Genomic DNA, 57,671 nt, shown 5'->3' on the forward strand with positions numbered 1-57,671 from the left:
GCCAATGCTGCTGTAGATGGTGCTCAAATCGCTTTGTTATTGTCTCATCGAAAATCTCAGTATCATCTTGTCCTTGATAAAGTTTGTGCTAGTAACAAATGGTCTCCTTTTTATCTAAATTATGTTAGCCCTCGTTCCTTTTTTGATATCGCTACTTATGAGAATATGTTGGTTAAGTCAGGATTAAGCGTAGTTGAGATAGTTGAAGAAGAAATGATCTATTTTTATAAATCGCCGAAACAACTTAAAGAGTTTTTCAAAGCCGCAGGCGCTCAAATTAAATTAGTTCCTGATCAATTAAAAGAAGATTTTCTTAATGATTTTTCTACGGAATTTATCAATCAAGTTGGTTTAACTGATCATGATCAGATTCCTGTTAGCTTCTGGTGTTTACAAATTATTGCAAAAAAACCGATTGCTAAAATGACGCATTCATCTGAAATAAATACGTCTATACATTCCACTTTATTTTCTAAGCTTTAATTTAAAATGGTTTAAGTGTTTATCAATAAACGACAGAAAAGTTCCATGGGGCTTGAACAGCAAGCTGCGCAGACTATTAACCAAGATATATACTAATATTGTATATATTATATGAGTATATATCTGTATATATTAATATATATTTAATTTTCCATAACCAGTTGAAGTTTGTTGTCTTTTATTAATTGATCCAGGCCTTTTCTTATAAGATAATTCATTATCCCTTGCTTGTTTCCATGACAATAATTTTCAATGTCTGTTGCAATATCTTTTTTTAAATAAAGCAGTACAGGTTTCTTCTCGCACTCATTTTCCCTGTCTATCCTCCCTGAAAAGCTTAATAAAATATCTTCCTGAGATGGCTTTTTAATGGCTTCTTTTGAATTTATAATTGCATTTGCGCTTTCTATAAAATCTTCTACTGTTTTAGGGGCGCCTAACTTATTTCTGTTTCGGTGATGAGATCCTAAAGACATATATTAGCCTCCATATCTAAATTGGCCATTTCCATGATGGAGTGAAATTCTTCTCGGTATATTTCTTTATATAAGGAGATAATGTCATTGCTTGCTTTATGTAAGTATTTTTGTGCTCGATATGCAGGTAATTTTTTATATTCATCTGCCTCAAATTCTACAACGGAGCATGAGTTTGATATTGAATATTTAAAAGATACTCGATGTCCTATGGTAGTATCACAGACATGTAAATTTGGGAATGAATCCTTGATTACAATTTTTGCTTCATCTGTGGTTTTTGTTTGTGCATGAGTTGAGCATGCATTCAATATTATATGAGCCCTTAAATTAGGATTATATGTTTGAGAAAGTTCAGAAAGCTCTTCGATAGTTTCCAGCGTATCCATATCGAACTCAGATGGTTGAATAGGGGAATACCAATTAGAAACTGATTTAGCAACTAGCGCAGATCTCAATTCAACAGAGTCTCTTCCTCCAACATCTACAATTATACTTTCATACCGAGTCGCCATTCTGTCTAATTCAGAATTTAGATGTTTCCCTAAGATATTTACACATGTAATATCGGGTTTTACACCATTACCATTTCGTCTATCAAAAAACTTTGCTCCAGATCGTTGTTTGTCAGCATCAACAAATAGAACGTCACTTCCCATTAGTGCTCTCATTATAGCTAAATTAACAGCAATGGTTGTTTTTCCCGTCCCACCTTTTTCGCCACCCAGAACAATTACATTTGCTTTATTATTAGTTGCCATAGTATCTCCTTATTGGTTATTAAAATAATACCAATAATATATATATATAGCAATATACAAAGATATACTTGTATATATCACAGGGTTCTCTGGCTATACTAAAATTAAATTTAAAAACGAGTTATTTTTCAACGGGTTAAATGTATATACATGTATATACTAGTGTATATTAGCGTAGTATAGTATATTATTAGTGAATAAAATCAATGAGTTAGAGCTCTGGTTTTATTGACATAATTTTTTATTAAGAGTAATTTATATAGAACAAAATAGCTTCTTACAAAAGTATATTTGAAACGGTTAAATGAATTATCAGTAGGTGAAAGGGAAAAATGCAGCGAACATAATATTAATTTTATATAAATAAAAAAAGCCCGTTGGCGCGGGCTTCTTCGGTTAACGCTAATATATATAACCTCAACAATTATATCTTAGCGCTAACTAATTGATTAGTCAACAATTAGCTACCGCTAAGGATATGGTGCGCGTGCAAGAAGGTGTGTTGGTGAAGGATTGCATTGATTTCGTCGAGAAATCAACAGGCAAAGAGTATAAAGCCCGTAGGGCAGGGGTGGTGCGCCAAGGCAATTGGTGCGGCCATGATCCTGATTCTCCACGATTTTTTCAAAAGCCAGAAAGTCATAAAGCTCGCCCTAAAATAATTACCTGGGCGATAGATGCCTGGCAGCGTTTTTACTGTTTACCTAACTCATATTTTAAAGACATTCGTATGCGTCGCAATTCAACTCGTCAACAGCGCTCAGAAGCACGCGAAGCCTTGGCAAGTATTTCTCAGGTATTATTACATTACACTGAGCTTGCAAGCCTTAGGGTAGGTGTTCCGCATGCAAGCGAAGGGTTTCGCTCTCTGACTATTGAGTTTCTTGCCGATAAAGCAGGTATTGGTTTAAAACGCGCTCAACGTGCGATTAAATTATTAGTTCGTGCGGGTTATTTAAAAATGATTGAGCGCTTTGATGTAACAGAAAAAGAGGGCAAAGAACGCTTTATTGGTCTTGCCGCAGTAAAGTGTTTAACCCCTGCCTTTTTTAAAGCCTGCAACATTAATTTACAAGCCTTATCCGCACAACGAGGGCTTGCGCGTAAACGCCTTAATAAGAAACGAAGTACTTTTATTGCTAATGCCCAAGAATCGCAAGCAGCCGTCCGAAATATTATTGATTTTATCGCACCCCAAGGGAATGCTAAAACCCATATTAACACAATGAAGGGGTTACTTAAAGGCGAGCAAAAGATGTCGGAGCAGTTGCGCGAAAAGGAGCGCAAACGAAGAGATTCCCTTGGTCGTCAGTATAATCCTCAAGAATAGAGTGCTTAATCCCCTCAATAGAAACCCTTATGACCTACTGGCCTTCCTATACCTCAAATTTCTCTAAACCCCCTAAACATCAACCAAAGCATCGTTATTTTAAATGGCATTCAAAAACAAGCTGTATTTAATCTAAAAACATGTGAATTAGCAGGAATAACCCAGCTATTTCCATGAAAGTCACTGTATATAATTTGTCATAATGAAATTTAAGTGTCTTATAGAATAGATATTAAGTGTCTGCTCTTACTTATAGTCCTATTTAAACCTTCTTGAATATTATCCACAGAACAACCTTGTGGATAATTAATAATAAGGAATTCGCTACGCTCATAACTTAATACTTATTTTAAAAGGAATTGGCCTATGGCCAATAATCAAATAAAAAAACAAACAAAGCAATAATTAAAGATCGATTGCCTCATCACTCATCACTCAATCGCAATAAAAGATAACTCCGCATTTTATTAAGAACAATGACTACTCACTCGCTTCGCGCGCTCCGTTCCTCATTGTTCTTAATAAAATACTCCGTTATTTTTATTTTTGCGACTGAGCGATGAATGACGAGGCATAAATCTAAATCTATCTTTTAAACTGCTTTAAATGAATTCGCTTCGCTCATAACTATTAAATGCTCATAAGCTCAAAAATCAAAGGCAGGGGGTCAAAAACAAACCATTGTTGGTGAGTCGACCGAGGGAACTTCCCCCTCAGCCGCTCGCAGAACCGGACATGATACTCTCGCATCATCCGGCTCCCATTAAGTCAACGCACCGAACATACCTTCGCGCCAATGAATGAACAGCGTAGGCATTTCTTTATGGATTCGTTCCATTAGTTTGCCTGCTTTGGTTCTGCTGTTCCCCAATGATTTATACTTCTTCTTTGCCCAGGCCAACAACATATTGTTGACGCACCGCCAAACTCGATACATAGCGGATCGTGAGTATTTTCCATAATACGCAAGCCATCCCCTTAGCATCGGGTTGATGAAGTCAGCCAGTTCTTGAAGACTCAAGGAAGTGTTATTTCTCCAGCTGCCCCTCCGCAGTTTCAATGTCATTGCCTTCACGGCCTTTAATGATACCACCGGAGTGAAGCCAATGAAGAAACTGTTTCTTGACTTGACTTTGACTCGTCTTGCTTTGAACGTATAGCCTAGAAAGTCGAATGATTTATTTCCATATCGTCCTTTCCGTGCTCCGTCTTTGCAATAGCGGGGTAAGTCAAGATACGTGTGCAAATGGGTCACATCACTTTTAAAACCGGCTACAACCCTTTCTGCATATGAGTTGTAGCCTCTAACTATAGAAGTAATTTCGTGGTTAATAATAAAACAAATCATGCTGCAACGGCGTGCTCTATTGACTCGGTTCGCACCTTAAACAAGAATTTATCCCTTGTCACATGCAGATTTACTGGTCGACGACCTAAATCCAGTATATATTCGCCAAAACGTTTGATCTGCTCTGTCATGTAGGGACTCATATGGCTTAGATCCTCCGCCGTAATCGTATAACCTTCCTGAATTAATGCATGACAGACATCAGTAATATCAATTACGTTTTGCAACATGATGCAATTGGCGATTAAATCGTTATGCTTAACGGCCTTTTCCATTTCATCAGGATCATTCGATGCCACCAAATATTTTGAGCCAAATCTAATCCAGTCTTCAAGCGTGTGATAAGACTCAACTTTATTTGTCGTTGCCGTAATGGTTTGTCTCAATTCCTTACTGGACACATAGTCGAGCAAAAAAGTGGTGCGAATTACTTTTCCTAATTCCTGAAATGCCTTATACAACCTGTTTTGATTGTTATATGAATTAAGTTTGGTCAGTATAAATGAAGAGGATACCTTTCCCAATTTTATAGAAATGATTACCTGCATTAAGTCTTGCCAATGCGTCTCCAAAAGATCCCAGTCAATTTCAGACTCACAAAACATTGAATCGATATTGGTGTATTTCGTTTTTTTGTCCACCCGATACAAATTTAAATCCTTCCAATTGCGAATTCTCGGCATTAATTGAATTCCGAGTAAATACGCAAAAGCAAAGACCGGTAAGGACTGGCCTTGTGTATCCGAATGCACAATATTCGGCTGCACTTCAGATGCATTTTTTAATAAGCCATCGATAATATGTATGGCTTCCCATACCCCGCATTGAATAAATGTTGAAAATAACGCAATGTAATTATCGGCTATATGCCGGTAGGCTATGCCGCCTTTTCTGCCATAACGGATATGTTGCTCCGCAATCATGTTGTCATCATGAATATCCTCAAGTGTTCCGTCAACGGCCACACGCTGTCCGCTACCCCATGCGTGCAATAAAGGAAACTCATTTAAGCAATTAATGATACGTAAGATCGCTTTTGTTAATGACTTCAACGTGAAATGTTTTTTGTTGATTCTTGATAAGGTGCGGGGTTCAATTTCAAATCGTACGTGCTTGGCTGTCTGAGTCGGGCCCAAGCTTGTTCCATAGCAAAAGTTGGTTAAAATGTATTTTTCAATGGGATTGTCTAACTTTCCCTCCGTGCCTGATATGGGCCCAAACTCATCTGCCCAGCCCGTGTGATGGTGCCCATTCGTCAATATGTCTAACAGACTTCTTTCTGGTAGGCGCGAGCGAACTAAATTTTCAATTTTTTCGGCGTTCTCGCTTTTGGATTTTGGCTCATATTTCTTGAGAACAGGCCGTCCTTCTTCATTAATGACAAAATCAGGGATGTTAAAATAGTTTTGATCGACATATTGGGCTTTATCCGTCAGTGTCTTTTTAAGATGCCCCAGCATGTCCTTCGCGTTATTGGCAATCCCAACGTCTTCGCAATAGGTTTCTAAATGTTCCCCGCACTCTGCCCAAGGCAACAGCTCGGCGCGATAGTCCGCATAATTTCTAGCGCCTTTAACGTACAGATCACCGGAATTAAGCCCCTTGGACACATACTCAAAAACACAGCTTTCCATGGCTCGGCGATTGATTTTAGTCTTGTTTATAGAACCCATGATCTGCTTTTTCCAGAACGCGGTGGTAAATGACAGATCAATGTCGTCCGTAATAAACTCAGCGCGTCGATTCTCATGCGTCAATAAATATTTCATGGCAACAATGAGCTTGTCGTCTTGTGTGGGGCTATGTAGCTGAAGTGCTTTCAAAATTTTAAAGAGCAATGATCGCCGTTTCTGGATCATATCTGTTAGGTATATTCTATACTCATTCCCATGGCTGGCCAATATATCATCGCATTTGTTTGTCAAGACTGCGAAACCGCCACCATCTTCAATTTTTTTATAAAATTCTTTAACAAACTTAGCCTGCTCCGTGATGGATTCCCCGTCATGAATTATCTGTTTAAATAACTCAACAATGTTGCAGGTATCTTCTTTGCTGTTTTTGAGTTTGTTTTCAAGTTCAGTCTTGGAGTGTTTGTGCGCAATAGATATCAGTCGACAAAACATGACAGCGAGGGCATCTTTAGCGTTGGCTTGAGAGCGGTAAATTAAGGCAGCAATTAATGTATAGCGTTTTGCTTCGCTAAAATCATTTAACTCATCGGCACTGAGCTGGTTAGCTTCTTCGGCAAATTGCTCAATTTTTATCTTTGCAATGCCATCCAGACAGTTTATGACATTTCCAAAGGACATCAACCACTGAAAATGATCTAAGAATTCATGGAATTTTTTTATACTTGGTCGTTTTGGTAGGTTTTTTAACTTATTAAATAATGTGCGCTGAGTTCCATCTTGTAATTTTAACAGGCTGGTGAATAAATCTGACTGGCCAGAGGCCATGACTCGCCGCATGGTTTCACGAAATATTTTGTTATTCACACTGTGTCTGGTATGACGGACAATACGACTCAGCCTGTAAAAACTGGGCAACTCATAACTGGCATGTACCAATTTCTCAATAACGGCATTGATGATGTCTGAAAGATTGTTCATTGAATGTGAGGCATCATAAGCATATTGGATAGCCAGTTTCATGCCTTGATGAATATTGACGCCATCAGTAGGCTCATACCCCCAACGTTTAACATTCAGAAACTCACGAATTTTCTGTCTGTGGCGGTAGATGCTTTTATTATTGTCGCTGTAACCCGGTGTTAGTCGATAATGATATTTTAATTCTTGACGGACATGCGTAATGATTTCCGATGGTATTTTGTCCATCTCAATAAAATAGCCTAACCGTTGAAATGTTTTGAGCTGGATAGCCAAGTTAAATCGCGATCTATCATTTTTTCCACCAAGATTAATCATGTTCATCTCATCATGACGCAACGAGTAATTTTTACTAAGTTCGGCCGATTTTATTTTCCTTCTTTTTGGAAAACGTGGGTATGCTGTTTTTTCAATGGATGACATGGGGACTCCGGGGTTGTTCCAAAAACACCTGTTTTTGACGCAGGGCGATTTTGGATTGCTTTTCATGGCAAAACAGGGGAAAATTCCGTTCCAAAATTAGTTCCACAAACAAGTGCGCCAAAATACACGATCATTCTTGTTTTTGGAATGTTTTTTTAACGACAGGAGGTTGAGTTGAAATTTGGTTATGCTCGCGTGTCAAAAAACGAACAATGTTTGGATGTTCAAATTCAAAAATTAACAGCAGCTGGTTGCGAGGAAATTTTTCAAGAAAAAATTTCAGGAGCAAAAGATGATAGACCTCAATTAAAAGGGTTGATGGGGAAGTTAAGAAAAGGAGATACGCTATGTGTCGTACGCTTGGATAGACTGGGGCGACGCATGATGAAGTTGGTCGCATTGATTAACGAATTTAAAGAAAAAGGCATTGAGTTTGTGTCGCTTGAAAATAATTTGGATACTTCATCACATATGGGGATGTTGCTGTTTAATATCTGTGCCGCTTTTTCTGAAATGGAACGTGAATTAATTAAAGAAAGAGTTAAGGCAGGGCTGGATTTGGCCAAAAAACAAGGCCGCACCGGTGGCAGGCCTAAAGCATTAACAAATGATAAAGCAGAAACCATTAAGGCATTACGTCAGTCAGGTAAAATGTCCGTTAAGAAAATTTGTGAAACGATGAAGGTAAGTCGATCCGTTTTTTATCGATGTATTAATCAAAGTATTGAGGTGTGATCATGGCAACAAGACCCGTTCTTCAATTTAAAATTATGCTACAAGACATAGAACCTAGGATCTGGCGGCGAATTCAAATTTCTGATTTAAGCAGTTTCTGGGATTTTCATGTTGCAATTCAAGATGCGATGGGTTGGACAGATTCGCATTTACATGAATTCACAGCATATAACCCCATTACAACTGAACAAGAACATATAGGTATTCCTGATGGTGAAGACGAGCCGCACCCGGTATTGGAAGGCTGGAAGCTAAATATTCGAGATTATTTTAATCTGCCGGCCAATCACAAAATTTCTTATCTTTATGATTTTGGTGACAGCTGGGAACATCTCATTGAATTCGAAGGGAAACAAGAAAAACAATCCAATGCTAAATACCCATTATGTATTGCTGGTGCACGAACTTGTCCACCAGAAGATGTAGGTGGTCCGCCAGGTTACGACCGTTTTATTGAGGCCATTACCACGCCTCGCCACCCAGATCACCAATCCTTGTTGGAGTGGGTTGGTGGAAAATATGAACCAAGCACATTTGATCCCAAAAAAGTCAAATTTGATAATCCTAGCAAGCGCTGGAAACATGCATTTGAAGGTAATGTTAGATTTTAATAATTTATGATTGGTATGGATATAAAATTGCCCAAGGTGTTATGCCGGGCGCTGGAGTAATTGATGTATGATACTGACTGGTTGTTTGAAAATTCAGCACGATTTAGAACCTTGCTTAATCGCATTCAGGATAATATTGCAAAGGAGAATGATTACATAGCCGATAATGACTTCCCTATGGCATGTAATACTGGTTTAAGAGTCTGGTCTGATTTAAAGAAACTTATACAATTAGTAGACGCTGAAAATATGCTAGACCTTGAGCATGAAACGATGTACGACCTATTATATTGGGCAGTTGATCTAGCGCATAATTTGGATAATCTATCAGGAAAAAAGGCGATATTTTTTAAAAAAACACTGTCGTTTTGTTTGGAATATACGAGCATGCATCAAAATGTCTTAAGCAAAGATATGCGAAACCTTGGCTCTATAAGGCGAGTACTCGCGGAATGTTATGCCAAACAAGGTGATTTTGAATCGGTTGATAACTTATATAATGGTTGGCTTGATAAAGAACCCACTTGGGGTTGGGGATGGATAGGTTGGTCTGACTCTTACTGGTTATTTATTTACAAAAATAATACTGACAAACGAAACTTTGACAAAGCACAACAAATTTTAGAGCAAGGATTGGCTATACCTAGTCTCTCCGACGCTAGCCACCTTAACGATAGATTAAATAAACTCAAAAGTGAAATAACGAAGTCTAAATTACACCTTGTCTCTACAAATTAAGATCTTAACCATTTGAAGAGAACGTTGTTTTTAGTTGAATAAAATAAGTAAGGGTTTAATATGAGTAAAATAGGTCGAAACGATCCATGTTTATGCAATAGTGGACGAAAATATAAGAAATGCTGCATCAATACTCGCAGTAACACCAAACAGGATAATCTAATAACCTCATCTAGCGGTGATGAACGATTTTCACTTGCTAACATGGATCATTTGGGTGAAACGCAATTGGGTCTCCTCACAACAACAACCAATGAGCCTTTTATGCTCATTAGACTTTATTATACTATTTACAATAAAACGTTACTGATGACTAAATTAGATGCACTGAAGTGCATTTGTTTGTATGGCAACTATAAATTTTTGATTAATTATCATCATGAAACGAAAAACATTGGGTTAGCTGTAAAGCCTGATGGAGTGCCGAAGAATCTTCAACCAATTGTTTTAGCAAAAGGAAAAATAATTGGTGAAACGAGCATGGTTATAGATTTACGCTCGTTTGAGCGTGGTTGCTGTATTATTGAGTTTTTAAATCATTATATTTCCCGTGATATTGCCGAAATAACGCATATAGCAACGTATAATAAAATGCACGAAATAACTAAAAAAACAATCACAGATGTAATGAATATCAATTATGACAGCGTGTTTTCAGAGGAAAATATGCATCGCCCAGACATGCGTTTCGATAAATTAATGTCTGAAGCCGAACACATTGAATCAATAGAAGAAAAGCAAGAGCTCATGATGAATTTTATGCTTGAGTCAACAGCAGAGAAACCTAATCTGATAGAGAAATATCCAGTACATTATTATGAGGATGGAATTGACTCCATTAAATGCACCTTAAAATTTCATCAACTACTTGCGCATGAGCATTTAATGGGTAATGAATCATTAAATATGTTTCAACTGATTTCAAAAATAATTCCAGAGGTCATTGATGATAATGGTGTAACTAATGAACTGAACGAGTATGTCTGAAACTAGAAAGGAGCATTTTTTGCATACCACATGCCAATCTGACTGGATAAAAACAAATGGTTCAATGAGCGATAAATCAGCGATCGATGAATTTGGATTAACCTATGAAGAAATCATTGAGGGTATTCAATCTGGAAAATTACAGTACAGGAAAAATAATGCACATGGGAATCCATATTTAAAATTGATAAGACGAGAAATAGAGACTTTCGTTACGCAAAAATATGGTGAGCATTACACAGCTAACAAAATAAAAGAAAAGAAGTTAAAGGATATTACTAAGGAAATAAACTCGATGAAACGTAAAGTGACTGCACTGGAAAAAATAAAAATTGAATTATTGAAAAACATAGCTACGGCTTAGCGTTAAATTGAAGGGAAAGCATGGTTTGATTTATTATTCAGGGCTATGCAGTTGACTAACCCAACCACTATATATAGTATTCGGCCACATGAATATCTACCCCAAAAATGTGGTTGAACTGATGGATCTTTTTCCAACTGAAGAAGCTTGTTTAGAATATTTAAGCCTTATTCGTTGGCCTGATGGCTATGTGTGCATGCGTTGCGATGGAAAGGATGTTTGTAAAATGAGCAGCGGGTTATACCGTTGCCAAACGTGTCGGTATGCCGGATCAGTCATTTCTGGAACGCTTTTTCAAGATACACACAAACCTCTTCGGCTATGGTTTCAAGCCATCTGGTATGTAGTGAGCCAAAAAAACGGCGTTAGTGCACTTGGGCTGCAGAAGGCACTTGGACTGGGTAGTTATCACACGGCTTGGGAGTGGTTACATAAACTTCGTAGAGCTATGGTGCGGCCTGGTCGTGATAAGTTGAGTGGTATTGTTGAAGTAAATGAAACCATGATTGGTGGCGAGCACGCAGGCACACGGGGTCGTGGTGCGGGCGGTAAAACATTAGTGTTGATAGCAGCAGAAGACACAGGCGGTGGCATTGGACGCATTAGGCTTTCTACTATCAGTGATGCATCCGGTGGCGTATTGACCGACACTATTCAGAAAATGGTTTCACTAGGCAGTACAATCCGAACAGATGGCTGGAGTGGATACAGTGGTTTGAGCAGTAACGGGTATACACATTTGTCGATTAGTAATAATAACGTGAAAGAGACCGATGCAATTCAGATTGCTCATCGTGTTGCGTCGTTACTTAAACGCTGGTTGGTTGGCACACACCATGGTGCTATTAACCACAAGAATTTACCCTACTACCTTGATGAATTTACGTTTCGATTTAATCGAAGGACATCCACATCAAGAGGTAAGCTTTTTTTGCGATTAATACAGCAGGCGCTTGAAATTGATCCAGTGCCAGCAAAATCGCTAAACACTATATGTAGTGGTTAGGTTAGTAAACTGCATAGCCCTGTTATTATTAACCACAAGAACATTTCTATGGTTGGAGGCTATAGCCCATATGCAGAAAGGGTTGTAGCCGGTTTTAAAACTGATGTGACCCATTTGCACACGTATCCTGACTTACCCCGAATAGATAATCTTTGTCTTGTCAGGGTGAATTTCAAGACCACGAGACTTAAATCGATCATCAATCTCTTTTAGCATTTCCTCTGCTTCTCGCTGTGTCCGGCAATGGGCAAGCCCATCGTCGGCATACCGACACCATGGAGACTCCGGGTGATGTTTTGTCATCCAGTGATCAAATGCATAGTGCAGAAACAGATTACTTAATAGAGGACTGATCACGCCGCCCTGCGGCGTGCCGGCCGTTCTCGGCAGGCATATTCCTTGTGGATCATGAATTGGTGCAGTTAACCATCTTTCCACATACAGCACTATCCATTTGTCGCTGATGTGATGCTTCACTGCTTTCATGAGAAGTTCATGGGATAAATTGTCAAACAGACCTTTTATGTCAAATTCAACGACCCAGTCATAATCCCAGCACCGTTTCCTTGTAACGCCTATCGCATCTAAGGCGGATTTATTAGGCCTATATCCATAGGAGTCGTTCAAAAAGTGCGGTTCAAGAAGCGGCTCCATCATTAATTTCACCGTCATTTGCGCAATTCTGTCCGTCACTGTAGGTATACCTAATTTTCTCACACCGCCTTGTTTCTTAGGAATAGCTACTTCTTTCACCGCTGGTGGAAAGTAGCTTCCTGAACTCATGCGATTCCATAGCTTATACAAGTTGCCCTTGAGGTCTTGGCTAAACTCATCAATGGATTGATTATCAATACCAGCAGAGCCAGCATTGGCTCGCACCAATTTATAAGCTTGCCAGACAAGTTGTTTTGGTATGTTAAATGGTTTTGTTGTCACTAATATGTCATCCTGCTTCCAGTTGTACATTAATGCTAACGACTTAACGCAACCCCTTCGCTCCATCACCATTACAGTGACTTCAACACTAATACGAGTTGCTCCGCCCCAATGTATTGCATCAGTACTATCAGCCTCATTGTTTCTGCAATTTGACCTTTCCCTTGGCATCAATACATTGGTTCCCGCAGTTCCATAGAAAAGCCCGAAAACAGACTCACGCCACCTACACGCCGGACACCATTTATGCAGCACCCAAGTTCGCTCATAAACTCTTCCCGGAAGTACGACCTTGCCCCCGGTTTCGATGTCAATATCACGCGCTATCGACGCGTCATCAGTGGTTCATTTACATTCGTCTTTCTGTTCCACACCTGCCAGATCTATTCTGACTTTTCTTCATCGCTCATGACCTATGCTCTTAACATACGCCACATGAAGTGGTTTCAAGCCCGCTCTTGGTCGCTTGCTTCGGCGGGACTACCGCCATCTTTTCTATAGCTTCTATGCTTCGAGGTAAATTCGTTCCTTAAATTCACGTTCTGTGCATCTACGGCACACAGTCGCTGTCGCGAAATGATTGGGGCAGGTTTGAAGAATAAAAATTGAAGGAATTTTTTTGATTTTTAATCATCGACAAAGTATCATGATTAAGAGTAATTTTTCAATACCCACTAACGCCAAGTAAAAATATAGGATTGCTGATGCAGGGAATGAACTATCGATTAGATATAAAAAAAGGATTGCTAGTAATGTCCAATGATTGGATCATTTCCAGCACTCAGCACTCAGCACTCAGCACTCAGCACTCAGCACTCAGCACTCAGGGGTTTCGGCAAGCAAATTACAGATTTCGCAGGTCTTGCCTTAACCCTCTGAATTCAGTTGCATTTCTCTTTCCCTAAAAAAATAGATTTTAGCCCAAAACAGCCTGTTTCCACCCTACAAATTATTCACATAACTGGTTATATATGAATAATATAAGCCGTTTTAGTTGTATTATGCGAAGCAAACAGCTATGCTAACTCCAGGGTTGATTATTCACATAATACATACACATGAATCATGATGACTTGCTCAATGAATTTAGAACTGCACTAGAAAAGCAGGATTTGTCTCCTGCCTCAATTACCAGTTATCTTCAAGGAATAAAAGTATTCACTACATGGGTATTGGATTTTTATCAACAAGATGTTGGTCTTATTGAAGTGACATCCAATGATCTCCGTGCTTATCGAGAATATATCTCCAAAGTACTTCGACGTAAACCTGCTACCATTAACCATCACATTCAGGTATTAAAACGATTTTATGCTTGGGCTTTGCAGGCCGGACTGATTTCTGCTGATCCAGCATCAGCCATTCATTTTGTGAAGCGAGTAACGACCACTAAACCACAAGCATTAAACAAAGAAGAAATTCATGCTTTGTTACGAGCGGCTGGCCTTTCCACTCATGGCCTTTCAATAAGAAATTATGCCATTGTGCAACTCATGATACAAGCCGGTTTAAGAGTGGCAGAAGTAAAAAATTTAATACTCAGAGACGTTGTTATTAGAGAACGTTCTGGCTTTGTCACTATTGTTGATGGGAAAGGTAGAAAGCACAGAGAGGTTCCATTAAATTCAGTTGCACGCAGGGCATTAACCAGCTACTTAGAAACACGGGATGCTATTGCAGCTGATGATTCATTATTTACTACTAAGCGCGGAGTTTCAGGAACAGTCAGAGCCTTACAACAGCTGATTACCGGGCTCGCCATCCGGGCTAATATTACACGAATTAACGTCACGGCCCACACGTTGCGTCATACCTTTGCGGTTCAGTTTTTGCAGGCTAATCCAGGATGTCTTGTTGAATTAGCCATGTTAATGGGGCATGAATCTATTGACACTACAGCCATTTACACGAGAGCATCAAAAGAAAAATTAGCAGAGCATATCGAACGTTCAGGGATAAATATCGATGCACACCACGATTGAGATTACGGAAGATCAGTTAGCTATTGACTGGACACTCACTGAAAGTGATATCCAGTTTATTAACAAAACCGCAAATCAAAGTATTAAATTTGCCGCTCTTCTTTGCCACTTAAGGGCTTATGGGCGATTTATTGGAAAAGACGATACAGTACCTTTTATCGCATTAAGTTATCTTGCCAAACAATTGGGGCAACCACTTTCAGTTTTTCCTGTATTTGATAAAAACTCACATAGTTATATTCAGCAAGAAAAAATTCGTAATTATCTTGGATATACTGAGTTTAACGAGGCCGCGCAACTTCGATTAGAGGAGTGGCTTGTGATTCTCTTACGCCAAGAAACCATGGACAAAAAACAACTGATTGCCCTGGCTATTAATCACTTAAAAGCGAGCCGCGTTGAGTTGCCTTCCTCCTTAGTATTAGGCCGCCTGATAAGCCAAAAAGTAAATAAAGCGGTTGAGGGATTTCATCGAAGTATTGCAGAAAGCTTAGCTCCTGGTAAACGAAAAGAATTGTATCAATTAATCACACCAAAACACAAAGAAGCCTATGCTCAATTAGCGGAACTTAGAACATCGCCTCAGAATGCCAATAGCGAGGTCATGAATAAGTACCTTGACTATTTTGACCAAATTGAACAGTTAGGGATTCTGGACTGCAATCTGTCAGCAATACACCCTGAGGTCATCACTGAACTGGCTCAAAAAGGTCGCTACTATGATGCCGCCCAGCTACGTGATATGGCTTCTAAATTAAAACAAGAAGCCATCATTATTTGTTTTTTGCATGAAACGGCTAAAACCATTCTTGATTACCTTGTTTATGTATATAAGCGAATATTTTTGGACATTAATCGACACGCTACCCATGAAGTAACCGCCGAGCGCGAGAAAGTATCCAGACGAAACAAAGGAAAATTTAAACCAGCTAGTGAGTTCATTAAACAGGCTTATTCCCAAGCATCAGTTGGGCAGTTAACCCTCATGGAATTTGTGACCCAGTTTAATGAAGACACGATGCTTGAAACAGCCAGTGCCTGTGAGGCCATCGATAAGCTGGAGTCCTCTGGAGTTACCGATCATATCGTTAACCGATTTTCTTATGTCAGGAAATTTTCAAAACGATTTTTAAACTTAAAGCTTGGCGCAAGTGTTGGGTTAAGTTCATTAATGGAGGCCCTTGAGCTTCTTCGTCAACTTCACAATGGCGAAATTAAAAAACTTCCTGCTGTTGTGCCAACAGACTTTCTGCCAAAAATGTGGAAGGATGTGGTGTTTGATGAGAATGGGGAAATCAAAGCCCATCACTGGGAAATGGGTTTTTATTACGTCCTCAAGAAAAAAATCAGCGCGGGTGATGTTTATCTTTCAAAAAGTCGTAATAATCGTTATTTTTGGGACACGGTTTATGGTGAGCAGCCCTGGGAAAACGAGCGAGAACAACAGTACCTTAAGCTTGCGCTACCCAATGATTTTGATACACTTCTGGAGACACTACGGGGGGAATATCATCGAGTAGCCACAAATGCCAGTAAGAGTTTACCCACTAATGATTTTGTAACGATTAATGAGGGTAAATTTTGTTTCACCAAAGAGGATGCCCTGGTTATTCCACCTGAAGTGGTCAAATTACGTAAGTTAATACAGTCCAGGATGCCTGCCATTAGAATTGAGAAACTCTTGGCAGAAGTCGCCAAAATGTCAGGCTGCATGGAAGGATTTACTCCTTTTTATGCACACACGCAACCGATTAAATTTCCATTAAAGCCATTGCTTGCGGCAATCCTTGCGCATGCAACCAATATTGGGCTGTTTGGAATGGGAACCAGCGCTGTTGGCATCAGCATTGATGCGCTGACCAACGCATCTCATGTTTATCTACGACAAGACAGCATCAAAGAGGTTAATCGTCGATTAATTAATCATTTATTGACTTATCCAATCAGTGCGGAAATGACGGATGGCTCTTATTCAACCTCGGATGGTGAGCGTTACCCCATTGAGAGAAAGTTTTTTCTCTCCTCTTATTATCCAAGATACTACGGATATTATGAGCGTGCGATTTCTATCTATACGCACGTGACAAAAGATGGTGTCTTTGGTACGCAGGTTATTTCAACTGGTGAAAGAGAAGCCTCTTTTGTGCTCACGGGGTTATTAGAGAATGATACTCTGCTCAATCCTGAGTTTCATAGCACGGACACACATGGCTTTACTGAGCATCTCTTTGCTCTGCTCTATTTAAATGGGTTTTCTTTTCATCCAAGGCTTAAGGATTTAGCTGAGCAAAATATTTATAAAATTGATGATGCAATGAGCTATGGTGATTTGGATGAAGTGTTTCATGGTACAGTGGATATTGAACTTATTCGTAAATATTGGGATCAAATTGTCCGTATTGTCGCCTCATTAAAGAATGGCCTGGCTCCAGCCCATGTAATAATCCAGAAATTAGCCAATCGAACTGATAATGTATCCAAAGCAATAAGAGCTTTGGGACGTATCATTAAATCCATTTATATTTTACGTTATATTGCAGATCAAGATCTTCGTTATACAGTTCATTTACACCTCAATCATGGTGAGTCAAGACACCATCTGGCCAAAAAATTATTTTTTCTCAACAGAGGAGCCTTTAAAACCAGCGATTATGAGGAAATTATGAATAAGGCCAGCTGTTTAAGTTTGGTATCCAATGCTGTTTTAGTATGGAATACCCATCACATACAACAGATAGTTGACGAACTTCGAGCAGAAGGACTTGATATTCCAAGCGAGCACTTACAAAAAATATCCGCGCTAATGTTTAAGCACATTCAAATTTATGGCACCTATCATTTTGAGGATATTTAAGAACGTGTGATTTAATATCCGTATGAACCACTTGAAATAGTACCATAATATGGTATCATTAACCAATGAAAGCTAAACATAAAAAAGTGCTGCACAGCATATTTGAAACGCCAGTGAATGCCAGCATTATCTGGAAGGATATCGAGTCGTTGCTTGTTAGCTTGGGCGCTGAATTATCCGAGGGGCGCGGATCACGAGTACGTATAGCGCTGAATGGTGTTCGGGCTGTTTTTCATCGACCTCATCCTAAAAAAGAGGCCGATAAGGGAGCAGTTGTTTCAATGAGGCGTTTACTGAAAGAAGCAGGAGTAGAGCCATGTTAAATTATAAAGGTTATCTTGGTCATGTAGAGTTTGATGATGAAAATGAACTCTTTGTTGGCGAAGTCATTAATACCAAAGATGTCATTACGTTCCAGGCTGATACAGCGCATGGGCTAAAACAGGCATTTGTTGAGTCAATAGATGATTATATTGACTTTTGTCATGAGCGAAATGAAAAACCAGAAAAACCGTTTTCAGGGAAATTCAATCTGAGAATTTCTCCAGAGCTCCATCGTGAGGCCTATGTAGCAGCCAAACATTCTGGCATGAGCCTAAACTCATGGGTGTGTGATGTGTTGAAGCATGCTGTTTAATGTAAATTATAATGCCCTGCATTTTACGGATATTTAAGCGCTGGTAATGAGGGGGTTGATTATTCACATAATATGCCACCTGCTAAATCTGTATTTTGCTTACCTAAACCCCTATTAGTAAAATACTCACATGCTGCTCACTAATTAAAGAATAATAAAAAATCAAAAAAACCAATGGCACTAAGTAATTTATATAAGAAATTTGTTGATATAATTTAATTCGGGAATATTCAGTATGGCTCTTAACTAGTGACCAGGCCATTATGGCGCCTAAAATTAAAGAAACAAAAGGTTCAGAGGAATATGCAAAATTAAATAAATCAATACTTCCATGCAGATTGTGTAAGAAATAAGTTAATACCGAACCGGTAAACACTGCTAAAATCAGCCCATAACCCAATGAAATATTAATTATCAGTTTAAGGTCATTCGTGTGTAATGATTTTTTAAAATTATTATATATTATACCTATGAATACAATTGTCAGCATTGGAGCTAGAACCCCAATAGACATAACAAATAAAGATAAACAACCAGAAAATATTAATGCTATGGTGATCAATATAATATAAGAAAATGCCCCTAATCTCCCAAATTTTAAGACTATCTTTAAACAGTCCCTCCAATATCCACGAATAATCAGTAAGTAAATAACAAATATGACTTCTAAATAAACACAATATTTACTATAAACAGTTAACTCGTTATTTTCATAAAACCATCCAAAAATAAATATTGAAATGATTCCAACTAGGTTCAAACTAAATCCGAAGTAATTATTAGCCTGGGTCACACCGACTCTTTGATTTTTTGTATATGTATTTAACTCAGCTCTGATTAAAAGCTGAAAAAATGAGATGATAAAATAATGTGCCCCACTCCAAAAATAAAGCTGGAGCTTATTAGCCGGATTTAAAACGAAGTAACTACTAATAATAAAAATAATACTAAGGATTGATGCAATAAAACGATACCAGTGAATCAACAAATGTTCACTGTTTTTAAAATAATTTTTATTTAAGAAGTCCATGAAAAATGATAAGAAAATACTGGTAAATGCAATTAGAATTGTAATTTGTGAAAAAAATAAAATGAGCCTAGTACTTTCATGCAAGACTTGAGCATAGGCATTAAGCTCTACACCAAGTGCTCGGATAGGAAAATATACTGGTAAAATAAAAAAATAGATTAAACCAATATTTTCCGAAACTCCCCTGATAAATCTTCCTAATATTTTGTTAATCACATCCGTTCCCTTTTAACAACTTTACAAATACAAATGCTCAGGTTGATGACATAAAAAGATTTTGAGAATACAATGAGCTGATATTGAGCTTAAAGTATCTAAAGTTTCAGTTCATGCTCTAGATTCAATAAATTTTTTCGTTATTTTTTTATAGTCATATATGCCATCAGAACGCTATTGTAGACAAATTAATCTTCTTGGGGAAGAAAACCAGCTTAAATTAGCGGAAGCTTCTGTTTTAGTAATTGGAGTCGGAGGAATAGGCTCCCCAGCTCTTATGTACTTGGTGGCTGGTGGCATTGGGAAAGTAGGTTTTATTGACTATGATTTCGTGACTCTGTCTAATTTACATAGACAAATTCTATACACAGAACATGATATTGGGAGCACCAAATCATCTATTGCTTACCAAAAACTAAGCTCCATAAACTCAGAAACAAATTTAATTGAATACAATTCAAAATTAAATATTGAAATTGCAAATACTATTATTGATATGGGTCCGCATGTCTGGAACAAAATTAAGGAAAAATAAGAGCTATTCATCCATCATTTATAGTTAAAAATTCACTCAAATTAACCTATTTAAACCTACTCAATACCGTATGAATAGTGATTGCTACTACGAATTGTCTTAGGTCATTTTACCACAACTCTATCAGAATGACTTATCCACAAGTCCACAGGTCAGGAGAGCTTCACTTTCTCGTATAGGCCTGTGGGCCTTGTGGGTAAGTCATGACGCTCTCATTTAGGGTTTATGGTCTTTTCCGGCCATAATACACCTCTGCGGGCGTTAAATAATTAAAGGACTGGTGAAGCCTTCGGTTATTATAATACTCAAAATACTCCGTTAAGGCCAGCTCAACCTCTTCAATTGTATCAAAATCATACCGGTAGATTTTTTCTTGCTTAACACTACGCCACAATCGCTCGATAAATATATTATCTAAATAACGTCCTCGCCCATCCATGCTGATAGAAATGTGGTGAGATTTTAGCGTATTTATCCAATCTTTTGAGGTAAATTGAGAACCCTGATCCGTGTTAAAGATCTCACAACGCGAATGCAGCAAAGCGTTTCTAAGCGCCTCAATACAAAATTCAGCCTCCATAGTAGGTGAAATAGCCCATCCAATCACATAACGACTATACCAGTCCATAATAGCTACTAAATACACATGCTTTCCTTTCATGCGGATGTAGGTGATATCTGCGGCCCAAACCTGATTTGGTTTGGTGATATCCACCTCTTTTAATAAATAAGGGAACACCTCATGCTCCTTATTGGGAACGCTTGTATTTGGCTTTGGGTAAACAGTCGATAACCCCATCATTTCCATCAACTTTTTTACTCGACGTTTACCAACAGGATAGCCTACTTCTTTTGACAGCCATCTTGCCCGCTTAATTTTACCTTCACATGGATACTGCAGATAGTGCTCATCAAGTAGCGCCATAAGCGCTTCATCTTCGACAGAAATGGGCTTGGCACTATAATAATAACTTGAAACAGGCAAGTCTAATAGCAAGCATTGTTCACGAATGGTGAGCTCGGCAAGAGGATCAATCATGACGCGCTTTTCATCCAGACTAAAGTTCATGCTTTTTTTTTAGCCAAGATAGCTGCGCTTGAAGTCGACCAATTTCTTGATATAATGCCTCAACAAGCTGCTCTTGGGACTTGGCTTCTTTTTCATTAGCCCCAGAGAATAAATCGTTAATGGCTTTGATGGCCGATTGCTTCCAAGTTTTTACCTGCGTTGCGTGAACACCGTATTCACTGGTAATTTGCGCTTGTGTGAGTTTCCCCTCAATCGCAGCTAGCGTTATTTTTGCCTTCTTGGCCGCCGTATAATAAGCTCGCTTTTTAGACATTTTATTCTCCTCTTTGTATTAAGAAGAATAGCTCTTAAAAAACCTTTTTTTGTGTCCAGAAAACCGCGCCTATATTATATTCCTCACTACGATTTAATTATTGATGGCTCCGATAATTTTAAAACTCGTTATTTAGTTAATGATATATGCTGCCAATTGAATAAATCGTTCATTAGCTCAAGTATTTTGGGTATTCCTGCGAACGTGATCACCGATTATCGCCTAGCGTGATCACCTATTACTGCGCTGTTTTTACAAGCGGTGAGATTATTACAAAGTGATCACGATGAAGCAATTTCTTTTTTTCTCATGGACTCTCCGTTGAGTTCTATTCGATGTGCATTTTCAGAGATGCGATCGAGTATGGCATCGGCGATGGTTGGCTCACCTAAATACTCATGCCATTTAGCCACAGGAAACTGGCTTGTAATAATGGTCGATTTTAGCTGATACCGATCTTCAATAAGATTAAACAAGTCGTGGCGTTGTGCTGCATTGATTGCTGTTAATCCAAAGTCATCAAGAATCAGTACATCATCCTTGTGTAATTGCGTCATTAACTTGGCATAGCTTCCATCGGCATGTGAGATGCTCATTTCTTCTAAAAATCGCGTTAACAATAAATAGCGAACTTTATAACCTAGACGGCAAGCTTGGTTTCCGATAGCGCATGAAAGATATGTTTTCCCGCAGCCGGTAGGTCCGGTTATAAGTAAATTTTGATGGTGACGAACAAAGTCACATTTAGCAAGAGCCATCACTTTTGCCTTTTCCAAACCCCTCTTATTTTTATAACAAACATCTTCAATGGCTGCAGATTGCCTGAGTTTTGCTCGCCGCTGTAAACTCTGCACACGATTATTGTCTCTGCGTAGTATTTCGCGGTCCAACAAGAGACTTAACCTCTCTTCAAAGCTTAAGTCGGCGTGTTTGGGTTGGCTTTGTTGTTCACGAAAGCCCTCCTGCATGCCCGTCATTTTTAGTTGTCTCATTTGTTCTAATACGGATTCATTGTTCATTTTTTTCCTTGTTTTTTAATTAAAAATTGTTGATACAGACTCAGTGGTAATACTGAGAGCCCCTAATGTTGTCATGCGTTAATCCATGTAGGTTCACGTCACGTGATGCATGAATTTTTGCTCCTTGGTCAAGGTTATTTTCTAGAATGGATAACACGCTTTTACGGCTGTATGCCCCCTGGTGTACACCATAGGAGCAGGCTTGCTCTAAACGGATTTCTCCATAGCGTTTCGCTAGTTTCAAAATACCAAGGCAGGAACGGTAAGCCTGTTCGGGGTGAGGTTTTTCATCAAATATTCTTTTTACGACCATGTGTGTGCAAGCACCTATCTCGCTCGCCCACCGTAAATATCTCTCTTTTGATTGCTCGGTGTGTATGCGGTGCCTCTTGGGCATGTGATGAGAAATCGTGGATTGTTTACCTGGTATGCTTGAATACAGATGCATCGCTATGCGCTCTCCTTCAAAATAACATTCAACCGTATGCTGGTTAAACCATAAATCAATGAGCTGGCCGCAGTACCTATGAGGCACGCTGTAATAATGCCCTTGAAGCACAACATGGTAATCAATACCTGCGCGAGACGCTTTGTACTGCCTGTAATAATAGGCATCTGCTGGTAACGGTTTTAATACAGGTTTGTCCATTTCCATGAAGACTGACTCGCGACATCCAGGTAGTTTTTGAAATGGTTTTTGGTTCATTATGGTTAATAGCCGTGCAATCTCTGCATTGAGTTCATTAAGACCCACAAAGGTTTGATGTCGTAATCGGGCTAATATCCAACGTTGAGCAACTTGAACACCTGATTCAACAGATGCTTTGTCTTGAGGACGATAAGGCCTTGCTGGAAGTACAGCTGTGCCATAATGCTCAATGAAGTGTGCGTATGTTGGATTCGTATCAGGCTCATATCGACATGATTTACTGATGGCTGAACGGAGATTATCTGGCACAACAAGTGCTGGAACACCGCCAAAAAACTCAAACATCCGGCGTTGAGAACCCAAAAAGTCAGGAAGTTGCTGAGACCATGTGGCTTCAGCAAACGTATACTTAGAGGCACCCAAAACACCTACGAAAATTTCAGCAGCCCTGATGTCATTTGTTTCAGGATCAATAATACTGAACGTAACACCGCTGTAATCAATAAAAACCTTATCTCCCGCCTTATGTGTCTGACGCAACGAGCGTTTTAGGCTTTGCTTATAAGCACGATAGTGGTAACAATAACGAGAATAGCTTAAAGCGCCTTCTTGTTCTGATTGATGTTCATCCCAAAGCAACTGTAATGTGACGCCTTTTCGGCTTAATTCTTGGTGAGTTTTTGCGAAATCTATTAAGTCTAGCGCCTTGTTTAGGCTGGCATGAGCGGCTTTCGGCTTTAAAATTTCAAGTAAAGCTGGCTCGTCCATCCCCTCAGGAAGAGGCCATGAAAGATTTTTATCCAGGGCTCGATTGATGTATTTGATAACCACACCAACCGATACACTAAGACTGTTTGCTATTTGGCGCCTGCTTAATTTTAACTCAAAATGAAGACGCAGTATCTGAATCAATTTACGCATAGATGTTCCTTTTGCTGACATTTTTACTCTCCGATTAAACTAACTAGTATAACCGGTGCTAATGCTTGCAAAAGCCACGCCCCATATGGAGTGGTGGCATCGTGATCACCTATTCCTGTTTTTTGGGAAAAGTGATCACGATCAGGCGATAATCGGTGATCACGATCAAGCGATAATCACTGATCACGGTAGGGCGATAATGACTGATCACGATGGGCAGGAATACCCAAATGTAGTTATCCTTAGAAAAACTATAGTTTTTTTATCATAGATTTAATCAATCGAAAAAATAGAAATTCCAATACCTACTAATCCCACGATCATCATTGCCTGAAAAAAATCAGCACTATGATGTAATAACTGGTGATTTCCTGTTAACTGCTGGGAGTGTCATGGGCCACGATTACTAGCCCACTAAAGGTCGGGTTTGGCCACGATTAATGGCCCACTCCATGGCCATCTCTGAGTCCCACTTTGAGTAGCAAATAAACAGTGTTAGTTTGGTCATTACCAATAACTAACGGATTTGTTATGAGATGAGGATTAAAACAATGGCAGAAATTAGAGAGGTGCTATATCAGCACAAAAAAGGGATGACTCAACGCAATATTGAAAAGTCTCTAAGCGTTTCACGAATGAGCATACGCAAGTACGTTTCAATGGCCAAGGATTTGGGTTATCAGGAGGATATTTCCAATGATGAGCTCGAAGTTATCGCTTTGCAGATACATAATAAAATCGTTAATACTACAGCCAACAACAGACCCAATAAATCAGAAAAAGAACTTGAGGCGCATCACGAAAAAATAGCATCACTCCTCACTGAGAAGTGGATTACCCATATGCAGATACACCGAATTTTAAGCGATAATGGTCTTGTTAGCAGTCGAAGAAGTCTTAGTCGTTATATTGAACGTCATTTCCCCTCGTTGCCTAAGGCTACGGTACATTTGTTAACAAAGCCTGGGCATGAAGCACAAGTTGACTATGCGTTTGTTGGGTTTATCAATAATAAAAAAACATACGCTTTTATTATGACGTTATCACATAGTCGGTATCGATATGTTGAGTTTGTACATTCTCAAAATCAGCAATCATGGGCGCAAAGCCATATCAATGCCTTTCATTTTTTTGGAGGCGTGCCCAACTGCATTCTTTTAGACAATTTGAAATCGGGAATTATTAAAGCACATATTTATGATCCAACGGTCAATGAAACCTATGCAGAGTTATCTCGCTTTTATGACTTTATAGCCGATCCGGCGAAGGCTCGAACGCCCGAGCACAAGGGGAAGGTTGAGCGTAGTGTTCAATTGGTAAAAGAACAGGTTATCGCGGGGATAACCTATGATGATTTGGCCTCGATGAACGCCTTTGCACGTGATTGGTGCGCTAATAAGGTATCGCACGTCATCTGCAGTACCACTGGTGAAAAGCCAATTGACGTATTTAAAAATGAAGAATTTAATTTATTAAACCCACTGCCAGCAGGCGCTTTTGATATGCCCATTTGGATGGATGCTCAAGTTCATCGTGACCATCATTTTGTTGTTGCTGGTAATTTTTATTCTGTGCCAACGATACATATCGGGACAAAGGTTAAAATTAGAGTTGGCTTGAAGACCGTTCAGGCCTATGTGAATCATGCTTTGATTAAGACCCATATTCGTAACTACGGGCGTGGACAGTGGGAAACGGATCCCAATGACTACCATAATTCTGCAAAGTATTACTTAGAAAATACTGCTGGCGTTTGTATTGAAGCGGCCAAAGCAATTGGTCAGGCAACGGAGGAAATGGTCACAAAGGTACTGGCTGAAGGCTCTAGAACGAGCTTAAGAAAAGCCCAGGCTATCATCCGCTTGGTTGAGGAATACGGTAATGAGCGCCTTGAAAATGCATGTTTACGCGCGATTTTATTTGATAATTATACTCATCAATCATTGAAAAAAATCCTCACGGAAGGCCTGGATAAAAAAGACACGAGAACATTCTCCACTAAGCGCTCGGCCAATCATGAGAACTTTGCCTATATTCGCGCAGCAAGTGATTACAGCTCAACGATGGAGGCTCATTATGAGTGATATCAATATGTTAGAGCTTGCAAAAAAACTACGTTTGACAGGGATCCCAGACACACTGCTAGCAAGAGTAGAACAGGCTCGCGCAGCGTCCCTCTCTTATGAAGAGTTGCTCTCAATGTTGTTTCAGGATGAGGATGAGGCTCGTCAACAAAAATTGCTTGCTGGGCGTGTAAGGCAAGCTCGATTTGAGGAGCCTCAGTGTTTTGAAAATTTTGAACTGGCTCGATATTCAACACAAGTCACACAAGCCATCCGCACCCTGATGACAGGGAAGTTTATCAAAGAAAAAAACCATGTCATCATCATGGGACCTGTTGGCACCGGAAAGACTCACCTGGCTCAAGCCCTGGGTCTAATGGCATGTCAACGACATAAAAAAGTCTGCTTTATAAGAGCGAATGAACTGTTAAATCAGTTCCACCAAGCAAGAGCGGATGAAACATGGACTGCGCTTTTTAAACGTTACTCACGATACGATGTGCTTATTTTAGATGACTTCGGGCTGAAAGCATTATCGCCAGAACAGTCCACTGATCTGTATGATTTAATAGGGGTTTAGGTAAGCAAAATACAGATTTAGCAGGTGGCATATTATGTGAATAATCAACCCCCTCATTACCAGCGCTTAAATATCCGTAAAATGCAGGGCATTATAATTTACATTAAACAGCATGCTTCAACACATCACACACCCATGAGTTTAGGCTCATGCCAGAATGTTTGGCTGCTACATAGGCCTCACGATGGAGCTCTGGAGAAATTCTCAGATTGAATTTCCCTGAAAACGGTTTTTCTGGTTTTTCATTTCGCTCATGACAAAAGTCAATATAATCATCTATTGACTCAACAAATGCCTGTTTTAGCCCATGCGCTGTATCAGCCTGGAACGTAATGACATCTTTGGTATTAATGACTTCGCCAACAAAGAGTTCATTTTCATCATCAAACTCTACATGACCAAGATAACCTTTATAATTTAACATGGCTCTACTCCTGCTTCTTTCAGTAAACGCCTCATTGAAACAACTGCTCCCTTATCGGCCTCTTTTTTAGGATGAGGTCGATGAAAAACAGCCCGAACACCATTCAGCGCTATACGTACTCGTGATCCGCGCCCCTCGGATAATTCAGCGCCCAAGCTAACAAGCAACGACTCGATATCCTTCCAGATAATGCTGGCATTCACTGGCGTTTCAAATATGCTGTGCAGCACTTTTTTATGTTTAGCTTTCATTGGTTAATGATACCATATTATGGTACTATTTCAAGTGGTTCATACGGATATTAAATCACACGTTCTTAAATATCCTCAAAATGATAGGTGCCATAAATTTGAATGTGCTTAAACATTAGCGCGGATATTTTTTGTAAGTGCTCGCTTGGAATATCAAGTCCTTCTGCTCGAAGTTCGTCAACTATCTGTTGTATGTGATGGGTATTCCATACTAAAACAGCATTGGATACCAAACTTAAACAGCTGGCCTTATTCATAATTTCCTCATAATCGCTGGTTTTAAAGGCTCCTCTGTTGAGAAAAAATAATTTTTTGGCCAGATGGTGTCTTGACTCACCATGATTGAGGTGTAAATGAACTGTATAACGAAGATCTTGATCTGCAATATAACGTAAAATATAAATGGATTTAATGATACGTCCCAAAGCTCTTATTGCTTTGGATACATTATCAGTTCGATTGGCTAATTTCTGGATTATTACATGGGCTGGAGCCAGGCCATTCTTTAATGAGGCGACAATACGGACAATTTGATCCCAATATTTACGAATAAGTTCAATATCCACTGTACCATGAAACACTTCATCCAAATCACCATAGCTCATTGCATCATCAATTTTATAAATATTTTGCTCAGCTAAATCCTTAAGCCTTGGATGAAAAGAAAACCCATTTAAATAGAGCAGAGCAAAGAGATGCTCAGTAAAGCCATGTGTGTCCGTGCTATGAAACTCAGGATTGAGCAGAGTATCATTCTCTAATAACCCCGTGAGCACAAAAGAGGCTTCTCTTTCACCAGTTGAAATAACCTGCGTACCAAAGACACCATCTTTTGTCACGTGCGTATAGATAGAAATCGCACGCTCATAATATCCGTAGTATCTTGGATAATAAGAGGAGAGAAAAAACTTTCTCTCAATGGGGTAACGCTCACCATCCGAGGTTGAATAAGAGCCATCCGTCATTTCCGCACTGATTGGATAAGTCAATAAATGATTAATTAATCGACGATTAACCTCTTTGATGCTGTCTTGTCGTAGATAAACATGAGATGCGTTGGTCAGCGCATCAATGCTGATGCCAACAGCGCTGGTTCCCATTCCAAACAGCCCAATATTGGTTGCATGCGCAAGGATTGCCGCAAGCAATGGCTTTAATGGAAATTTAATCGGTTGCGTGTGTGCATAAAAAGGAGTAAATCCTTCCATGCAGCCTGACATTTTGGCGACTTCTGCCAAGAGTTTCTCAATTCTAATGGCAGGCATCCTGGACTGTATTAACTTACGTAATTTGACCACTTCAGGTGGAATAACCAGGGCATCCTCTTTGGTGAAACAAAATTTACCCTCATTAATCGTTACAAAATCATTAGTGGGTAAACTCTTACTGGCATTTGTGGCTACTCGATGATATTCCCCCCGTAGTGTCTCCAGAAGTGTATCAAAATCATTGGGTAGCGCAAGCTTAAGGTACTGTTGTTCTCGCTCGTTTTCCCAGGGCTGCTCACCATAAACCGTGTCCCAAAAATAACGATTATTACGACTTTTTGAAAGATAAACATCACCCGCGCTGATTTTTTTCTTGAGGACGTAATAAAAACCCATTTCCCAGTGATGGGCTTTGATTTCCCCATTCTCATCAAACACCACATCCTTCCACATTTTTGGCAGAAAGTCTGTTGGCACAACAGCAGGAAGTTTTTTAATTTCGCCATTGTGAAGTTGACGAAGAAGCTCAAGGGCCTCCATTAATGAACTTAACCCAACACTTGCGCCAAGCTTTAAGTTTAAAAATCGTTTTGAAAATTTCCTGACATAAGAAAATCGGTTAACGATATGATCGGTAACTCCAGAGGACTCCAGCTTATCGATGGCCTCACAGGCACTGGCTGTTTCAAGCATCGTGTCTTCATTAAACTGGGTCACAAATTCCATGAGGGTTAACTGCCCAACTGATGCTTGGGAATAAGCCTGTTTAATGAACTCACTAGCTGGTTTAAATTTTCCTTTGTTTCGTCTGGATACTTTCTCGCGCTCGGCGGTTACTTCATGGGTAGCGTGTCGATTAATGTCCAAAAATATTCGCTTATATACATAAACAAGGTAATCAAGAATGGTTTTAGCCGTTTCATGCAAAAAACAAATAATGATGGCTTCTTGTTTTAATTTAGAAGCCATATCACGTAGCTGGGCGGCATCATAGTAGCGACCTTTTTGAGCCAGTTCAGTGATGACCTCAGGGTGTATTGCTGACAGATTGCAGTCCAGAATCCCTAACTGTTCAATTTGGTCAAAATAGTCAAGGTACTTATTCATGACCTCGCTATTGGCATTCTGAGGCGATGTTCTAAGTTCCGCTAATTGAGCATAGGCTTCTTTGTGTTTTGGTGTGATTAATTGATACAATTCTTTTCGTTTACCAGGAGCTAAGCTTTCTGCAATACTTCGATGAAATCCCTCAACCGCTTTATTTACTTTTTGGCTTATCAGGCGGCCTAATACTAAGGAGGAAGGCAACTCAACGCGGCTCGCTTTTAAGTGATTAATAGCCAGGGCAATCAGTTGTTTTTTGTCCATGGTTTCTTGGCGTAAGAGAATCACAAGCCACTCCTCTAATCGAAGTTGCGCGGCCTCGTTAAACTCAGTATATCCAAGATAATTACGAATTTTTTCTTGCTGAATATAACTATGTGAGTTTTTATCAAATACAGGAAAAACTGAAAGTGGTTGCCCCAATTGTTTGGCAAGATAACTTAATGCGATAAAAGGTACTGTATCGTCTTTTCCAATAAATCGCCCATAAGCCCTTAAGTGGCAAAGAAGAGCGGCAAATTTAATACTTTGATTTGCGGTTTTGTTAATAAACTGGATATCACTTTCAGTGAGTGTCCAGTCAATAGCTAACTGATCTTCCGTAATCTCAATCGTGGTGTGCATCGATATTTATCCCTGAACGTTCGATATGCTCTGCTAATTTTTCTTTTGATGCTCTCGTGTAAATGGCTGTAGTGTCAATAGATTCATGCCCCATTAACATGGCTAATTCAACAAGACATCCTGGATTAGCCTGCAAAAACTGAACCGCAAAGGTATGACGCAACGTGTGGGCCGTGACGTTAATTCGTGTAATATTAGCCCGGATGGCGAGCCCGGTAATCAGCTGTTGTAAGGCTCTGACTGTTCCTGAAACTCCGCGCTTAGTAGTAAATAATGAATCATCAGCTGCAATAGCATCCCGTGTTTCTAAGTAGCTGGTTAATGCCCTGCGTGCAACTGAATTTAATGGAACCTCTCTGTGCTTTCTACCTTTCCCATCAACAATAGTGACAAAGCCAGAACGTTCTCTAATAACAACGTCTCTGAGTATTAAATTTTTTACTTCTGCCACTCTTAAACCGGCTTGTATCATGAGTTGCACAATGGCATAATTTCTTATTGAAAGGCCATGAGTGGAAAGGCCAGCCGCTCGTAACAAAGCATGAATTTCTTCTTTGTTTAATGCTTGTGGTTTAGTGGTCGTTACTCGCTTCACAAAATGAATGGCTGATGCTGGATCAGCAGAAATCAGTCCGGCCTGCAAAGCCCAAGCATAAAATCGTTTTAATACCTGAATGTGATGGTTAATGGTAGCAGGTTTACGTCGAAGTACTTTGGAGATATATTCTCGATAAGCACGGAGATCATTGGATGTCACTTCAATAAGACCAACATCTTGTTGATAAAAATCCAATACCCATGTAGTGAATACTTTTATTCCTTGAAGATAACTGGTAATTGAGGCAGGAGACAAATCCTGCTTTTCTAGTGCAGTTCTAAATTCATTGAGCAAGTCATCATGATTCATGTGTATGTATTATGTGAATAATCAACCCTGGAGTTAGCATAGCTGTTTGCTTCGCATAATACAACTAAAACGGCTTATATTATTCATATATAACCAGTTATGTGAATAATTTGTAGGGTGGAAACAGGCTGTTTTGGGCTAAAATCTATTTTTTTAGGGAAAGAGAAATGCAACTGAATTCAGAGGGTTAAGGCAAGACCTGCGAAATCTGTAATTTGCTTGCCGAAACCCCTAATAGCAGCTATCCATGTAAACTCTATGCTAATTATAACTACTAACCGTAAAATAGAAGGATGGATGGAGCTATTTTATGATCCGGTTATGGCAAACGCAGCATTAGATCGTATCGTAAATAAAGCTTATCGAATTGTTCTTGATGGGGAGTCATACAGGAAAAAATTTATACCGAAATTTAATTTAGTAGATGACAAGTGAGTTAAAAAAATTTACCCTAAGTGGGCTACTTTGAGTGGCCAGAGGGTGGGCTAGTAATCGTGACCCATGACAGAGGCCAAAGGTCTAATTAAAACAGCTCGTCGTTCAGCCTCTTGCCATAGTTCCTCAGGTAGATGAGAGATCCCAGTATCTATTAGGGGTTCATTTGTTGGTGCATTTTGAATGGGAGAAACAGAACTTAACTGTGCAACTACCTCGTCTCCAGTATTTTTGTTGAGCAAGATAAAAGAAGTTAATGATAAATAAGCCTTAATAATGTGTGGTTGTCCCTTAAACAAAACTTCAGAGCCAATCGATAAATTGATGTCATTTTTCATTGATGTAGAATGTCATGCATTGAAGAGAACTTCTGGTATTTTACTATCTATTGAAGAGGACTTAAACCCCCAAAAGTCATTTTCAATGAATGAGAATTCCTTGTTATGCTTGATCTTCTATTGAAATAGTCTTCTGAAAGTGACAATGCTGAAAAAATTGAGAGTTTAATTCGTCAGCGTTTGCCAGAAAGAAGCTTGCTGGATATTTTAACAAATGGTCATCACCACACAGGCTGGGCATATGAATTTGGTCCAATTACCGGCACAGAAGCGAAATTAGAGAATGCCATTGAAAAATATATTCTAACCAATTTCTGTTATGGCACTGGACTTGGTCCTACCCAAACAGCCAAGCATGTACGATTTGAAATTGAGCCACGTACTTTATCAAGGATTAATAAAAAACATTTTACATTGAACTCATTAACCAAAGCGATTACAAGAGTGGTCAATTGTTTAAATGAGTTTCAGTTATTACGGGCTTGGGGTACTGGCCAGCGCGTTGCAGTTGATGGAACACTTGAAGAAATACACGATGATAATATGATTGCAGAACAACATATCCGCTACGGAAAGAAAGGTGGCATAGCCTACAGGCATATAGCTGATAATTACATTGCTTTATTTTCAACATTTATTCGATGTGGGGTATGGGAAGCCATACACATTATCGATGGTTTACTAAAAAATGCTTCAGAGGTGCAACCAAATATTGTCCACTCAGATACTCAAGGGCAGTCCTTACCAGTCTTTGCTTTTGCTTATTTACTTGGAATTCAGTTAATGCCGAGGATCCGCAATTGGAAAGATTTGAACCTGTATCGAGTTGATAAAAAAACAAAATATATCAATATTGATTCGATGTTTTGTGAGGCTGAAATTGACTGGGAGCTTTTAGAAAAACATTGGAAGGACTTAATGCAGGTCATCATCTCAGTAAAATTAGGAGGAGTATCTTCTTCCTTTATACTGTCCAAGCTTAATTCATACAACAATCAAAATAGGCTGTATAAAGCATTTCAAGAGCTAGGCAAAGTGATTCGTACGATTTTCTTGCTTGATTATGTGTCCAATAAAGAGTTAAGACAAACAATCACAGCAACGACAAATAAAATAGAGTCCTACCATACGCTCGAGGACTGGATTAGATTTGGCTCAAGATATTTAGTGGCATCAAACGATCCTGATGAGATGGAAAAAGCCGTTAAGCATAATGATTTAATCGCCAATTGCATTATGCTGCAAAATGTAATTGATATCTCTGATGTATGTCACGCTTTAATACAGGAGGGTTATACAATTACAGCAGAAGATCTGAGTCATATGAGTCCATACATAACCGAACAAATTAAGCGCTTTGGTGAGTATGTTCTGGATTTAGCGCGTCGCCCCGCAAATCTGTACCTAACAAGGGATAGAACTCTATTTAAAATAGATAGTGAAGTGGCGGAAGTTGCATAAATGGGCTACAATGTAGCTTATAAGGTGATGGAGAGTATTATGACTGCAAATGCGGTTGTTCGAGCTAGAATCGATGGGCATATTAAAGAAGAGGCTTCTGCTGTGTTGGCCTCAATGGGGTTAACGGTATCTGATGCATTTCGTCTCTTATTGACACGTGTGGCGAGTGAAAAGGCTTTACCATTTGAACCTCTAGTACCCAATCAAAAAACAATTGAGGCTATGAAAGAGGCTCGAAGAGGTAAGTTACGCTCATTCAAAAGTATTGATTCTCTAATGGATGATTTAAATGCGGGGGATTGAAAAAACCACTCAATTTAAAAAAGACTACAAACGTGAAAAGAAGGGAAAATATAGAGAGGTTTTAGAAACTCTCTTTGTTAAGGTGTTGGTAGCTCTTGCAAATGATAATGAATTAGCAGAAAAGCACCGCGACCATGCTCTTACTAATAACTGGAGTGATCATCGTGACTGCCACATTAAGCCTGATTTAATTCTTATCTATAGAAAACCAGATATAAATACGTTGCAACTAGTTCGACTTGGTTCGCATAGTGAACTTGGTATTTAGTCTGAAAGCAATTTCTATGACAAAAGGCTATAGCCTATACGCAGTGAGGGTTATAGCCTTTTTTGAAAATGAAGTGACCCATTTGCACACGTATCCTGACTTACCCCGTATCTTCTTATTAGTTTGTCATCATCAGACGAAGATAATCTATCTAAATGTATTGAATGGATTAAGGAGTATGATATTCGTACATTAAATGTGGCGGGTCCTCGTGAATCTAGTTCTGAAGGTATTTATAAAGAAAGTTATAATTTTCTTCTTAGTCTATTACCTGAATTACTTTCTATCAATAAGTTATGTATGTAATATCTTAGGGCTTGAAAGTAGGTTATCACTATTCAAAAAAAATTTTACTACTTAATTTCTCTTATGATGTGAAGTATTGATTTTATATTTAACTCTGCCTCTCGATCAGAGAAGATAAAAACTATTTTTGATTTATTTCTCTATATAATGTTCTTTTAAACCGAAATTGCTCCTATTATCACAACGTGATAGAACCACAAAAAAAACACCATTTATCTGAAAAACTCCTTCTGCTGAATTTCTCTTATGATGTGAGTATTTATTTTATATTTAACCCAGCCACCCCGCCCAACCTTTTGATCGGCTCGGATAAGTATTCCTGCATTATTTAAACGGAACAAAGTGTTTTTAAGAGATTTTTGATTGACATGAGTTAATTTTGATATTGACTCAAGCGTTAGCTCATCAGTTGTGTCTGATTTGTTAATTTTCATGTTTTTGTATAGTGCAATAATTATTGCCCGCTGGTTGCCAACTAATTTTGAAAAGCTAATTTGAGGAATATTTTCCACTTCTGAAACTTGAGCATTACCTGTGTTTGACGCCAAATCATTAACTTTATTGTGAACCAATTGTGAACTGTTATTTGCATTATCATTTAATACTGGGTTCGAATGATTTGGTTGGTCTCCAACCTGAGCTTCCTCATTGGATGTGAACCGAACATGAACCAATTGTGAACCGTTATTTGCATTATCGTTTAATACTGAGTTCGAATGATTTGGTTGGTCTCCATCCTGAGCTTCCTCATTGGATGTGAACCGAACATGAACCAATTGTGAACCGTTATTTGCATTATCGTTTAATACTGAGTTCGAATGATTTGGTTGGTCTCCAGCCTGAGATTCCTCATTGGATGTGAACCGATCATGAACCAATTGTGAACCGTTATTTGCATTATCGTTTAATACTGAGTTCGAATGATTTGGTTGGTCTCCATCCTGAGCTTCCTCATTGGATGTGAACCGATCATGAACCAATTGTGAACTATTGTTTGCATTATCATTTAATGCCGGGTTCGAATGATTTGGTTGGTCTCCAACCTGAGATTCCTCATTGGATGTGAACCGATCATGAACCAATTGTGAACTATTGTTTGCATTATCATTTAATACCGGGTTCGAATGATTTGGTTGGTCTCCAACCTGAGCTTCCTCATTGGTTGTGAACCGATCATGAACCAATTGTGAGCTGTTATTTGCATTATTATTTAATACGGAGTTCGGATGAACTGATGGGTTTTCAACTGGTACTGATTGTTGGATTAGGCTTTGCTCATGAACCAATTGTGAACCGTTATTTGCATTGTTATTGGATACGGAGTTCGGGTGAACTGATGGGTTTTCAGCTGGTACTGATTGTTGGATTAGGCTTTGCTCGTGAACCAATTGTGAACCGTTATCTTTAGTATAAATATCATCAAAAAAATGGCTTGCTTTGGCTGGGCTTTTCACCCTTTTTTCTGGCAGTTTTCTTTCCTGAGTATATAATTCGAACGCTCCCTTTTTTATAGCCATCAGATAGCCTCTAGCTCGTTAGTTAGCAAAAGATCTACGAAGTTAATTTCGTTATTATTAACTCTACCCCATAATTCAGATATCAGATGGTAGTATTCTTCTGCCTGAGAGGAGCCAAGAGCGTATTCTAATATGGTTTGTTTAGACATTAGAGCTTCTTCCCATTTAACAGATTTGCGTATTGGTGTAGTAATCATATAGTCTACATAACGACTCAGATACGTTGCATTTATTTGTTGACTAAGCGAGCTTCTTTCAAGTGCAGTGCTAAACATGATTATTCCTTGGTCTGTTAGCTTCATAACATCTTGAAAGTCCCAAATGTTTTGCATATTAGTCGAAGAAGCATTATACGCAAGAAGGCTGCATCCTAATGGCATAACAACTGATGATGAAACCAAAATGGAATTTTCTACGAGATGATTCCATGTGGGGCTGTTATCAAAGATGATGACATCATATTTAGAGAGGAGCGGTATTAATTTATCTTGGAAGATATATTCACGACGTTTTTCAAAAGACATCCATTTATTTAACTTAACTAAATCGTGTGTTTCAGGTATAAAGTCGAGGGTGGGTAATGACGTGGGGCGAATGATTTCTTCTAAGGGTGTATTTTCAACAAAAAAATGAAATAAGCCTTTTCCTTGTTCAAAATCATCAAGCCTATTAAGCTCTTGTTGAGGAATTATTATATCTGAAACAGAACACTCAGGATCTAATCCTATTAATATAGTATTTATACCATTAAGTGCTAAAGTACGTGCCTCATTATAGCTGGAAGTCGTTTTATACACCCCTCCTTTTTGCATATACTTACATAATCTTTTTTGTTGTGCCGGTGGCTTCAAAAACCCAAATCTTTTTCCGATTTCAGGTAGTTGTTCTAATTCCCATACTCTAGTTGAAACTTTCCCCCTGGCCTCTCTTTTTGCTATTGGTATTTCGCCTCGATCTTCAGCATTATATAATGTCTGAACAGATTTAAAACGATTATCCATTTTAAATAATTTACGTATGTCCGAGTTAGTCCAGCTTATTTGTTCCATTATTTGTGCCTTGTATGTTTATTTGGTTTTTATACGGTTACTACATACAATTACATACTCGTTTATGTAGGTCAATGATAAAGTAGTTAAAACATATAAAAAAAATTTTATATATGTAAAAGGCGTTTTTGTGTGCCTATTGTGAACCATTAAGCATCTTCCAATGTGAACCAATTGTGAACCTATACTCAGGGATTATTTAGCTTGAATTTGGAATTGAATTTCCTGCTTATTTAATTTGATTGTGAACCATTTAGCATCTTTTGTTGTGAACCAATTAAGAACCGATTACCATGGCTCCATATATGCGTATATTTTAATTAAACAAAGGCTAATACCATTATTTTGTGAACTGTTTGTGAACTATTATTCTAGCTTGCCCTGCGTTAATTGTGAACCATTAAAGTAACATATTCGTGAACCGTTTATGAACCATTGTTAGTGGAAAATATAAAATACATTTAGGAAAATTGCTTGGTGCTATGTGAACCAATAGTGAACCATTTTATAAGTATTCATGTGAACCAATTGTGAACCAACAAAACATAAAAAAATGCTATATTTCAACTGGTTATATAAAAAAAGGGGGTTGACGGGTTAAGTAATAAACGATAACTTTCTATTGATGATTTAAAAAAGGCAAAAAAAAAGCCCGTTGACGCGGGCTTTCCGGTTAATGCTAAAATATAACCTAGACAATTATATCTTAGCGTTAAGTAATTGATTAGTCAACAATTAGCTAGTGCTAAGGATATTGTACGCATGCAAGAAAGTGCGTTAGTGATGGATTGCATTGAGTTCATCGAAAAATCAACAGACACAAACTACAGCTCTCGCAGGGCAGGGGTGGTGCGTCAGGGTAACTGGTGCGGACACGATCCTGAGTCCCCGCGTTTTTTTCAAAAGCCACAGGAACATAAGGATCGCCCCAAAATTATTACCTGGGCGATTGACGCCTGGCGGCGTTACTACGGTTTACCCACATCTTATTTTAAAGAAATCCGTATGCGCCGCAATTCAACGCGCCAGCAGCGCTCTGAGGCACGTGAAGCTTTGGCAAGTATTGCTCAGGTTTTATTACATTACACGGAACTTGCAAGTCTTCGGGTAGGTGTGCCTCATGCCAGTGAAGGATTCCGCTCTCTTACCATTGAATTTCTTGCCGATAAGGCAGGGATTGGTTTAAAGCGCGCACAACGCGCCATTAAATTACTGGTTCGTGCAGGCTATTTAAAAATGATCGAGCGTTTTGATGTCAAAGTGGATGCGGGTAAAGAGCGCTTTATTGGTCTTGCTGCCGTGAAATGCCTTACCCCAGCCTTTTTCAAAGCCTGTAACATTAACTTGCAGGCGCTATCCGCCCAACGAGCTCTTGCGCGTAAACGGCTTAATAAGAAGCGAAGCACCTTTATTGCCAATGCTCAGGAGTATCAGGCTGCCGCACGTAATATTCTTGATTTTATAGCCCCCAAAGGGAATTCTAAAACCCATATTGATGTAATGAAAGACATGCTTAAGGGTGAGCAGAAAACAAAAGAGCGGTTGCGAGAAAAAGAACGCAGACGAAGAGAATCCCTTGAGCGTCGCCACAAATTGCGGGAATAGGCGCTGCAACCTACTTCAATACCATTACCTTTGTTATTAGAGATGCCCCTCTATACCCCCAACACCACTAAAATGCCTCACAACCCCTAATTTTTATCATTATCTATAATTAGAGAGGGAAAAGAACGTTGATTACCTGGAAAAGATGTGAGTTACATGGAATAAACTCCCATTTTTAATAAAACTCACTGTATATATTTTGTCATAATGAAATTTAAGTGTCTTACAGAATAGCTTTTAAGTGTCCGTTCTTACTTATAGTCCCCTTTAAACCTTCTTGAATATTATCCACAAGGATGTTCTGTGGATAATTAATAATAAGGAATTCGCTACGCTCATAAATAATTTAACCTTATTAACTTTAAAGGAATTGGCCTACGGCCAATAATCAAATAAAAAAACAAACAAAGCAATAATTAAAAATCGATTGCCTCATCACCCATCACTCAGTCGCAATAAAAGATAACTCCGCATTTATTTAAGAACAATGACTACTCACTCGCTTTGCTCGCTCCGTTCCTCATTGTTCTTAAATAAATACTACATTATTTTTATTTTTGCGACTGAGCGATGAATGACGAGGCACAAATCTAAATCTTTCTTTTAATCTGCTTTAAATGAATTCGCTTCGCTCATACTGTTAAATGCTCTTAAGCTCAGAAATCAAAGGCAGGTGGTCATATTTAAAACATATCTTTATTCACATTTTTAGGTGATCGCTCTTGGCCTGGTGTGTACGTAGACCATGTTTTCGGTCAACATTAGTTCCCATTTGCTTAATGTAGTTGTCATTATCATCCCGAAACACTGGTTTTCAGGTTTAAATCCACTGTAGATGTAATTTATACGTATTTATTGTGATTTGTATCAACTGGTTAAAGTTAGGTTATGCATCAAAATATAATTATTCAATTCATTGTGAGCAAATAAAGTCCTATAATCTTGACCGAAAACATGGTCTACGTACACACCAGGCCGAGTAACATATTTTTTAATTTGTGAACTATCGCATTTATCTAACATAAATTTAATCAGCTTTAGTGTACTTTCTTTATCGTCCCATAAAATTTTAGGTAAAAATGGATTTCTACGGCCGTAATTAAATAAAAACGCATCTAAGGCCTGGTGTGTACGTCGAGGCTGTTTTCGGTCAAGATTGTAGAAAATTATTAATTCAATGTGATCTTAACCATTAAATTTTGTATGTTAATCGGTCTTTATTTATTGCTTGAAATCTTTATAAACAACATCAGGTGATAAATTAACCCAAAAAAACCGCCTTTGAGCACGGTAATGACAACTACATAAGCCAAATTGGGAACTAATCTTGACCTAAAACAGCCTCGACGTACACACCAGGCCTATTACAAAACCCAACGGCCTTTTTGTTTGATTGCATCATGCATTGCATCCGGTGCTAAATCAATTTCACCAGGCCAAGTGAGTACTCCATATTCAAGATGAGCCTTATTAAAAAGGTCTTTATCTTGAAGTACTGCAAATACACCTGCTTTATCACTCATGATCAATTTAACCATTTCAACAAACCCATGCGTTCCGTCATTGAATTCAACTTCAAGCTCATAATTGGGCAGTGGTGTGACTTTCGTTAGTCTCCAAGGAGCGGTACAAACTATTCCAGGGGCGATATTTTCTTTGGCGACTGATTGTTTTCGCATAATGTCCAATCCTCAAATAATTCAGCACGGTGCTGAAAAGCCCATTCTAATACTAAAGCCAATGCCCTGCGGGGCATAGAGCCTCGAACCACTTCAAGTGTATGAATATCAATAAGAACTTCATATTCAGCATATAAGGCATGAAAATGAGGAGGTGCATGATCACCCCAAAACATTTGAATCAGTATTCCATAAAATGCACTAATTGTTGGCATTTACTCGTTGTCCTCTATTCTCAAAACTCATATCTAGTATAATGCAGCAAGAAAGCAATATCAAGAATGGTTATTGAGAATCCATGGATCCAATAAACATAGTGATATCACTAAGCCAAGTAAGTATGCTCAAAAACGAACGTTTTCAATAATAGGTATCCAAGTAATTAATGTATAGCCCTAATCGAATAAACCTGTTATCTGATCAAGAAATTGAAGCCATTTATGCTATCCCTGAATTTAATAAAGCTGAACGAGAGTTGTATTTTTCAATAACGGATGAGGAAATGCTCATCGTCAAAAAATATCGCACTACGAAGGCACAGATTTATTTTATTCGATTGCTTGGCTATTTTAAGGCCAAGCAACAGTTTTATAAATTTAATTTAGGCCAAGATAATAACTCACAATTTATTTTAGGAAAATATTTCGGGGAACGCCTACTGGGACTTACAGGTCAAATCGATTTTAAAACTTATCAAAAACAAAAAACTGATATTCTCTTGTTGTTTGGCTTTAAAGATTGGCAGCCAATGCATGAGTCCAAAATTCAGCTTCATTTAAGTGAGTTGATCAAACTTTACCCTAAAGGACATGATGCTCTACGACAATTATTAAACTACTTTAGTAGTCAACAGATTGTTTTACCTTCGTATCGCACCATACAGGATATGTTTACCAATGCATATTCAATGGAAGATGCTCGACTTGATGAACTTATTTCAGTTATTCCAGAATCAAAAAAAGAACAACTGTCGGTTTTAATCAATAAAGAGGATGGGATAACTCCATTGAATGTAATACGGTTGGATCAGAAGAATTTTAAATATAAGGCTATCAAGGCTGAGGTAGATAAGGCATTGGGACTTGTCGAATTATATGATTTTGCAAAAAACTTCCTCCCAAGACTCAAAATATCCAAGAATTCTATTCGCTATTATGCTGATTTAGCGGAACAATACGCTGCTTCTAGGCTCAGACGTTTAAGTAAGCCACAACAATGGCTTCAAGCTCTGTGTTTTGTATATCATCGTTATCAACAAATTATGGATCACTTAATTACCAGCTTTATATATCACACCAGAGGTATAATGAATGAGGGTAAAATATATGCTGAAAAGGCAATGACTGAGCATAGTTCTGGTTTAGTTGTTGACTTACCAAAATTGGCTCGATTTCTAAAATGGTTTCCAAATCGCAAGCAGAATTTAACCCATGATGAGCTAAACCACCAAGCTTATAATATTTTACCAGAGGAACAGTTCCCTGCCCTTGCACAATTTTTGGAAGGCAGTGTATTTGATAAAAAAGCAGCTAAATGGGCATTTTATCTGGAATCATCAAGGCAAATTGCATTGTATCTCCGGCCTATTATGTTAGCAGTACCGCTCGTATTTTATAAAAAAGACAGCGATATTATGAAGCTTATCGATTTACTCAAAAAACATTATGGTGCTGATAAAAGTCCATCATCATTTAAGCTGACAAGGATTTGGAGGACACCATCTCTAAAACAATGATTCTTTACTTGAAAGAAAATCCAACTGATGAACAGGTAGATCCCCATTTATTTGAATTTTTTGTCTATCAAAAAATGTATCGTCGTTTAGATAAAGGACTGCTCTGTTGCAATGAAAGTGTCTCTTATTGTGACATAGACCATGATTTAATTGATGATGCGTTAGTGGATGATGTAGAAAAAATAGCCCATGAATTTGGTTATCCAAATATTCCAATCTATTGCAGTGAGCACTTAGATGAAGTGCTTAACGTACTGGATAACACGTGGGATAGGGCAACAAAACGCATTAGTCTTGGCGAAAATCCTGGATTTCTGATAAAAGAAACTAAATCTGGTGAGCAAGAGTGGAGTCTAGGCTACGATAGCCTGGATAAGCTAGATGATGCTTTTTTTAAGACCCTCACACAAGTAGAAATCCCTGATATTACTATGCATATTGGTAATCACGTTGATATGTGGCGTGCATTTACCCACATGAAAACCCGTTATCATAAAAAAAGAAAGCCTGTTCCTTTGGTTGTTAATGCGTGCGTACTGTCCGATGCCTTTGGTATTGGTGAGGAAAAAATGGCTGATATGTCAGATCTTAGCCATAATCTTTTGCGATCAACTCATGAAGATTTCATTCGTGTGGATACCTTATGCCCTGCGAATGATATAGCAAGCAATCTACTCCATTCATTGCCTATTTTTAAACAATGGAATTTAATGGATTTACAATTATTAGCTGATGCAGACGGACAAAAGCTTCCAACTAGTGAAAGTACAATTCAGTCAAGATATTCAAAAAAATTTCTTGGCAAAGAACCAGGGCTTTCTGTGTACACATTAATTGCTAATTTTGTTGCTGTGAATGCCAAGAATATTGGGCCTAATGAGTATGAAGGACACTGTCTCTATGATGTAATCTTTGGCAATAAGACAGACATTGATATTGACATGGTGACTGGAGACAACCACTCTTTAAATCAACTCAATTTTGTTATACTGGATTCAATAGATATTGAATATGTTCCAAGTATAAAAAATGTTAAAGAAGCGACAAATGACTTGTTTTCGGTTAAATCAGTTGATAACTACACTGGAATTATTCGTCCTAGTGGGATCATTGATAAAAGCCTGATTCAAGCTGAGGAAAGAGGGATATTACGGGTTTTACTCTCCTTACTTCTGCAGGAAAATACTCAGAGCATCATCGTTAAAAAAATAAATTCTTCTGCTCGGTATGGAAGATTAAAAAAAGCACTTTTTGAGTACAATAAAATATTAAAAAGTACGCATGTATTAAATTTAATAGATAACATGGCGCTTAGGAAGGCCATACGTGCGGCAAGAAATCGGACAGAGGCTTATCACCAATTGCAAGGTCTCATTAGGAAAGTTTATCGTGGGGTCTTTAAGGGAAAGAAAATTGTTAACAATCGAGTCAGCGCACATGCAGTAAGACTTGTTGCAAACTGCATCATTGCCTACAACGGTATTATTTTGAATACTATTTATGAAAAAATGCTTAAAGAAGGGGTTAGCCAAGACATTATTGATGAGTTTATTAGAATATCACCTATTGCTTGGGCGCATATTGCCTTTACCGGAAAGTACAGTTTTAAAAAAAGTAATGGTGATATTAATATTGCAGCAATGGTTGAGGAACTGGAAAAACATTTAAAACAGCATTTTTGGAAAGTTACTTAAGTAACGCGTGCATTTTTAACTATTTGCTATAAAATTGCACGGATTGTTGGGCCTAATCTTGAAATCCCACTTTTTGTCAGTTCTTCCACAGGACCCCTATCCGGTCACTCGAGAAATGAATACGGCGACTTTTGATTTTCCCGCTGCAATTCATCCTTTAGCATTGAATCGAAAAAAATAGTTTTCCAATAGAATCGTATGCTTACCTTCCATTTGAAGGTGCAGTATCACATGGAGCATTTACAACTTGATTTGTTCAATCTATGATTATTGAACCAATAATCAAAAAAAGAGGCGTCTATGCCTAGAGGTGGAAAAAGACAGGGGGCAGGAAGGCCTAAAGGATATGGTAAATTTGGTTTTGAATCCACGAAACAAATTCGTATTCCAGTTTCGCGTCTCTCGGACATTAAAGCCTCATTAGAGCAGCAGAAACCGTTTAGTTCCTTGCCCTTGTATTCGAGCAAAGTGCAGGCAGGATTTCCATCGCCTGCAGATGATTATATTGAACGTTATCTGGATTTAAATGCGGAATATATTAAACATCCTTCGGCTACTTTTTTGGTGACCGCAACCGGCGATTCTATGGTTGATGCGGGCATATACTCTGGTGATGTCCTGATTGTTGATAAAAGTTTAGAGGCAGTTGATGGAAAAATTGTTATTGCGGCAGTTAACGGTGAATTAACGGTAAAACGATTATCACGAAAAAAGGGGAGGGTGCAATTGCTGCCTGCCAATTCCAAATACAAGCCTATTGATATAACTGATGAGCAGGATGTAGTGATTTGGGGGGTTGTAACCCTTGTTTTACATGAGCCTATCTAATCATGTATGCCTTAATTGATTGTAATAATTTCTATGCATCATGTGAGCGTTTGTTTCGCCCAGACTTGCGCGATAAACCGATTATTGTTTTATCAAATAACGATGGATGTGTGATTGCTCGCTCTAATGAATCCAAGGCTCTGGGAATTGCTATGGGAGAGCCTTTTTTTAAAATTAAAGCACTATGTAAACACCATCAGGTTTTTGTTTTCTCCTCTAATTACACTTTGTATGGTGACTTATCACATCGCGTGATGACAACGATTGAAGAGGCGTGGCCACATTGTGAGATTTATTCCATTGATGAAGCGTTTCTTGATTTAAGTACCATGCCTGTTAATCAACATGATGCCTTTTGTGTTGCACTGCAAAAAAAGATTTTAAAGGAAACTGGTATTCCCACATCTGTTGGGATTGGCCAAACAAAAACACTGGCAAAGATTGCTAATCATTGTTGCAAAAAAGTCTTTAAGACTCCTGTTTTCAATGTGAGCGCTCAACGAGAATTTATTCTAAAACAAATAGCAGTAGGGGATGTATGGGGGATAGGGCGGCAATGGAGTAAAAAACTAATCAACCGAGGTATACATACCGCTTTTGATTTAGCCTCTACCAATGCTCATCTGCTAAAAAAACAATTTAATGTGGTGATGATGCGCACCGCGATGGAGTTACAAGGAATCCCTTGTGGCGGACTTGAAGAGGCACAACCAAAGCAAAGCATTATGTCTTCCAAAAGTTTTGGACAGATGCAAACCCAGTACTCAAGTGTTGCGCAATCCTTAAGCAGTCATTGTGCGCGGGCAGTGGAGAAATTAAGACAACAGCAATTAGTTGCCCAACGCATGTATGTTTTTGTTCATACCAATAGGTTTCGAGAGGATTTGGCACAGCACTTTCAATCCATTGAAGTGAACTTTATCAACCCCACAGATGATTTGCGTATCATCACCAGATTTGCAAAAAAATGTTTGGGTCGTATTTTTAAACCCGGTTATCACTATAAAAAAGCAGGGGTGTGTTTAGAGGATTTGATTCCGAAAGACCCAAGACAGCTGGATATGTTTCATCAGCCCAGTGATGAGACTTTAGAAAAGACAGAACAATTAATGTCACTCTTTGATAAAATTAATCAAAAATTTGGTCGCAGCACCATTCGCCTGGCGGCAGAGGGCTACTCCAAACCCTGGGCGATGCGAGCCGAGCTTAAATCACCAGCCTATACTACGCGATGGTCTGATTTACCTGTAGTGATTCTTGCCCCTTACTAAATGTTCTATCGGGTCACTGGTATCTTATGTCTCATAATCGTCGCTTATTTGAGACTCTATGCATGTACTTATAATTTTTTTTCTAAATTATTGTCTCAGTCTAAATATAATATAAACTTAATAAAAGTAGAGAGCACTGAGATCTCATCGGGTATCCTCTTCATTTTGTTACATAGAGACATTGTTGTTGTGTTAACTATCTAATTGAAATCAAGGTTCAAATTAGATTAGAGTTAATAGCTTAGTTGGAGCGTGCTGATAATCCATCATGAATATTGGTGCTCTATAAAGGATTGATTAAATATACAGGAGTTATATGATGCAAATTAATAATTTACTAAACCCTGAACAAAACATATCTAATTTATCTAATAAATCAGAAAAATTAAGTAAGAACCAACCATCGGCCACCCCGATAGAAACTACGGCCAAGCAAACAATCAATCAATATGACGTACACCATATGACACCTAACGAGTTAGAGGAATTAATTACTGAGCTTCGAGAATCAGGTCAAATTTCAGAAAAAGAGTCCATGATGTTGACCATAGATCGCTTTAGTATACTAAGTTCTGGAGGTGTTTCAAAAGACACAAAAATTGATATGACCGCTTTTTTTGAGGAACAGATTGATATCATGAAAACAAACCCAGGAACTAAAGGGGTCGAATATCTAGAGCGGTCATTGGATATTCTAAGAGCTGTCGAGGCGAGACATGGCAGTGACATACCTCGCTCAGTTTAGGATTTTTGGTTACTTATTAATTATTGTATATACAGCTTCGCCATCAACGTGTTGTGGGGGTAATCTTTGGATGTGATTTGTAAAGAAAATTCCCCATTCCCATAGCCTGCACAATCCCAGACACGCCGATATCCGACTAAGGACTCTCCTCGGCCGCAGGTTCCTACAGAACCATCGCGCTTTTTGCATAGTCTGTCTTTTCTAACCAGGGATGTTTCTGGCAATACTCGACCACTCATTATAACAATCGGATCTGTTCCAAACCCTATTTCGACAGTTGATATCAATAATTCAGATCCGCCATGGTGTTTTTTTGTTTGAAATTGGTCTTTCTGTATTTCTTCACCATTTGGTACGGTACTTGAAACCACAAGTTCAATATAGAGAGAGGCTAACGATAACGACTTCAATGTATCGTCAATGGAGTTTTTTGCAGTGTCGGTTGCGGTGAGTTGCTCAAAAGGGAGGTTATCATTAGTATATTGGGTTGGATTATTTGCCCAGGTTAATGGTGCAAAGCAGAAAAAAACAAAAAAGAACACGACCCTATTTTTCATATCCAACTCCTTGATAATTAAGCAAATAGTATTATTCGTGCGCATTATACCATATATAAGTGGTCTAATTTATTCGTTGTGAATAATATTTGTCTTTTCTTTAGATGATAAATGAGGTTGAAATAAAATTGCTGGTAGCTCCATATGTAAACAATAGAAATAAAATTGGAGGCTTGTTATGAGAGCGACAGCCATTAAACTGGCTGCCGAAGGATACTCGAAACCTTGGGCAATACGCCGCTGGATTGAACTCCCTATTGTTACCAATCGAACTTGATAGTTTAAGTAATTAGTGCCGCGTTTTAATAAAGACACTATAATGCTCTAATCATTTAAGTATTGTTTATCTGAGTATATCTATGATTGAAGTATCTGTGCAGGAAGTCTCAGAACATCCCGATTATCAAGTATTAAACCGAATTTCCACTTCGCTAGCTCATCGAGTAGCCACCGATCCCAAACAATTTATTGCTACTATTATTGATTTAGAAACGATGGGGCTTAATGCTACCCAACATGAAATACTTGAAATTGGAATGCTGAGCTTTTCTTTCTCGACAGGCGATGGAATTATAGCCATTGTTGATTCGTACAATGAACTTAACGATCCAGGTAAACCTATTCCGGCAGAAGTAATAAAAGTAACGGGTATCACTGATGCAGATGTAAAGGGAAAAGCAATTGATTGGAACCATGTAGCTCAAACCTTAAAAAAAACGCACCTTATTATTTGTCATAACAGTGGATTTGATCGCAATTTTTTAGAATTACAAACTCCAGAAGCTATTTCTACCCTAATAAAAACGTTACCTTTTGCCTGTACTATTCGTGATATTGATTGGAAGGATAAGGGGATTGAAAGTTCTAAACTGGATTACATCAATTGGAAATTAGGCTTTTTCTATGAGGGGCATCGGGCGTTAAATGACTGCTGGGCAACCCTTAATCCTTTAATTCAATGTGAAGGAACTTTTGAGGAATTAAAAGTAAACGTTCGTAAGAAAGAAACGCTAATTTGTGCAGTTAACGCACCATTCGATAAGAAGGATTTGTTAAAAGGCCGAAACTATCGATGGTCTGATGGTACTGATAAGCTCCCCAAAAGTTGGTGGATTAGTTTGTCTAATGAATTATTGACTGATGAAAAACTATGGCTTGATGAAGAAATTTATGGTGTATCTGGTGCGAGTAATTCAATTCCTCAAATTGAGATAACCGCACGAAAAAGATACTCATTCAGAGCACAATGTATAGAATAATTTCAATCCAATCGGATTGAGTTAAACACGGTATCCTTTAAAAGATTTTTAGTGAAATTTTGCCAGTCAATAGGTGTATTGGTTACACCTCATCCCCATGGATAGCTGTAACGGCTCGCGTTTATAAACACATCAGCCCGCAATCATCGCATTTAATTTGGGTCAAATTTGAGCCCTGTTTGCGGGTTGAGTGTTTTATGATTGCGAGCCTTTACATCTATACCTATCATTGACATTCACTTTGACAATCTGCTGACATAGACTTAGAAAAGTGACAATTGGATCTAGCGATAAGATTTCTATCACGTAAACGAACGTTTTTCTTGTAGGAGGAGCATGGCGATAAACCATTATTGTGAGCCCAAGTGCAAATAATGTGAGCCAGGAAATTTTTAAAAGTCATTTAATGTGAGCCGAAATTTTCGGATAGAGTCAATTAATGTGAGTCCATTTGTTCCACACGACCCCTAATAAACAGTTTAAGGTATAAAAAAGAAACTAGATCATCGTCCAGTCTACGTAGCCTGGTGGTCAATTTTTTTTTTCAACTCTACAAAAATATTGTTATAATATATAATTGTTTGGATTATGAGATAAATATGTTGACTGATAAAGAGAGAAAATTAGCGGGTGCATTGATGGAGACATTGAGAAAAGCTGGTATTACTATGGCTAGAAAACTAAATGAAGATGCTGCCTCTGTATTTTTTTCTATTGACTCTAAGTACGTCGATAATTTTCCATTTGATATAAAGGAAAGCTTACAACAATATACTTTTAAAGCTAATAGTGGGAGTTTTTATACATTCACCGTTCCATTAAAAGACGAACTCACAGTTAACATGTTAATTAACTTCTGTAATATTGCTATTACACCACCCAAAGAAACTGTTAATAGAAAAAACAGAGACTATGAGCAACGTTTATATAGCGGTGGCAAGGGTGTAATTAGTGATACTACATATAATCATAGTTTTTCCGCCCCTGAACCGAGTATAGATAACCTTGCTTGGCTTGACGCTAAAGATAAATTAGGAAAGAAGAGTATTCCTGAGACAAGTAACCAAGCGAAGAACACTCTGCAATTTTGGTCAATGTTACAAAATAACAGATCAGAGAAGCCTGAAGTAACTGATCTAAAAAAACTAATAGGAAGCTCTCCCTTTGATAAAGCTGGTAAAGGATGGTTTGGTGTACCAATTATGCCGAAACATCTCAAAGAAATGCTCCGAGCCAATACTTATAAAGATATTAAAAACATTGCTGAAAAGGCTTTGAAGTCAGATTCTCCCAATAAATCTGAAATTACTAAAACATTATACGAAGCGATCGCTAATAGCAGTACAGCAGAAAATGCCATACAATTAATCAACACTGATATACCGCAATCTAGTTCTTTCAATATTTAGTACGCGCACCATTAAATAAGTTTTGGTTTTTATCATTAACGATCGATGCTCAGTTTTTCAGGGGTTCTGTGGAACAAATGCCGGAAGTGTTTGTTTCACTTAGTCTCCTGTTTTAGGGGGTTGGAGTCCAGGCGGCCGGAATCGTGCGCTAAGTCGTGTTCGAATGTTCCTAAATTTTGTGTTAAATTCTTTTATTTTTTTACTAGGGTTAGAACCCCAAGGTACGAAATTTCCACAGAACCTTTATTAATAATCCAAGATTTGTTTTAATCATAAACATTTTTTCGATGCCCTACATGAACGACAAGAATTATAAAATGATAGTCTTCAATTTTTGCAATAATACGATAATCCCCAATACGATAACGCCACAACCCAGAGAGGTTGCCTGATAAGGACTTCCCCAATAAGCGAGGATTATCAGTCGAGGCGATCTTTTCTTTAAGATAGTTCAAAATTTTTTTCTGTGCCGTATGACCAAGTTTCTTAAGGTCTTTTTCTACATCAGCATCAAACTCAATCTTCCAGGTCAAGGCGGCTTTCCATTTCTTCAAGAGTTATACGAGGATTTTTCTTTTCCAGGCGAGAAAGGGCGATGAGATGATCTTCTTGTTCATCGAGAAAATCTTGTAAGGCTTGTTTCACATAATAACTTTTAGAACGATGCGTTCGCTCTGCCAATTGAGACAGTCGCTCTTCAAGATTTTCTGGTAAACGAACTGCTAACATGATATCACCCGTGTTATGTATTACATATATAACAAGTATAACATATGTTATTCAAAATAGCGTGTAATTTTTTTACTAGGATTTCGTTTGAGATAGATAACACTTAGATTCTTATAGACTGACACATAGCGATCTTGCCGATTAATTTTGGATTAAGTGTCAGTCTATAAGATTTGTTGAGCTAAACTGCCGATTTTGTGGTAAAGAACTATGGGGTTTGTATTAAATTTATCATGGGCAGTTGTGTTAAACGAGATGTACTTATGTTGGCATTTCCACCTAGGTCATACTTTTTTAAATAGATTCTTGCGTTGGTTCTTCCTTGATTAATGAGGGAAGACGATTTTTTTACGAAAACTGCCATAGTTAGCCATGCTCCTTCATTAATATTATAAGCTATTAAATGTACACTATTTATCTTCATATAACTCCCAACTCGATTGGAGGATCTCCAGAATGAGTGACCCACTTAGCTAAAAACGATTCAACTATATTTAATCGTCCAGAACCACAGCGTGGACAATTAGTTATGTCTATTCCTGTCAGTCGTAGCATTAAGTCATGGATTTTTTCTTTTCTCTTTGGCTTCATTTCAGGGTGATTAAGTGCTATTCGTGCTTGTTTTAGGTTTATGGATTTATAACGATTTGCTAAAATCCCATAGTGTCGTAAGCGTTGAAATCCCTTTGGTAAGACATGCAACAGGTAACGTCGAGTAAATTCATTGACGTTTAATTTCATTATTTTTGGTTGACTGTTGTCTGCGTAATCACGCCATTTAAATGAGACTGTATTATTTTGAAAAGCGACTAATCGCTGATTTCCAATAGCAATTCGATGGGTGTAGCGTCCAAGGTATTTCAGAACGTGTTCTGGTCCTGCAAAGGGAGGTTTAGCATAAACAATCCAATCCTTTTCGTACAGTAATGAGATAAGTTGTTGAATGGTTTCTTTATTAGTAGAGCCATTAGGTAAACATACTTCGCGATTGTTTAATAAGACCTTAAGTTGTTCCAGGTATTTTCCTCTAAAAACTTTAGATAGTGCACGAATCGGGAAAAGAAATGCTCTTTTAGCATGGTTCCATTGCTTATTTTTTGTTAATCCACCACCACTTATAATGCAATGCACATGGATATGTTGCTCCAGGTTTTGTCCCCAAGTATGAAGAACCATAGTAATACTTGGTTTAGCACCTAACCATTTGGGATTTGCACTAAATTGTAATAATGTGTCACGTGCCGTTTGAAATAATAAATTGTAAATGAGTTCCGGTGTTCCTTGAGCAAGAGGATTAATGTGGTGAGGTAGGGTAAAAACAACATGAAAATATCCTGTGGGTAATAATTCTTCTGTACGTGCATCAATCCAACGTTCCTTTTGCATTGCCTGGCATTTTGGACAATGGCGGTTACGGCATGAATTATAACTTATTGATTCGTAGTAACATTTATCGCATCGGGAGAGATGACCTCCTAAACAAGCAGTACGACAAGCAACAATAGCCCGTATCGCTTTATACTGTTGGCTGCACAGTTTATGATTACTCCTATAGGTTTGGCTATAATTGCGGAAAATATCAGCAAGTTCCAAGTGTGGTTTTAAGCCCCTATGTTGTTTTGGCTGGTGCATGATTTAAGATTTTGGTACTTGGGTTAAAAGGAGCGAGTCGAGCGGTGATGGAGTCTCTGCCAAACGCAGTTTGGTTAAACGAAGATAGCGTGTAGTGGTGCGGATGGAAGAATGGCCTAAAAGTTGTTTAATGGTATATAAATCGACCCCATCTTCTAGCATGTGCGTTGCAAAAGCATGCCTGAGCCCATGAATACCTCCGCAGTGGTGGAGGTTTGCTTTTTCCTTTATCTGTTGCCATATACGGCGAATAGAAGGCGTTGTAATTGGCTCAGTACCATCTGTAAGAGAAAATAGCCATGTTTTAGGATGATAAGCTTTCCAGTATTGGCGTAACTCTATTAATAAACAGGGTGGTAGTACCGTGTATCGATCTTTTTGGCCTTTCCCCTGTTCTATTTTAAGGCACATTTGTTCGCTATCGATGTCTTTAATTTTTAAATTAGCGATCTCACTAATTCGTAAACCAGAACCATAGGCTAACATCAATATAACTCGGTATTTAACGTCATGAGCGACAGAAAAAAGCTGTTGAATCTCTTGACGGCTAGGAACCTCCGGTAATTTTTGTGGTTGTTTTACTATAGGGATACAAAAAGAAGTGTTTGGATGACCTAAGGTTTTTTCATAAAAAAATTTTAAAGCAGACACTAGGCAATTACAGGTTGAATAGGAGAATTTTTTATCTTTTAAAAGATGTAAGAGGTATTGTTCAATTTCATCATTGCTTATTTTATCAGGAGATCGATTATAGTAATTAGCCATACGACGAATACTTGTAATATATGACTTTCTTGTATTAAAACTAAAGCCATGTAAAAGCATATCATTATTCATTTTGTTACTTAACTTACTCATAGTAGTTCCTTCTATAATGAATCAAAGACACTATAAGTTTGGCACTTAAAAGAACAAATATAGATTCGCGGGTTGTTTAGAACTGGAACAATACTTTGAGGCCTATGTGTACAAGGGTTTAGAGGTTGCCACCGCCGCTAGGCGGTTTAGTTCAACGTACCTTATCCATCACAAATAGGGTATAATGAGGAGAAAATAAAAAAGGAACCCTATGAATTTACTGGATGGCCAAAATTCAAAAAATCAAAAGTTTGTGATAGATAAGATTTTTCATACCCTGGATGTTCATTTTGATACCAATTCCTTGTCCGCTTGGTTGTCTTATTATTACTCAGTTCATGTGAAAGGTGCTCCTGAAAAAACTGAGCAAGCAAAAAAGAAAGACTTATCTAAATTCATTCAGTTTTTTCAAACTGAAGTAGGGCATGATTTATTAGATAATTGGACTCCAGCAGTCAGTAAACATTTTCAGAAAAATTTGTGTAAAACGATTTCAGAAAAAACAGGTAAGCCTTACAAAGCGACCTCCATCAATCGAACGATGGCGACCATTCGTCATGTGGGGCGATGGCTACACCAACAACGACCATTAATGGCTGGTGATCCTTTGGCTCAAGTTAAGGACTTACAAACCGATGCACCGGATTGGAATGGTTTAACTTCGCGTCAATTAATGAGATTAAAATCAGCTTGTGAGCAACGTATTAAAAGTTGTACCCGAAAAAATCAGAATCCGTTGATGGAAACGGCTTTATTCTATTTGCTATTAGGTACAGGACTGCGTGAGTCGGAAGTGGTTTCATTAAATGTTGGTCAATATCGCCAGAAGGGCTTATGTGAAGTGATGCGACATAAGTCCAAGCGTATTAGTCAAAAAATTCCTTTGCCGCAAGAAAGTAGAGCATATTTTGATCGATATTTAGAAACCAGAGATTCTAATGAGGATGAACCCTTATTTGTAACACGTTATGGAACCCGCTTGCAGACACTGGATGTTTACCGGATATGCCAGCGGGTTTTAAAGCAGGCCTTAGCTTTTTTGCCGGAAGCTGAGAAATTTGAATTTACACCGCATAAATTGCGACATACCTTTTTAAAGAAAGTAACCGACAAGCACGGTGTGCATTTTGCTCAAGAGCTTAGTGGCAATGTATCCATTAAAGAAATTTTTCGTTATGCCAAGCCAAGCCAAGATGAAATACAATCTACCATAGAAGAATTGTTCGAAAATTAAAAAAATTTTCTTCATTCATCAATTGGATCTAGATTCAATGACAGTGCCCTATCAAAATTTGTAATGTAAGCAAATGTCTTATATACTGAATGTAAGACATTTGCTTACATTGCTGAGGTATCTATGGCTCGCACAATGACCGTTGATTTGGGTAGTGAACTTCGTGATTATGTTCAGTTTCTTGTTGATTCAGGTGATTATAGAAGTAATAGCGAAGTACTAAGAGAATCGTTGCGTCTGCTACGTGAAAAACAAGCCGGATCAAAACTTGAGCAGTTGCGTCATCTTATCGATGAAGGGGAAGGAAGCGGTGAACCCCTAATGTGGAATGCGCAGGAATTTCTCGAGCGAATGAAGAAAACTCCCCATGCCAAATAAAACATATCGCCTTTATCCCAAGGCTATTGAAGATCTTGAGTCTATCTATTTATATAGTACGCGCGAATTTGGCATTAAAAGAACAGAAGATTATATTTTGGCGATCGAAACCAGTTTCCAACATCTTACTGATGATCCTTTGATTTCTCGAGTATGTGATTATGTTCGTCAGGATTTAAGGGCATTTAATACCGGTTCACATGTAATTTATTTCAAAATCACAAGTTATGGTATCGGAGTTATTCGGGTGTTGCATCAATCTATGGATTTTGGCAGGCACTTTTAATTATTTTTGGGAACATCCTAATTGATATTAAATTAGGATGTCATTTTAATCACAGCACCCAATAACTCTTTCCAGCACTAGAGACATCCTCTTTTGTCTATAAGAGGATGTCTTTGCAATGGTTTTTTAGTGTAGCAATGCGTAGCAATGATGTAGCATCAAATATGCTACATTTATTATGGTGATTATGAACTAGCTTAATAAAGTTAAGGCGTTGTATTAGTTGGGTTAATCGCTTGTTTAGAATAAGGAAATGGGGTGGTTTAAGACTAAATTGCTTCAATGTAGCAAAAGTAGCAAGAATTGAGATTCGATTCCGATTATTTACACAGGGGATTAATTTCAATATCCGTTTTATTCCCGTTTTTTACTAGACGAATGCACTGATGTTCCATTAGCATTTCTAATGCATTATCTCTTTGTGTCTTGTTACGCAAGGGTCCAAATTGCAAAATGTCGCGAGGCGTTGTGGTTTGTGGCCTTTGCTCCAAGAGCCAAGCAAGTAACTTTCTGGCCTCTTCAAGATCGGGCTGGGTTGACTGTGGTTCTAACAAGCGTCTTGCTTCATGCAAGTACCAGTGCATTAAGGTAATCGCTTGTTCAATGTGCTCCGCACTAATGTCACCTGTTTTTCCTGAAAAGAGATGGAAGAGGGCGGCAAGACGCACTGCATTTTCAGCCGCCTTGCTCGCAAAGTCTTTAATTTCCATCCATTGTCCCTGGGCAGTTAATCCTGCTTCAATGCTGTTAAAGAATTGAATCCATAAGTGCTTCGCTTGCGGGTTCATTTTTAGGATGGGTAGATTAATACACCCTGTCTGGTTTAAGCGTTGTGATTGATTTAGGCAATCAGTAATGCGTTGCTCGTATTCATTCAAACCGACCAGTTGTTCTGGAGGCTCTTGGTAAAATCGTGTTCCCATGGAGCTGTCTGGGTAGGCGAGAAGGCAGCGCGCCAAAAAACCACTTTGACGGCTGATTCCAGTGGCCTGGCTAATCATCTGATTAAGCAATAAGGGTTGCATCATCAGGTTCAGAGTAAGACGCCTGTTCTCGATGACAAAACTTTCTGAGGTCTTTCGATGGGCAGCAAAGGATTTTCCTTCCCATAAACGATTGAGTAAAGCTACAAACCGCATGGGGTTCGATTGCATGCTGTGACTGCCGAGGATTATGCCTGCCTCATCTGACCAAAGAGAGGCACTTGGCCAACCATGAGCCAGATGGATTGCCAATGCTTCTTGGGTTGCATCTTCAAAGTATAGGGTGGGTTGTATGGGTATATCTGGCTCTTGATGAACCAGATCATCGAGTAAATCTTTGTAATAATCGCTGTCTTCACCCGAATATACGGTACGTTTGATTTGAGTAAGCAGCCCATCTCGCTCCATCTGCCAGGCTTTATGTTGCGTTAAAGCGCTTAATCGTTCAGGTTCGCGTTTTTTACGGATAGTTGTCATGGGCCACGATTACTAGCCCACTAAAGGTCGGGTTTGGCCACGATTAATGGCCCACTCCATGGCCATCTCTGAGTCCCACTTTGAGTAGCAAATAAACAGTGTTAGTTTGGTCATTACCAATAACTAACGGATTTGTTATGAGATGAGGATTAAAACAATGGCAGAAATTAGAGAGGTGCTATATCAGCACAAAAAAGGGATGACTCAACGCAATATTGAAAAGTCTCTAAGCGTTTCACGAATGAGCATACGCAAGTACGTTTCAATGGCCAAGGATTTGGGTTATCAGGAGGATATTTCCAATGATGAGCTCGAAGTTATCGCTTTGCAGATACATAATAAAATCGTTAATACTACAGCCAACAACAGACCCAATAAATCAGAAAAAGAACTTGAGGCGCATCACGAAAAAATAGCATCACTCCTCACTGAGAAGTGGATTACCCATATGCAGATACACCGAATTTTAAGCGATAATGGTCTTGTTAGCAGTCGAAGAAGTCTTAGTCGTTATATTGAACGTCATTTCCCCTCGTTGCCTAAGGCTACGGTACATTTGTTAACAAAGCCTGGGCATGAAGCACAAGTTGACTATGCGTTTGTTGGGTTTATCAATAATAAAAAAACATACGCTTTTATTATGACGTTATCACATAGTCGGTATCGATATGTTGAGTTTGTACATTCTCAAAATCAGCAATCATGGGCGCAAAGCCATATCAATGCCTTTCATTTTTTTGGAGGCGTGCCCAACTGCATTCTTTTAGACAATTTGAAATCGGGAATTATTAAAGCACATATTTATGATCCAACGGTCAATGAAACCTATGCAGAGTTATCTCGCTTTTATGACTTTATAGCCGATCCGGCGAAGGCTCGAACGCCCGAGCACAAGGGGAAGGTTGAGCGTAGTGTTCAATTGGTAAAAGAACAGGTTATCGCGGGGATAACCTATGATGATTTGGCCTCGATGAACGCCTTTGCACGTGATTGGTGCGCTAATAAGGTATCGCACGTCATCTGCAGTACCACTGGTGAAAAGCCAATTGACGTATTTAAAAATGAAGAATTTAATTTATTAAACCCACTGCCAGCAGGCGCTTTTGATATGCCCATTTGGATGGATGCTCAAGTTCATCGTGACCATCATTTTGTTGTTGCTGGTAATTTTTATTCTGTGCCAACGATACATATCGGGACAAAGGTTAAAATTAGAGTTGGCTTGAAGACCGTTCAGGCCTATGTGAATCATGCTTTGATTAAGACCCATATTCGTAACTACGGGCGTGGACAGTGGGAAACGGATCCCAATGACTACCATAATTCTGCAAAGTATTACTTAGAAAATACTGCTGGCGTTTGTATTGAAGCGGCCAAAGCAATTGGTCAGGCAACGGAGGAAATGGTCACAAAGGTACTGGCTGAAGGCTCTAGAACGAGCTTAAGAAAAGCCCAGGCTATCATCCGCTTGGTTGAGG

General features: G+C 38.5%; 57 protein-coding genes and 1 pseudogene (1 of these 58 running past the window's edge). 33 read left to right on the forward strand and 25 right to left on the reverse strand.

Going from position 1 to position 57,671, the window contains the following annotated elements:
- A partial coding sequence (locus tag HRS36_RS17620) for a hypothetical protein (protein ID WP_173238590.1) occupies positions 1-483 on the forward strand: 483 nt, incomplete at its 5' end.
- 143 nt (positions 484-626) lie between these two features.
- Here HRS36_RS17620 and HRS36_RS17625 read toward each other — a convergent pair.
- On the reverse strand, positions 627-959 hold the full coding sequence (locus HRS36_RS17625) for a hypothetical protein (RefSeq protein WP_173238591.1): 333 nt from the start codon (positions 957-959) through the stop codon (positions 627-629).
- Entirely contained in the window at positions 950-1,720 is a 771-nt protein-coding gene (locus HRS36_RS17630) for a division plane positioning ATPase MipZ (protein ID WP_173238592.1), read from the reverse strand. The genes HRS36_RS17625 and HRS36_RS17630 overlap by 10 nt, the downstream gene beginning before the upstream one ends.
- Positions 1,721-2,198: 478 nt before the next feature.
- On the opposite strand from HRS36_RS17630, the gene HRS36_RS17635 reads away from it, so the two are divergent.
- Positions 2,199-3,050 carry a hypothetical protein gene (locus tag HRS36_RS17635; RefSeq protein WP_226905670.1) on the forward strand — a complete coding sequence of 284 codons (852 nt, stop codon included), beginning with the start codon at positions 2,199-2,201 and terminating at the stop codon, positions 3,048-3,050.
- Between the two features lie 763 nt (positions 3,051-3,813).
- Here HRS36_RS17635 and HRS36_RS17640 read toward each other — a convergent pair.
- Positions 3,814-4,398 (reverse strand): group II intron maturase-specific domain-containing protein, encoded by a 585-nt coding sequence (locus HRS36_RS17640; RefSeq protein WP_226905663.1) that lies wholly within the window; start codon positions 4,396-4,398, stop codon positions 3,814-3,816.
- On the reverse strand, positions 4,395-7,433 hold the full coding sequence (locus HRS36_RS17645; protein WP_173235536.1) for a Tn3 family transposase: 3,039 nt from the start codon (positions 7,431-7,433) through the stop codon (positions 4,395-4,397). Before HRS36_RS17645 ends, HRS36_RS17640 begins: the two co-directional genes overlap by 4 nt.
- A 174-nt stretch (positions 7,434-7,607) precedes the next feature.
- On the opposite strand from HRS36_RS17645, the gene HRS36_RS17650 reads away from it, so the two are divergent.
- From HRS36_RS17650 to HRS36_RS17675, 6 genes are all read left to right on the forward strand, one after another.
- Positions 7,608-8,168 carry a recombinase family protein gene (locus tag HRS36_RS17650; RefSeq protein ID WP_173235538.1) on the forward strand — a complete coding sequence of 187 codons (561 nt, stop codon included), beginning with the start codon at positions 7,608-7,610 and terminating at the stop codon, positions 8,166-8,168.
- A gap of 2 nt (positions 8,169-8,170) precedes the next feature.
- Positions 8,171-8,779, forward strand: a complete 609-nt coding sequence (locus tag HRS36_RS17655; protein WP_173235540.1) for a plasmid pRiA4b ORF-3 family protein — start codon at positions 8,171-8,173, stop codon at positions 8,777-8,779.
- 63 nt (positions 8,780-8,842) lie between these two features.
- Positions 8,843-9,517 carry a hypothetical protein gene (locus tag HRS36_RS17660; RefSeq protein ID WP_173235542.1) on the forward strand — a complete coding sequence of 225 codons (675 nt, stop codon included), beginning with the start codon at positions 8,843-8,845 and terminating at the stop codon, positions 9,515-9,517.
- A 60-nt stretch (positions 9,518-9,577) separates the two neighbouring features.
- A complete protein-coding gene (locus HRS36_RS17665) occupies positions 9,578-10,504 on the forward strand; it encodes a YecA family protein (protein WP_173235544.1) in 927 nt (308 codons plus the stop codon).
- Positions 10,497-10,868 (forward strand): hypothetical protein, encoded by a 372-nt coding sequence (locus HRS36_RS17670; RefSeq protein ID WP_173235546.1) that lies wholly within the window; start codon positions 10,497-10,499, stop codon positions 10,866-10,868. Before HRS36_RS17665 ends, HRS36_RS17670 begins: the two co-directional genes overlap by 8 nt.
- 88 nt (positions 10,869-10,956) lie before the next feature.
- Positions 10,957-11,874 (forward strand): IS1595 family transposase, encoded by a 918-nt coding sequence (locus tag HRS36_RS17675; protein ID WP_173235413.1) that lies wholly within the window; start codon positions 10,957-10,959, stop codon positions 11,872-11,874.
- A gap of 141 nt (positions 11,875-12,015) precedes the next feature.
- Here the strand turns inward: HRS36_RS17675 and ltrA are convergent.
- Positions 12,016-12,882, reverse strand: a pseudogene (gene ltrA, locus HRS36_RS17680) (group II intron reverse transcriptase/maturase); the annotation flags it as partial.
- A gap of 986 nt (positions 12,883-13,868) precedes the next feature.
- On the opposite strand from ltrA, the gene HRS36_RS17685 reads away from it, so the two are divergent.
- From HRS36_RS17685 to HRS36_RS17700, 4 genes are all read left to right on the forward strand, one after another.
- Entirely contained in the window at positions 13,869-14,792 is a 924-nt protein-coding gene (locus HRS36_RS17685) for a tyrosine-type recombinase/integrase (protein WP_173238594.1), read from the forward strand.
- The gene (locus HRS36_RS17690; protein WP_173238595.1) at positions 14,776-17,646 is read left to right on the forward strand and encodes a Tn3 family transposase; all 2,871 of its coding nucleotides are present in this window, start codon (positions 14,776-14,778) and stop codon (positions 17,644-17,646) included. The genes HRS36_RS17685 and HRS36_RS17690 overlap by 17 nt, the downstream gene beginning before the upstream one ends.
- Before the next feature lie 65 nt (positions 17,647-17,711).
- Positions 17,712-17,969: a type II toxin-antitoxin system HicA family toxin gene (locus HRS36_RS17695; RefSeq protein ID WP_173238596.1), complete on the forward strand. Its 258-nt coding sequence runs from the start codon at positions 17,712-17,714 to the stop codon at positions 17,967-17,969.
- The gene (locus tag HRS36_RS17700) at positions 17,963-18,283 is read left to right on the forward strand and encodes a type II toxin-antitoxin system HicB family antitoxin (protein ID WP_133137737.1); all 321 of its coding nucleotides are present in this window, start codon (positions 17,963-17,965) and stop codon (positions 18,281-18,283) included. Before HRS36_RS17695 ends, HRS36_RS17700 begins: the two co-directional genes overlap by 7 nt.
- 103 nt (positions 18,284-18,386) lie before the next feature.
- Here HRS36_RS17700 and HRS36_RS17705 read toward each other — a convergent pair whose 3' ends face one another.
- A complete protein-coding gene (locus HRS36_RS17705) occupies positions 18,387-19,529 on the reverse strand; it encodes a hypothetical protein (RefSeq protein WP_173238597.1) in 1,143 nt (380 codons plus the stop codon).
- Positions 19,530-19,689: 160 nt separating this feature from the next.
- Here HRS36_RS17705 and HRS36_RS17710 point away from each other — a divergent pair, with 160 nt between their 5' ends.
- Positions 19,690-20,064 carry a HesA/MoeB/ThiF family protein gene (locus HRS36_RS17710; RefSeq protein ID WP_173238598.1) on the forward strand — a complete coding sequence of 125 codons (375 nt, stop codon included), beginning with the start codon at positions 19,690-19,692 and terminating at the stop codon, positions 20,062-20,064.
- Between the two features lie 223 nt (positions 20,065-20,287).
- On the opposite strand, the gene HRS36_RS17715 is transcribed toward HRS36_RS17710, so the two are convergent.
- A complete protein-coding gene (locus tag HRS36_RS17715; RefSeq protein WP_173235473.1) occupies positions 20,288-21,133 on the reverse strand; it encodes an IS3 family transposase in 846 nt (281 codons plus the stop codon).
- Positions 21,123-21,407 (reverse strand): transposase, encoded by a 285-nt coding sequence (locus HRS36_RS17720; protein ID WP_173235475.1) that lies wholly within the window; start codon positions 21,405-21,407, stop codon positions 21,123-21,125. Before HRS36_RS17720 ends, HRS36_RS17715 begins: the two co-directional genes overlap by 11 nt.
- A gap of 51 nt (positions 21,408-21,458) precedes the next feature.
- Between HRS36_RS17720 and HRS36_RS17725 the strand changes: the two genes are divergently transcribed.
- Complete coding sequence (locus HRS36_RS17725; RefSeq protein WP_226905664.1) at positions 21,459-21,638, forward strand: ThiF family adenylyltransferase; 180 nt, start codon at positions 21,459-21,461, stop codon at positions 21,636-21,638.
- A gap of 50 nt (positions 21,639-21,688) precedes the next feature.
- Here the strand turns inward: HRS36_RS17725 and istB are convergent, their stop codons facing one another.
- Positions 21,689-22,426: an IS21-like element helper ATPase IstB gene (gene istB / locus HRS36_RS17730; RefSeq protein WP_173236264.1), complete on the reverse strand. Its 738-nt coding sequence runs from the start codon at positions 22,424-22,426 to the stop codon at positions 21,689-21,691.
- A gap of 40 nt (positions 22,427-22,466) precedes the next feature.
- A complete protein-coding gene (gene istA / locus HRS36_RS17735; RefSeq protein WP_173236263.1) occupies positions 22,467-24,017 on the reverse strand; it encodes an IS21 family transposase in 1,551 nt (516 codons plus the stop codon).
- 515 nt (positions 24,018-24,532) lie between these two features.
- Between istA (HRS36_RS17735) and istA (HRS36_RS17740) the strand changes: the two genes are divergently transcribed.
- Positions 24,533-26,080, forward strand: a complete 1,548-nt coding sequence (gene istA, locus HRS36_RS17740; RefSeq protein WP_173235442.1) for an IS21 family transposase — start codon at positions 24,533-24,535, stop codon at positions 26,078-26,080.
- The gene (locus HRS36_RS17745) at positions 26,073-26,639 is read left to right on the forward strand and encodes an ATP-binding protein (RefSeq protein ID WP_173238599.1); all 567 of its coding nucleotides are present in this window, start codon (positions 26,073-26,075) and stop codon (positions 26,637-26,639) included. Before istA (HRS36_RS17740) ends, HRS36_RS17745 begins: the two co-directional genes overlap by 8 nt.
- 103 nt (positions 26,640-26,742) lie before the next feature.
- On the opposite strand, the gene HRS36_RS17750 is transcribed toward HRS36_RS17745, so the two are convergent.
- The 4 genes from HRS36_RS17750 to HRS36_RS17765 all read right to left on the reverse strand — a co-directional run bounded on the left by HRS36_RS17750 (position 26,743) and on the right by HRS36_RS17765 (position 31,157).
- Complete coding sequence (locus tag HRS36_RS17750) at positions 26,743-27,063, reverse strand: type II toxin-antitoxin system HicB family antitoxin (protein WP_133137737.1); 321 nt, start codon at positions 27,061-27,063, stop codon at positions 26,743-26,745.
- Positions 27,057-27,314 (reverse strand): type II toxin-antitoxin system HicA family toxin, encoded by a 258-nt coding sequence (locus HRS36_RS17755; RefSeq protein WP_173238596.1) that lies wholly within the window; start codon positions 27,312-27,314, stop codon positions 27,057-27,059. The genes HRS36_RS17750 and HRS36_RS17755 overlap by 7 nt, the downstream gene beginning before the upstream one ends.
- A 65-nt stretch (positions 27,315-27,379) precedes the next feature.
- The gene (locus HRS36_RS17760; protein ID WP_173238595.1) at positions 27,380-30,250 is read right to left on the reverse strand and encodes a Tn3 family transposase; all 2,871 of its coding nucleotides are present in this window, start codon (positions 30,248-30,250) and stop codon (positions 27,380-27,382) included.
- Positions 30,234-31,157, reverse strand: a complete 924-nt coding sequence (locus HRS36_RS17765; RefSeq protein ID WP_173238594.1) for a tyrosine-type recombinase/integrase — start codon at positions 31,155-31,157, stop codon at positions 30,234-30,236. The genes HRS36_RS17760 and HRS36_RS17765 overlap by 17 nt, the downstream gene beginning before the upstream one ends.
- A 258-nt stretch (positions 31,158-31,415) precedes the next feature.
- Between HRS36_RS17765 and HRS36_RS17770 the strand changes: the two genes are divergently transcribed.
- Positions 31,416-31,592 carry an ATP-binding protein gene (locus HRS36_RS17770; protein ID WP_173238103.1) on the forward strand — a complete coding sequence of 59 codons (177 nt, stop codon included), beginning with the start codon at positions 31,416-31,418 and terminating at the stop codon, positions 31,590-31,592.
- A 50-nt stretch (positions 31,593-31,642) separates the two neighbouring features.
- Here HRS36_RS17770 and HRS36_RS17775 read toward each other — a convergent pair whose 3' ends face one another.
- On the reverse strand, positions 31,643-31,930 hold the full coding sequence (locus HRS36_RS17775; protein WP_173238600.1) for a hypothetical protein: 288 nt from the start codon (positions 31,928-31,930) through the stop codon (positions 31,643-31,645).
- 180 nt (positions 31,931-32,110) lie between these two features.
- Between HRS36_RS17775 and HRS36_RS17780 the strand changes: the two genes are divergently transcribed.
- From HRS36_RS17780 to HRS36_RS17795, 4 genes are all read left to right on the forward strand, one after another.
- On the forward strand, positions 32,111-33,391 hold the full coding sequence (locus HRS36_RS17780; protein ID WP_173238601.1) for a Tn3 family transposase: 1,281 nt from the start codon (positions 32,111-32,113) through the stop codon (positions 33,389-33,391).
- 39 nt (positions 33,392-33,430) lie between these two features.
- On the forward strand, positions 33,431-33,694 hold the full coding sequence (locus tag HRS36_RS17785; protein ID WP_006871683.1) for a type II toxin-antitoxin system RelB/DinJ family antitoxin: 264 nt from the start codon (positions 33,431-33,433) through the stop codon (positions 33,692-33,694).
- Positions 33,681-33,962 (forward strand): type II toxin-antitoxin system YafQ family toxin, encoded by a 282-nt coding sequence (locus HRS36_RS17790; RefSeq protein WP_173238602.1) that lies wholly within the window; start codon positions 33,681-33,683, stop codon positions 33,960-33,962. Before HRS36_RS17785 ends, HRS36_RS17790 begins: the two co-directional genes overlap by 14 nt.
- Before the next feature lie 117 nt (positions 33,963-34,079).
- Positions 34,080-34,268 carry a YpsA SLOG family protein gene (locus HRS36_RS17795; RefSeq protein ID WP_173238691.1) on the forward strand — a complete coding sequence of 63 codons (189 nt, stop codon included), beginning with the start codon at positions 34,080-34,082 and terminating at the stop codon, positions 34,266-34,268.
- 212 nt (positions 34,269-34,480) lie between these two features.
- Here HRS36_RS17795 and HRS36_RS17800 read toward each other — a convergent pair whose 3' ends face one another.
- Both HRS36_RS17800 and HRS36_RS17805 read right to left on the reverse strand, forming a co-directional pair.
- The gene (locus tag HRS36_RS17800; RefSeq protein WP_173238603.1) at positions 34,481-35,785 is read right to left on the reverse strand and encodes a hypothetical protein; all 1,305 of its coding nucleotides are present in this window, start codon (positions 35,783-35,785) and stop codon (positions 34,481-34,483) included.
- On the reverse strand, positions 35,785-36,834 hold the full coding sequence (locus tag HRS36_RS17805) for a ParA family protein (RefSeq protein ID WP_173238604.1): 1,050 nt from the start codon (positions 36,832-36,834) through the stop codon (positions 35,785-35,787). The genes HRS36_RS17800 and HRS36_RS17805 overlap by 1 nt, the downstream gene beginning before the upstream one ends.
- 762 nt (positions 36,835-37,596) lie before the next feature.
- On the opposite strand from HRS36_RS17805, the gene HRS36_RS17810 reads away from it, so the two are divergent.
- Entirely contained in the window at positions 37,597-38,439 is an 843-nt protein-coding gene (locus tag HRS36_RS17810; protein ID WP_226905666.1) for a hypothetical protein, read from the forward strand.
- A gap of 1,364 nt (positions 38,440-39,803) precedes the next feature.
- Here HRS36_RS17810 and HRS36_RS17815 read toward each other — a convergent pair.
- A complete protein-coding gene (locus tag HRS36_RS17815; RefSeq protein WP_173235448.1) occupies positions 39,804-40,118 on the reverse strand; it encodes a DUF2442 domain-containing protein in 315 nt (104 codons plus the stop codon).
- Complete coding sequence (locus tag HRS36_RS17820; protein ID WP_173235446.1) at positions 40,073-40,333, reverse strand: DUF4160 domain-containing protein; 261 nt, start codon at positions 40,331-40,333, stop codon at positions 40,073-40,075. Before HRS36_RS17820 ends, HRS36_RS17815 begins: the two co-directional genes overlap by 46 nt.
- A gap of 170 nt (positions 40,334-40,503) precedes the next feature.
- On the opposite strand from HRS36_RS17820, the gene HRS36_RS18775 reads away from it, so the two are divergent.
- From HRS36_RS18775 to HRS36_RS17840, 5 genes are all read left to right on the forward strand, one after another.
- Positions 40,504-41,853, forward strand: coding sequence for a DUF4158 domain-containing protein (locus HRS36_RS18775; protein WP_226905520.1), 1,350 nt, complete (start codon positions 40,504-40,506; stop codon positions 41,851-41,853).
- Between the two features lie 8 nt (positions 41,854-41,861).
- Positions 41,862-43,547 (forward strand): Tn3 family transposase, encoded by a 1,686-nt coding sequence (locus HRS36_RS18780; RefSeq protein WP_226905519.1) that lies wholly within the window; start codon positions 41,862-41,864, stop codon positions 43,545-43,547.
- A 300-nt stretch (positions 43,548-43,847) separates the two neighbouring features.
- Positions 43,848-44,375, forward strand: a complete 528-nt coding sequence (locus HRS36_RS17830; RefSeq protein WP_173238606.1) for a LexA family protein — start codon at positions 43,848-43,850, stop codon at positions 44,373-44,375.
- 2 nt (positions 44,376-44,377) lie between these two features.
- A complete protein-coding gene (locus HRS36_RS17835) occupies positions 44,378-45,646 on the forward strand; it encodes a Y-family DNA polymerase (RefSeq protein ID WP_173238607.1) in 1,269 nt (422 codons plus the stop codon).
- Positions 45,647-45,962: 316 nt separating this feature from the next.
- On the forward strand, positions 45,963-46,391 hold the full coding sequence (locus tag HRS36_RS17840; protein ID WP_173238608.1) for a hypothetical protein: 429 nt from the start codon (positions 45,963-45,965) through the stop codon (positions 46,389-46,391).
- Between the two features lie 20 nt (positions 46,392-46,411).
- On the opposite strand, the gene HRS36_RS17845 is transcribed toward HRS36_RS17840, so the two are convergent.
- Positions 46,412-46,948 carry a DUF4879 domain-containing protein gene (locus HRS36_RS17845; RefSeq protein WP_173238609.1) on the reverse strand — a complete coding sequence of 179 codons (537 nt, stop codon included), beginning with the start codon at positions 46,946-46,948 and terminating at the stop codon, positions 46,412-46,414.
- Between the two features lie 359 nt (positions 46,949-47,307).
- Between HRS36_RS17845 and HRS36_RS17850 the strand changes: the two genes are divergently transcribed.
- Entirely contained in the window at positions 47,308-48,207 is a 900-nt protein-coding gene (locus HRS36_RS17850; RefSeq protein ID WP_173238610.1) for a 3'-5' exonuclease, read from the forward strand.
- A gap of 599 nt (positions 48,208-48,806) precedes the next feature.
- Positions 48,807-49,616, forward strand: a complete 810-nt coding sequence (locus HRS36_RS17855) for a hypothetical protein (RefSeq protein WP_173238611.1) — start codon at positions 48,807-48,809, stop codon at positions 49,614-49,616.
- 266 nt (positions 49,617-49,882) lie between these two features.
- Here HRS36_RS17855 and HRS36_RS17860 read toward each other — a convergent pair whose 3' ends face one another.
- The 4 genes from HRS36_RS17860 to HRS36_RS17875 form a co-directional block, all read right to left on the reverse strand.
- The gene (locus tag HRS36_RS17860; RefSeq protein ID WP_173238612.1) at positions 49,883-50,149 is read right to left on the reverse strand and encodes a type II toxin-antitoxin system RelE family toxin; all 267 of its coding nucleotides are present in this window, start codon (positions 50,147-50,149) and stop codon (positions 49,883-49,885) included.
- Positions 50,133-50,345, reverse strand: coding sequence for a type II toxin-antitoxin system RelB family antitoxin (relB, locus tag HRS36_RS17865; protein ID WP_173238613.1), 213 nt, complete (start codon positions 50,343-50,345; stop codon positions 50,133-50,135). The genes HRS36_RS17860 and relB overlap by 17 nt, the downstream gene beginning before the upstream one ends.
- Before the next feature lie 420 nt (positions 50,346-50,765).
- On the reverse strand, positions 50,766-51,977 hold the full coding sequence (locus tag HRS36_RS17870) for an IS91 family transposase (RefSeq protein WP_197933200.1): 1,212 nt from the start codon (positions 51,975-51,977) through the stop codon (positions 50,766-50,768).
- Positions 51,978-51,980: 3 nt separating this feature from the next.
- Entirely contained in the window at positions 51,981-52,835 is an 855-nt protein-coding gene (locus HRS36_RS17875; protein WP_173238370.1) for a tyrosine-type recombinase/integrase, read from the reverse strand.
- A 211-nt stretch (positions 52,836-53,046) separates the two neighbouring features.
- Between HRS36_RS17875 and HRS36_RS17880 the strand changes: the two genes are divergently transcribed.
- The 3 genes from HRS36_RS17880 (at position 53,047) to HRS36_RS17890 (ending at position 54,733) form a co-directional block, all read left to right on the forward strand.
- Entirely contained in the window at positions 53,047-54,069 is a 1,023-nt protein-coding gene (locus HRS36_RS17880) for a tyrosine-type recombinase/integrase (RefSeq protein WP_173238614.1), read from the forward strand.
- Positions 54,070-54,192: 123 nt separating this feature from the next.
- The gene (locus tag HRS36_RS17885; protein WP_173238615.1) at positions 54,193-54,447 is read left to right on the forward strand and encodes a type II toxin-antitoxin system ParD family antitoxin; all 255 of its coding nucleotides are present in this window, start codon (positions 54,193-54,195) and stop codon (positions 54,445-54,447) included.
- Positions 54,437-54,733, forward strand: coding sequence for a type II toxin-antitoxin system RelE/ParE family toxin (locus HRS36_RS17890; protein ID WP_173238616.1), 297 nt, complete (start codon positions 54,437-54,439; stop codon positions 54,731-54,733). The genes HRS36_RS17885 and HRS36_RS17890 overlap by 11 nt, the downstream gene beginning before the upstream one ends.
- A gap of 320 nt (positions 54,734-55,053) precedes the next feature.
- Here HRS36_RS17890 and HRS36_RS17895 read toward each other — a convergent pair whose 3' ends face one another.
- Positions 55,054-56,193 (reverse strand): YfjI family protein, encoded by a 1,140-nt coding sequence (locus HRS36_RS17895; RefSeq protein WP_173238617.1) that lies wholly within the window; start codon positions 56,191-56,193, stop codon positions 55,054-55,056.
- A 142-nt stretch (positions 56,194-56,335) separates the two neighbouring features.
- On the opposite strand from HRS36_RS17895, the gene istA (HRS36_RS17900) reads away from it, so the two are divergent.
- Positions 56,336-57,671 carry the 5' portion of an IS21 family transposase gene (gene istA, locus HRS36_RS17900; protein ID WP_173235442.1) on the forward strand. The gene runs 212 nt beyond the window's last position, so 1,336 of the gene's 1,548 nt are visible here — the first part of the coding sequence; the start codon lies at positions 56,336-56,338; its stop codon lies off the right edge, out of view.

Origin of the sequence: Legionella antarctica (assembly GCF_011764505.1) — a bacterium.
In the GTDB taxonomy this organism is placed as follows: Bacteria; Pseudomonadota; Gammaproteobacteria; order Legionellales; family Legionellaceae; genus Legionella; species Legionella antarctica.

Coding starts and splice junctions, on each gene's coding strand:
- HRS36_RS17625 (WP_173238591.1), bottom strand. CDS start 959: ATGTCTTTAGGATCTCATCACCGAAACAGAAATAAGTTAGGCGCCCCT.
- HRS36_RS17630 (WP_173238592.1), bottom strand. CDS start 1,720: ATGGCAACTAATAATAAAGCAAATGTAATTGTTCTGGGTGGCGAAAAA.
- HRS36_RS17635 (WP_226905670.1), top strand. CDS start 2,199: ATGGTGCGCGTGCAAGAAGGTGTGTTGGTGAAGGATTGCATTGATTTC.
- HRS36_RS17640 (WP_226905663.1), bottom strand. CDS start 4,398: ATGATTTGTTTTATTATTAACCACGAAATTACTTCTATAGTTAGAGGC.
- HRS36_RS17645 (WP_173235536.1), bottom strand. CDS start 7,433: ATGTCATCCATTGAAAAAACAGCATACCCACGTTTTCCAAAAAGAAGG.
- HRS36_RS17655 (WP_173235540.1), top strand. CDS start 8,171: ATGGCAACAAGACCCGTTCTTCAATTTAAAATTATGCTACAAGACATA.
- HRS36_RS17660 (WP_173235542.1), top strand. CDS start 8,843: ATGTATGATACTGACTGGTTGTTTGAAAATTCAGCACGATTTAGAACC.
- HRS36_RS17665 (WP_173235544.1), top strand. CDS start 9,578: ATGAGTAAAATAGGTCGAAACGATCCATGTTTATGCAATAGTGGACGA.
- HRS36_RS17670 (WP_173235546.1), top strand. CDS start 10,497: ATGTCTGAAACTAGAAAGGAGCATTTTTTGCATACCACATGCCAATCT.
- HRS36_RS17675 (WP_173235413.1), top strand. CDS start 10,957: ATGAATATCTACCCCAAAAATGTGGTTGAACTGATGGATCTTTTTCCA.
- HRS36_RS17685 (WP_173238594.1), top strand. CDS start 13,869: ATGAATCATGATGACTTGCTCAATGAATTTAGAACTGCACTAGAAAAG.
- HRS36_RS17690 (WP_173238595.1), top strand. CDS start 14,776: ATGCACACCACGATTGAGATTACGGAAGATCAGTTAGCTATTGACTGG.
- HRS36_RS17695 (WP_173238596.1), top strand. CDS start 17,712: ATGAAAGCTAAACATAAAAAAGTGCTGCACAGCATATTTGAAACGCCA.
- HRS36_RS17700 (WP_133137737.1), top strand. CDS start 17,963: ATGTTAAATTATAAAGGTTATCTTGGTCATGTAGAGTTTGATGATGAA.
- HRS36_RS17710 (WP_173238598.1), top strand. CDS start 19,690: ATGCCATCAGAACGCTATTGTAGACAAATTAATCTTCTTGGGGAAGAA.
- HRS36_RS17715 (WP_173235473.1), bottom strand. CDS start 21,133: ATGAACTTTAGTCTGGATGAAAAGCGCGTCATGATTGATCCTCTTGCC.
- HRS36_RS17720 (WP_173235475.1), bottom strand. CDS start 21,407: ATGTCTAAAAAGCGAGCTTATTATACGGCGGCCAAGAAGGCAAAAATA.
- istB (WP_173236264.1), bottom strand. CDS start 22,426: ATGAACAATGAATCCGTATTAGAACAAATGAGACAACTAAAAATGACG.
- istA (WP_173236263.1), bottom strand. CDS start 24,017: ATGTCAGCAAAAGGAACATCTATGCGTAAATTGATTCAGATACTGCGT.
- istA (WP_173235442.1), top strand. CDS start 24,533: ATGAGGATTAAAACAATGGCAGAAATTAGAGAGGTGCTATATCAGCAC.
- HRS36_RS17745 (WP_173238599.1), top strand. CDS start 26,073: ATGAGTGATATCAATATGTTAGAGCTTGCAAAAAAACTACGTTTGACA.
- HRS36_RS17750 (WP_133137737.1), bottom strand. CDS start 27,063: ATGTTAAATTATAAAGGTTATCTTGGTCATGTAGAGTTTGATGATGAA.
- HRS36_RS17755 (WP_173238596.1), bottom strand. CDS start 27,314: ATGAAAGCTAAACATAAAAAAGTGCTGCACAGCATATTTGAAACGCCA.
- HRS36_RS17760 (WP_173238595.1), bottom strand. CDS start 30,250: ATGCACACCACGATTGAGATTACGGAAGATCAGTTAGCTATTGACTGG.
- HRS36_RS17765 (WP_173238594.1), bottom strand. CDS start 31,157: ATGAATCATGATGACTTGCTCAATGAATTTAGAACTGCACTAGAAAAG.
- HRS36_RS17770 (WP_173238103.1), top strand. CDS start 31,416: ATGCTAATTATAACTACTAACCGTAAAATAGAAGGATGGATGGAGCTA.
- HRS36_RS17775 (WP_173238600.1), bottom strand. CDS start 31,930: ATGAAAAATGACATCAATTTATCGATTGGCTCTGAAGTTTTGTTTAAG.
- HRS36_RS17785 (WP_006871683.1), top strand. CDS start 33,431: ATGACTGCAAATGCGGTTGTTCGAGCTAGAATCGATGGGCATATTAAA.
- HRS36_RS17790 (WP_173238602.1), top strand. CDS start 33,681: ATGCGGGGGATTGAAAAAACCACTCAATTTAAAAAAGACTACAAACGT.
- HRS36_RS17800 (WP_173238603.1), bottom strand. CDS start 35,785: ATGGCTATAAAAAAGGGAGCGTTCGAATTATATACTCAGGAAAGAAAA.
- HRS36_RS17805 (WP_173238604.1), bottom strand. CDS start 36,834: ATGGAACAAATAAGCTGGACTAACTCGGACATACGTAAATTATTTAAA.
- HRS36_RS17810 (WP_226905666.1), top strand. CDS start 37,597: ATGCAAGAAAGTGCGTTAGTGATGGATTGCATTGAGTTCATCGAAAAA.
- HRS36_RS17815 (WP_173235448.1), bottom strand. CDS start 40,118: ATGCGAAAACAATCAGTCGCCAAAGAAAATATCGCCCCTGGAATAGTT.
- HRS36_RS17820 (WP_173235446.1), bottom strand. CDS start 40,333: ATGCCAACAATTAGTGCATTTTATGGAATACTGATTCAAATGTTTTGG.
- HRS36_RS18775 (WP_226905520.1), top strand. CDS start 40,504: ATGTATAGCCCTAATCGAATAAACCTGTTATCTGATCAAGAAATTGAA.
- HRS36_RS17830 (WP_173238606.1), top strand. CDS start 43,848: ATGCCTAGAGGTGGAAAAAGACAGGGGGCAGGAAGGCCTAAAGGATAT.
- HRS36_RS17835 (WP_173238607.1), top strand. CDS start 44,378: ATGTATGCCTTAATTGATTGTAATAATTTCTATGCATCATGTGAGCGT.
- HRS36_RS17840 (WP_173238608.1), top strand. CDS start 45,963: ATGATGCAAATTAATAATTTACTAAACCCTGAACAAAACATATCTAAT.
- HRS36_RS17845 (WP_173238609.1), bottom strand. CDS start 46,948: ATGAAAAATAGGGTCGTGTTCTTTTTTGTTTTTTTCTGCTTTGCACCA.
- HRS36_RS17850 (WP_173238610.1), top strand. CDS start 47,308: ATGATTGAAGTATCTGTGCAGGAAGTCTCAGAACATCCCGATTATCAA.
- HRS36_RS17855 (WP_173238611.1), top strand. CDS start 48,807: ATGTTGACTGATAAAGAGAGAAAATTAGCGGGTGCATTGATGGAGACA.
- relB (WP_173238613.1), bottom strand. CDS start 50,345: ATGTTAGCAGTTCGTTTACCAGAAAATCTTGAAGAGCGACTGTCTCAA.
- HRS36_RS17870 (WP_197933200.1), bottom strand. CDS start 51,977: ATGCACCAGCCAAAACAACATAGGGGCTTAAAACCACACTTGGAACTT.
- HRS36_RS17875 (WP_173238370.1), bottom strand. CDS start 52,835: ATGAGTAAGTTAAGTAACAAAATGAATAATGATATGCTTTTACATGGC.
- HRS36_RS17880 (WP_173238614.1), top strand. CDS start 53,047: ATGAATTTACTGGATGGCCAAAATTCAAAAAATCAAAAGTTTGTGATA.
- HRS36_RS17885 (WP_173238615.1), top strand. CDS start 54,193: ATGGCTCGCACAATGACCGTTGATTTGGGTAGTGAACTTCGTGATTAT.
- HRS36_RS17890 (WP_173238616.1), top strand. CDS start 54,437: ATGCCAAATAAAACATATCGCCTTTATCCCAAGGCTATTGAAGATCTT.
- HRS36_RS17895 (WP_173238617.1), bottom strand. CDS start 56,193: ATGACAACTATCCGTAAAAAACGCGAACCTGAACGATTAAGCGCTTTA.